This window comes from Ruegeria discodermiae (assembly GCF_030758345.1).
Taxonomy (GTDB): Bacteria; Pseudomonadota; Alphaproteobacteria; order Rhodobacterales; family Rhodobacteraceae; genus Ruegeria_C.
On the sequence record NZ_JAVAMO010000004.1, the window covers coordinates 279,250 to 334,722 of the forward strand.

56 protein-coding genes (2 of these 56 cut by a window edge) are annotated in these 55,473 nt (G+C 61.4%); 26 read left to right on the plus strand and 30 right to left on the minus strand.

Annotated features, from left to right (window positions below):
• Positions 1-468 carry the final stretch of an MFS transporter gene (locus Q5Y75_RS12515; RefSeq protein WP_306197797.1) on the plus strand. The gene continues 732 nt to the left of window position 1, outside the view, so 468 of the gene's 1,200 nt are visible here — the last part of the coding sequence; the start codon falls outside the window, past its left edge; its stop codon occupies positions 466-468.
• 243 nt (positions 469-711) lie between these two features.
• Here Q5Y75_RS12515 and Q5Y75_RS12520 read toward each other — a convergent pair whose 3' ends face one another.
• Positions 712-1,272, minus strand: coding sequence for a ferric reductase-like transmembrane domain-containing protein (locus tag Q5Y75_RS12520; protein ID WP_306197798.1), 561 nt, complete (start codon positions 1,270-1,272; stop codon positions 712-714).
• A 77-nt stretch (positions 1,273-1,349) separates the two neighbouring features.
• Between Q5Y75_RS12520 and Q5Y75_RS28495 the strand changes: the two genes are divergently transcribed.
• Positions 1,350-1,727, plus strand: a complete 378-nt coding sequence (locus Q5Y75_RS28495; protein WP_371933260.1) for a VOC family protein — start codon at positions 1,350-1,352, stop codon at positions 1,725-1,727.
• Positions 1,728-2,019: 292 nt separating this feature from the next.
• On the opposite strand, the gene Q5Y75_RS12525 is transcribed toward Q5Y75_RS28495, so the two are convergent.
• Entirely contained in the window at positions 2,020-3,570 is a 1,551-nt protein-coding gene (locus tag Q5Y75_RS12525) for an alanine/glycine:cation symporter family protein (protein ID WP_306197799.1), read from the minus strand.
• 11 nt (positions 3,571-3,581) lie between these two features.
• The gene (locus tag Q5Y75_RS12530; protein ID WP_306197800.1) at positions 3,582-4,019 is read right to left on the minus strand and encodes a universal stress protein; all 438 of its coding nucleotides are present in this window, start codon (positions 4,017-4,019) and stop codon (positions 3,582-3,584) included.
• Positions 4,020-4,211: 192 nt separating this feature from the next.
• On the opposite strand from Q5Y75_RS12530, the gene Q5Y75_RS12535 reads away from it, so the two are divergent.
• Positions 4,212-4,697: an Lrp/AsnC family transcriptional regulator gene (locus Q5Y75_RS12535; RefSeq protein WP_306197801.1), complete on the plus strand. Its 486-nt coding sequence runs from the start codon at positions 4,212-4,214 to the stop codon at positions 4,695-4,697.
• Here Q5Y75_RS12535 and Q5Y75_RS12540 read toward each other — a convergent pair.
• Positions 4,636-5,895 (minus strand): Hsp70 family protein, encoded by a 1,260-nt coding sequence (locus Q5Y75_RS12540; protein WP_306197802.1) that lies wholly within the window; start codon positions 5,893-5,895, stop codon positions 4,636-4,638. The genes Q5Y75_RS12535 and Q5Y75_RS12540 overlap by 62 nt on opposite strands.
• Positions 5,896-6,057: 162 nt before the next feature.
• On the opposite strand from Q5Y75_RS12540, the gene Q5Y75_RS12545 reads away from it, so the two are divergent.
• The 5 genes from Q5Y75_RS12545 to Q5Y75_RS12565 all read left to right on the plus strand — a co-directional run bounded on the left by Q5Y75_RS12545 (position 6,058) and on the right by Q5Y75_RS12565 (position 12,313).
• The gene (locus Q5Y75_RS12545) at positions 6,058-7,182 is read left to right on the plus strand and encodes an ABC transporter permease (protein ID WP_306197803.1); all 1,125 of its coding nucleotides are present in this window, start codon (positions 6,058-6,060) and stop codon (positions 7,180-7,182) included.
• Between the two features lie 5 nt (positions 7,183-7,187).
• Positions 7,188-7,988, plus strand: coding sequence for an ABC transporter ATP-binding protein (locus tag Q5Y75_RS12550; RefSeq protein WP_306197804.1), 801 nt, complete (start codon positions 7,188-7,190; stop codon positions 7,986-7,988).
• A gap of 7 nt (positions 7,989-7,995) precedes the next feature.
• Positions 7,996-9,390 carry an MlaD family protein gene (locus Q5Y75_RS12555; RefSeq protein WP_306197805.1) on the plus strand — a complete coding sequence of 465 codons (1,395 nt, stop codon included), beginning with the start codon at positions 7,996-7,998 and terminating at the stop codon, positions 9,388-9,390.
• Positions 9,387-10,040: an ABC-type transport auxiliary lipoprotein family protein gene (locus Q5Y75_RS12560; protein ID WP_306197806.1), complete on the plus strand. Its 654-nt coding sequence runs from the start codon at positions 9,387-9,389 to the stop codon at positions 10,038-10,040. Before Q5Y75_RS12555 ends, Q5Y75_RS12560 begins: the two co-directional genes overlap by 4 nt.
• A 389-nt stretch (positions 10,041-10,429) precedes the next feature.
• Positions 10,430-12,313 (plus strand): SLC13 family permease, encoded by a 1,884-nt coding sequence (locus Q5Y75_RS12565; RefSeq protein ID WP_371933261.1) that lies wholly within the window; start codon positions 10,430-10,432, stop codon positions 12,311-12,313.
• Between the two features lie 31 nt (positions 12,314-12,344).
• Here the strand turns inward: Q5Y75_RS12565 and Q5Y75_RS12570 are convergent, their stop codons facing one another.
• The 3 genes from Q5Y75_RS12570 to dgcN form a co-directional block, all read right to left on the minus strand.
• Entirely contained in the window at positions 12,345-13,205 is an 861-nt protein-coding gene (locus tag Q5Y75_RS12570; RefSeq protein WP_306197973.1) for a D-amino-acid transaminase, read from the minus strand.
• A gap of 7 nt (positions 13,206-13,212) precedes the next feature.
• Positions 13,213-14,178 carry an N-acetyl-D-Glu racemase DgcA gene (gene dgcA, locus Q5Y75_RS12575; protein ID WP_306197807.1) on the minus strand — a complete coding sequence of 322 codons (966 nt, stop codon included), beginning with the start codon at positions 14,176-14,178 and terminating at the stop codon, positions 13,213-13,215.
• Between the two features lie 69 nt (positions 14,179-14,247).
• Positions 14,248-15,249 (minus strand): N-acetyltransferase DgcN, encoded by a 1,002-nt coding sequence (gene dgcN, locus Q5Y75_RS12580; protein WP_306197809.1) that lies wholly within the window; start codon positions 15,247-15,249, stop codon positions 14,248-14,250.
• A 296-nt stretch (positions 15,250-15,545) separates the two neighbouring features.
• Here dgcN and Q5Y75_RS12585 point away from each other — a divergent pair, with 296 nt between their 5' ends.
• Positions 15,546-16,508, plus strand: a complete 963-nt coding sequence (locus Q5Y75_RS12585; protein ID WP_306197810.1) for an L-malyl-CoA/beta-methylmalyl-CoA lyase — start codon at positions 15,546-15,548, stop codon at positions 16,506-16,508.
• Between the two features lie 57 nt (positions 16,509-16,565).
• Here Q5Y75_RS12585 and Q5Y75_RS12590 read toward each other — a convergent pair whose 3' ends face one another.
• Positions 16,566-17,156: a PA14 domain-containing protein gene (locus Q5Y75_RS12590; RefSeq protein WP_306197811.1), complete on the minus strand. Its 591-nt coding sequence runs from the start codon at positions 17,154-17,156 to the stop codon at positions 16,566-16,568.
• Between the two features lie 117 nt (positions 17,157-17,273).
• Complete coding sequence (locus Q5Y75_RS12595) at positions 17,274-17,726, minus strand: Lrp/AsnC family transcriptional regulator (RefSeq protein ID WP_306197975.1); 453 nt, start codon at positions 17,724-17,726, stop codon at positions 17,274-17,276.
• 73 nt (positions 17,727-17,799) lie between these two features.
• On the opposite strand from Q5Y75_RS12595, the gene Q5Y75_RS12600 reads away from it, so the two are divergent.
• Entirely contained in the window at positions 17,800-18,396 is a 597-nt protein-coding gene (locus Q5Y75_RS12600; protein WP_306197812.1) for a LysE family translocator, read from the plus strand.
• A gap of 1 nt (position 18,397) precedes the next feature.
• Here the strand turns inward: Q5Y75_RS12600 and Q5Y75_RS12605 are convergent, their stop codons facing one another.
• A complete protein-coding gene (locus Q5Y75_RS12605; RefSeq protein ID WP_306197813.1) occupies positions 18,398-19,231 on the minus strand; it encodes an AraC family transcriptional regulator in 834 nt (277 codons plus the stop codon).
• A gap of 125 nt (positions 19,232-19,356) precedes the next feature.
• On the opposite strand from Q5Y75_RS12605, the gene Q5Y75_RS12610 reads away from it, so the two are divergent.
• Positions 19,357-20,319, plus strand: coding sequence for an acetyl-CoA carboxylase carboxyltransferase subunit alpha (locus tag Q5Y75_RS12610; RefSeq protein ID WP_306197814.1), 963 nt, complete (start codon positions 19,357-19,359; stop codon positions 20,317-20,319).
• Positions 20,320-20,331: 12 nt separating this feature from the next.
• Here the strand turns inward: Q5Y75_RS12610 and Q5Y75_RS12615 are convergent, their stop codons facing one another.
• The 5 genes from Q5Y75_RS12615 to Q5Y75_RS12635 all read right to left on the minus strand — a co-directional run bounded on the left by Q5Y75_RS12615 (position 20,332) and on the right by Q5Y75_RS12635 (position 25,433).
• A complete protein-coding gene (locus tag Q5Y75_RS12615; RefSeq protein WP_306197815.1) occupies positions 20,332-20,931 on the minus strand; it encodes an HAD family hydrolase in 600 nt (199 codons plus the stop codon).
• A 42-nt stretch (positions 20,932-20,973) separates the two neighbouring features.
• Positions 20,974-22,203 carry a lytic murein transglycosylase gene (locus Q5Y75_RS12620; RefSeq protein ID WP_306197816.1) on the minus strand — a complete coding sequence of 410 codons (1,230 nt, stop codon included), beginning with the start codon at positions 22,201-22,203 and terminating at the stop codon, positions 20,974-20,976.
• A gap of 108 nt (positions 22,204-22,311) precedes the next feature.
• On the minus strand, positions 22,312-23,154 hold the full coding sequence (locus tag Q5Y75_RS12625) for an ureidoglycolate lyase (protein WP_306197817.1): 843 nt from the start codon (positions 23,152-23,154) through the stop codon (positions 22,312-22,314).
• A 21-nt stretch (positions 23,155-23,175) separates the two neighbouring features.
• Positions 23,176-23,913 (minus strand): SDR family oxidoreductase, encoded by a 738-nt coding sequence (locus Q5Y75_RS12630; RefSeq protein ID WP_306197818.1) that lies wholly within the window; start codon positions 23,911-23,913, stop codon positions 23,176-23,178.
• Positions 23,913-25,433, minus strand: a complete 1,521-nt coding sequence (locus tag Q5Y75_RS12635) for a D-arabinonate dehydratase (protein WP_306197820.1) — start codon at positions 25,431-25,433, stop codon at positions 23,913-23,915. The genes Q5Y75_RS12630 and Q5Y75_RS12635 overlap by 1 nt, the downstream gene beginning before the upstream one ends.
• Positions 25,434-25,521: 88 nt before the next feature.
• Between Q5Y75_RS12635 and Q5Y75_RS12640 the strand changes: the two genes are divergently transcribed.
• From Q5Y75_RS12640 to Q5Y75_RS12660, 5 genes are read left to right on the plus strand one after another with little or no spacing between them, the layout of a single operon-like run.
• Positions 25,522-26,271 carry a GntR family transcriptional regulator gene (locus Q5Y75_RS12640; protein ID WP_306197822.1) on the plus strand — a complete coding sequence of 250 codons (750 nt, stop codon included), beginning with the start codon at positions 25,522-25,524 and terminating at the stop codon, positions 26,269-26,271.
• A gap of 33 nt (positions 26,272-26,304) precedes the next feature.
• Positions 26,305-27,237: a bifunctional riboflavin kinase/FAD synthetase gene (locus Q5Y75_RS12645; RefSeq protein WP_306197824.1), complete on the plus strand. Its 933-nt coding sequence runs from the start codon at positions 26,305-26,307 to the stop codon at positions 27,235-27,237.
• Complete coding sequence (locus tag Q5Y75_RS12650; RefSeq protein ID WP_306197831.1) at positions 27,234-27,704, plus strand: YcgN family cysteine cluster protein; 471 nt, start codon at positions 27,234-27,236, stop codon at positions 27,702-27,704. The genes Q5Y75_RS12645 and Q5Y75_RS12650 overlap by 4 nt, the downstream gene beginning before the upstream one ends.
• Positions 27,704-28,762, plus strand: coding sequence for a threonine aldolase family protein (locus Q5Y75_RS12655; protein WP_306197832.1), 1,059 nt, complete (start codon positions 27,704-27,706; stop codon positions 28,760-28,762). Before Q5Y75_RS12650 ends, Q5Y75_RS12655 begins: the two co-directional genes overlap by 1 nt.
• Complete coding sequence (locus Q5Y75_RS12660; protein WP_306197833.1) at positions 28,759-28,968, plus strand: hypothetical protein; 210 nt, start codon at positions 28,759-28,761, stop codon at positions 28,966-28,968. Before Q5Y75_RS12655 ends, Q5Y75_RS12660 begins: the two co-directional genes overlap by 4 nt.
• Here Q5Y75_RS12660 and Q5Y75_RS12665 read toward each other — a convergent pair.
• From Q5Y75_RS12665 to cyoA, 6 genes are all read right to left on the minus strand, one after another.
• Positions 28,965-30,542, minus strand: coding sequence for an FMN-binding glutamate synthase family protein (locus Q5Y75_RS12665; RefSeq protein ID WP_306197834.1), 1,578 nt, complete (start codon positions 30,540-30,542; stop codon positions 28,965-28,967). The genes Q5Y75_RS12660 and Q5Y75_RS12665 overlap by 4 nt on opposite strands.
• Before the next feature lie 137 nt (positions 30,543-30,679).
• Positions 30,680-31,369: an SURF1 family protein gene (locus tag Q5Y75_RS12670; protein WP_306197835.1), complete on the minus strand. Its 690-nt coding sequence runs from the start codon at positions 31,367-31,369 to the stop codon at positions 30,680-30,682.
• Positions 31,366-31,725, minus strand: a complete 360-nt coding sequence (gene cyoD / locus Q5Y75_RS12675; protein WP_306197836.1) for a cytochrome o ubiquinol oxidase subunit IV — start codon at positions 31,723-31,725, stop codon at positions 31,366-31,368. The genes Q5Y75_RS12670 and cyoD overlap by 4 nt, the downstream gene beginning before the upstream one ends.
• Complete coding sequence (cyoC, locus tag Q5Y75_RS12680) at positions 31,722-32,354, minus strand: cytochrome o ubiquinol oxidase subunit III (protein ID WP_306197837.1); 633 nt, start codon at positions 32,352-32,354, stop codon at positions 31,722-31,724. The genes cyoD and cyoC overlap by 4 nt, the downstream gene beginning before the upstream one ends.
• The gene (gene cyoB, locus Q5Y75_RS12685) at positions 32,354-34,387 is read right to left on the minus strand and encodes a cytochrome o ubiquinol oxidase subunit I (RefSeq protein WP_371933262.1); all 2,034 of its coding nucleotides are present in this window, start codon (positions 34,385-34,387) and stop codon (positions 32,354-32,356) included. The genes cyoC and cyoB overlap by 1 nt, the downstream gene beginning before the upstream one ends.
• Before the next feature lie 18 nt (positions 34,388-34,405).
• Positions 34,406-35,476, minus strand: a complete 1,071-nt coding sequence (gene cyoA, locus Q5Y75_RS12690; RefSeq protein ID WP_306197838.1) for a ubiquinol oxidase subunit II — start codon at positions 35,474-35,476, stop codon at positions 34,406-34,408.
• 189 nt (positions 35,477-35,665) lie between these two features.
• On the opposite strand from cyoA, the gene Q5Y75_RS12695 reads away from it, so the two are divergent.
• Positions 35,666-36,934 carry an MFS transporter gene (locus tag Q5Y75_RS12695; protein WP_306197845.1) on the plus strand — a complete coding sequence of 423 codons (1,269 nt, stop codon included), beginning with the start codon at positions 35,666-35,668 and terminating at the stop codon, positions 36,932-36,934.
• An 18-nt stretch (positions 36,935-36,952) separates the two neighbouring features.
• Here Q5Y75_RS12695 and Q5Y75_RS12700 read toward each other — a convergent pair whose 3' ends face one another.
• On the minus strand, positions 36,953-38,008 hold the full coding sequence (locus tag Q5Y75_RS12700) for an OmpA family protein (protein WP_306197847.1): 1,056 nt from the start codon (positions 38,006-38,008) through the stop codon (positions 36,953-36,955).
• A gap of 192 nt (positions 38,009-38,200) precedes the next feature.
• Between Q5Y75_RS12700 and Q5Y75_RS12705 the strand changes: the two genes are divergently transcribed.
• Positions 38,201-39,712: a caspase family protein gene (locus tag Q5Y75_RS12705; RefSeq protein WP_306197849.1), complete on the plus strand. Its 1,512-nt coding sequence runs from the start codon at positions 38,201-38,203 to the stop codon at positions 39,710-39,712.
• 69 nt (positions 39,713-39,781) lie between these two features.
• Here the strand turns inward: Q5Y75_RS12705 and Q5Y75_RS12710 are convergent, their stop codons facing one another.
• From Q5Y75_RS12710 to Q5Y75_RS12745, 8 genes are all read right to left on the minus strand, one after another.
• A complete protein-coding gene (locus Q5Y75_RS12710) occupies positions 39,782-40,921 on the minus strand; it encodes an energy transducer TonB family protein (RefSeq protein WP_306197851.1) in 1,140 nt (379 codons plus the stop codon).
• Positions 40,918-41,295 (minus strand): ExbD/TolR family protein, encoded by a 378-nt coding sequence (locus Q5Y75_RS12715; protein ID WP_306197853.1) that lies wholly within the window; start codon positions 41,293-41,295, stop codon positions 40,918-40,920. The genes Q5Y75_RS12710 and Q5Y75_RS12715 overlap by 4 nt, the downstream gene beginning before the upstream one ends.
• A 4-nt stretch (positions 41,296-41,299) precedes the next feature.
• Entirely contained in the window at positions 41,300-41,665 is a 366-nt protein-coding gene (locus Q5Y75_RS12720; RefSeq protein ID WP_306197855.1) for an ExbD/TolR family protein, read from the minus strand.
• The gene (locus Q5Y75_RS12725; RefSeq protein WP_306197859.1) at positions 41,658-42,323 is read right to left on the minus strand and encodes a MotA/TolQ/ExbB proton channel family protein; all 666 of its coding nucleotides are present in this window, start codon (positions 42,321-42,323) and stop codon (positions 41,658-41,660) included. The genes Q5Y75_RS12720 and Q5Y75_RS12725 overlap by 8 nt, the downstream gene beginning before the upstream one ends.
• Entirely contained in the window at positions 42,320-42,751 is a 432-nt protein-coding gene (locus Q5Y75_RS12730) for a hypothetical protein (protein WP_306197862.1), read from the minus strand. Before Q5Y75_RS12730 ends, Q5Y75_RS12725 begins: the two co-directional genes overlap by 4 nt.
• A 262-nt stretch (positions 42,752-43,013) precedes the next feature.
• Positions 43,014-44,309 carry an NAD(P)/FAD-dependent oxidoreductase gene (locus Q5Y75_RS12735; protein WP_306197864.1) on the minus strand — a complete coding sequence of 432 codons (1,296 nt, stop codon included), beginning with the start codon at positions 44,307-44,309 and terminating at the stop codon, positions 43,014-43,016.
• A gap of 4 nt (positions 44,310-44,313) precedes the next feature.
• Positions 44,314-45,708: an aspartate aminotransferase family protein gene (locus tag Q5Y75_RS12740; protein ID WP_306197867.1), complete on the minus strand. Its 1,395-nt coding sequence runs from the start codon at positions 45,706-45,708 to the stop codon at positions 44,314-44,316.
• Positions 45,709-45,875: 167 nt separating this feature from the next.
• On the minus strand, positions 45,876-46,526 hold the full coding sequence (locus Q5Y75_RS12745; RefSeq protein WP_306197869.1) for a GntR family transcriptional regulator: 651 nt from the start codon (positions 46,524-46,526) through the stop codon (positions 45,876-45,878).
• Between the two features lie 153 nt (positions 46,527-46,679).
• On the opposite strand from Q5Y75_RS12745, the gene Q5Y75_RS12750 reads away from it, so the two are divergent.
• From Q5Y75_RS12750 to Q5Y75_RS12785, 8 genes are all read left to right on the plus strand, one after another.
• The gene (locus Q5Y75_RS12750) at positions 46,680-47,768 is read left to right on the plus strand and encodes a polyamine ABC transporter substrate-binding protein (RefSeq protein ID WP_306197871.1); all 1,089 of its coding nucleotides are present in this window, start codon (positions 46,680-46,682) and stop codon (positions 47,766-47,768) included.
• A 61-nt stretch (positions 47,769-47,829) separates the two neighbouring features.
• Positions 47,830-48,957, plus strand: coding sequence for an ABC transporter ATP-binding protein (locus tag Q5Y75_RS12755; RefSeq protein ID WP_306197873.1), 1,128 nt, complete (start codon positions 47,830-47,832; stop codon positions 48,955-48,957).
• A complete protein-coding gene (locus tag Q5Y75_RS12760; protein ID WP_306197875.1) occupies positions 48,957-49,847 on the plus strand; it encodes an ABC transporter permease subunit in 891 nt (296 codons plus the stop codon). The genes Q5Y75_RS12755 and Q5Y75_RS12760 overlap by 1 nt, the downstream gene beginning before the upstream one ends.
• Positions 49,844-50,659: an ABC transporter permease gene (locus Q5Y75_RS12765; protein ID WP_306197877.1), complete on the plus strand. Its 816-nt coding sequence runs from the start codon at positions 49,844-49,846 to the stop codon at positions 50,657-50,659. The genes Q5Y75_RS12760 and Q5Y75_RS12765 overlap by 4 nt, the downstream gene beginning before the upstream one ends.
• On the plus strand, positions 50,656-51,990 hold the full coding sequence (locus Q5Y75_RS12770; protein ID WP_306197879.1) for an NAD(P)/FAD-dependent oxidoreductase: 1,335 nt from the start codon (positions 50,656-50,658) through the stop codon (positions 51,988-51,990). The genes Q5Y75_RS12765 and Q5Y75_RS12770 overlap by 4 nt, the downstream gene beginning before the upstream one ends.
• Before the next feature lie 109 nt (positions 51,991-52,099).
• On the plus strand, positions 52,100-53,059 hold the full coding sequence (locus Q5Y75_RS12775) for a cytochrome ubiquinol oxidase subunit II (RefSeq protein WP_306197979.1): 960 nt from the start codon (positions 52,100-52,102) through the stop codon (positions 53,057-53,059).
• On the plus strand, positions 53,056-55,149 hold the full coding sequence (locus Q5Y75_RS12780; protein WP_306197881.1) for a cbb3-type cytochrome c oxidase subunit I: 2,094 nt from the start codon (positions 53,056-53,058) through the stop codon (positions 55,147-55,149). The genes Q5Y75_RS12775 and Q5Y75_RS12780 overlap by 4 nt, the downstream gene beginning before the upstream one ends.
• Positions 55,146-55,473 carry the 5' portion of a cytochrome c oxidase subunit 3 gene (locus Q5Y75_RS12785; protein ID WP_306197884.1) on the plus strand. The gene runs 305 nt beyond the window's last position, so only the first 328 of its 633 coding nucleotides appear in the window; it begins with the start codon at positions 55,146-55,148; its stop codon lies beyond the right edge, outside the window. Before Q5Y75_RS12780 ends, Q5Y75_RS12785 begins: the two co-directional genes overlap by 4 nt.

Genomic DNA, 55,473 nt, shown 5'->3' on the forward strand with positions numbered 1-55,473 from the left:
GCGTGGATCGGGACATCGGCCGGACTCGTGTTCGCGGTTGCTGCCTTCGCGCAACTGCCGGTCGGAGAGCTTCTGGATCGGATCGGCGCCAGACCGATCCTCTTGTGCCTGCTGGGAGGCGAGACCGTGCTTTTGCTGCTGCTCACCCAGGCTACCGGATATGCAGCATTCATGCTGACCCTTCTGCTCGTAACAATAATGTTCGCGGGCATTCCCATCACAACCTGGCTGGTCGGGCACTATCTTGATGCCGGGATACGCGCCCGCATTCTATCGGTGGAGTACATTCTGTCGCTTGGGACGGGCTCAATCGTCGTCCCGCTGATTGCCTTCCTGCAAAATACAGGCTTTGGCTTTGCCTTCCAGTTCACTGGTCTCGCGGCATCGTCGGCAATCGTTTTCGCTGCCGGCATGTTCCTTCCGAATGCGCATCGCCCGTTGCACTTAAAGGACGAGTCAGATTCCTAGGCTTGTGAGTGATTGCATTTGCTTTCGACTCTGTACACCGTATGGCTAGTGAGTTGGGCCTCGTTGCGGCCATTGGAGCGAGCACAGCATAAGAGTGGTGGCCCGATCGGCTTCGATAAGGACGGCCCGCAGCTGACCTTGGAAAAGGTAGCCGAATGCCGCAGTCGCAGCCGTCTTTGCTGCCATTCGCCGCGCGTACAAAATGTCGAAGGGCGCCGACGTCAGGATTGCGGGATAAGGCAATTACTCCTGCGCCTGCGTCTCCCGCACTCTCAACACCCCGGCCCAAGGCCGAAGTCTACTGACCGCAAGAACCAACACCGCGCCTAAAACCGCACATATCATGATTTTGGAACCGGTCCCCATAGTGCCCTCGATCATGAGCGCGTGCGCCACAGTTCCGGCAACGACCACGATCGCGGCCATGGTGTGAGCAAGGCGCCAGACTTGCGGGCGCAATCGCAAACTCTTCCTGAACCCGGCCAGGAGAGCTGCAGCGGCCAATGCCCACATTGCGATAACGCCGAAAGCCGAGAAGGCCGTAGGCGCAGTGAAGGTCATCGCGTCAATCATGTCAGGGGGGCTCGTTATCCAGAGACCGGCAACATGAACGGCAACGGCGAACACCAAGGCCGCGCCGGTCCAGCGATGAATCCTGCGCCCGACCGGCATCGGCAGCCCGGGAAGGAACCCTGCCGCCAGCAAAGGCTGTAACAACAAAAGCGCCAGAGCGATCACGCCCGCGAGGCCCGCCGTGATGTAGATTGCGCTGCGATATTGAAGCAACTCGCTGCCCGCCGCCACCAACACCGCCCCTTCACGACACATTGCAAGATAAATGTTCTTGTTTTATTCTGACCCAAGTAGAGAGAGCAATTCGCATGTCAGTCATTAGCCACATCACATTTGGAACAAATGACCCGGAACGATCCGGCCGCTTTTACGATGAGGTTCTTGGGGTGCTCGGCTTCAGTCGACTACCGAAACCTCCGGGCAAGCCACCTGCATACGAGAAAGGCGGCATGCCGACAGTTTATATCTACACACCTGAAGATGGTCGCCCCGCTACTTGGGGGAATGGGACGCATGTGCCTTTTGTCGCAGACACAAAGCAAAGCGTAAGGGACTTCCATGAAACAGCGCTGCGTCTGGGCGGGAGCACCAAAGGCGAGCCGAGGCCACGTCCGCATTATGGCGAGAATTACTATGCTGCCTACGTCCGTGATCCGGATGGGAACAAGCTCCAAGCTGTGTGCTAGGCATCTAACGAATGAAGCCTGTCCCAACGCAAGTGCTGACATTGATGGGTTGCACAGCGTTAAGTAAATTGGGCTCTTTGCTCGAATTCGCAACAAGTGGCATAAGCGTCTGCTTGTCTAAGATGCGGTGGCGCGCTGCTAGGCCCAAGCGACCTGCAGTGCGGTGGTGGACGTCGGAGAGTTCAGCCAGAGCCGGTTGAGTCAGAGTTTGGCGCAAAGGTCAAAGTTATCTGACATTCAACAAGGAGGTAGGGGTGAACCGGGGCACGCACCGTGCCCCGGTTCCATTTCATCAGTGTTCGAACTTGCGAATCTCGCCGCTCTTGAGACGGGCCGAGTAGGATTCCAGCTCTTCGCGCACTTTCTTCATCAGGAAGTAGAGCGCAAAAACGTTCACAACCGCCATCGCAAAGATCGCCGCATCCGAGAAGTCGATGACCGGGCCGAGATTGGCGGCCGCGCCGATAACGACGAAGATGCAGAAGATGACCTTGAACACCAGTTCCTTGGTGTGACCTTCGCCGAACAGATAGGTCCAGGCTTTGAGGCCATAATAGGACCAGCTGATCATGGTCGAGAAGGCGAACAGAACCACCGCAATGGCCAGCAGATACGGGAACCAGCTAAAGGCGCTGCCAAAGGCGGCCGAGGTCAGGCTGACGCCCGAATTACCGTCTACGGTGGCAATCGCGTTGCCCGCTTCGTTCAGCATGTAGTTGCCGGTTTCCGGATCAACGATCAGCTGCTGGGTGATGATGATCACCAGAGCGGTCATGGTACAGATCACGACCGTATCGATGAACGGTTCCAGCAGCGACACAAAGCCTTCGGTGATCGGCTCTTTGGTCCGCACCGCGGAGTGTGCAATCGCCGCCGAGCCCACACCCGCCTCGTTCGAGAACGCCGCACGGCGGAAGCCCTGGATCAGCGCGCCGACCATACCGCCAGCGACGCCGAGACCGGTGAAGGCGCCCGCGAAGATCTGGCCAAAGGCCCAGCCGATCTGGTCTGCATGCATGATGATGATCACCAGGGCTGCGGCCACATACATGACACCCATGAACGGCACGACCTTTTCGGTCACCCGCGCGATGGATTTCAGACCGCCTACGATCACGGCAAACACGATACCCGCGAAGACGAGACCAGTGATCCAGCCCGGATAGTCGCCGACAATACCCGCGATCTGCTGATGCGCCTGGTTGGCCTGGAACATGTTGCCCCCGCCCAGAGCGCCGAGAATACAGAAGATCGAGAACAGCACAGCCAGGATTTTACCGCCCGGCAGGCCCAGCTCGTTGAACCCTTTGGACATGTAATACATCGGACCACCGGATACGGTACCGTCTTCGTATTCGTTGCGGTATTTCACGCCCAGCGTACATTCGGTGAATTTCGACGCCATGCCCAGCAAGCCAGCAACGATCATCCAGAAGGTCGCGCCCGGCCCGCCGATGCCGACGGCAACCGCCACACCGGCGATGTTACCCAGACCGACCGTGCCCGAAAGTGCGGTCGCCAGTGCCTGGAAGTGACTGACCTCACCGGCGTCGTTGGGATCGGAATAGTCGCCTTTGACCAGGCTGATCGCATGGCTGAAAAACCGCAGCTGCACAAACGCAAAATACAGCGTGAACACCGTCGCCGCGACAACCAGCCAACCCACGATCCAGGGGAATCCGGTGCCGGGAAACGGCGCAAAGATAAAGCTCACGAAGGGTCCGGTGAAATCGGCAAAGGCCTGATTGATCTTTTCATCCAGCCCCGGCGCGTCCTGCGCAAGCGCCGGATTGGCAAGAAGGGCTGCCATACCGGCCAGTCCGAGTGTCTTAATCGTTCTCATTCCTGTCCCTCCTACTTCACGACCGTGACCGGTACATCGGCATGCATGACCAGGTTCTGGGTCGAGCTGCCGAAGACACGGTTGGTAAAGCCATGGCCCGATGCACGGGCGACAACGATCTGAACTGCGCCGCTATCCACCGCGATCTTGTTGAGCGTTTCGGCCACGTCACCGTGGCGCACGATGCCACTGGCGTTGAACCCGGCCTCTTTCAATGCGTTTACAGCGGGATCCACCACACGGTCGGTCGCAGTTGCGATTTCCTCTTCGCGCCGTTTGTGTCGGGTTGCGTTTTCCTCGGGCGTCTGGAACGTGAAGGGCGACCATTCGATCACATACGCACACAGCAATTCGCAAGCATCCAGCCGTGTGGCCTGATCCTTGGCAAAGGCAATCGCGCGATCTCCGGTTTCCGTCCCGTCCAGTCCAATGACTATTTTGACGGTCATTTCTGTCCTCCGTTTTGTTTTTTGTTTTCTTTGGTTCGGCCATCTGGCCCCAAAAAGGCTGCTGCGACAAGGTGTCACTTCAAGATCAGCCCGCGCGCAGTATCAGGAATAATCACTAGGAATAGGGTTTATTCTTGGGGATTTTACAGCAATAATTCTCAGAATACGCGTCTTCTAAAGGTAAAATTCCTGGTGAGCAGAGATTTGGATCGCATAGACCAACGCATTCTGACCGAGTTGGAGGCGAATGGCCGCCTGTCGATTGTTCAGCTTGCAGAGCGCGTGAACCTGACCAACACGCCCTGTTCCGAACGTGTCAAACGCCTTGAACGCGGCGGCTATATCCGCGGCTACCGCGCCGTTCTGGATAAGGACCGGCTGGGGCTGGGGCATCTGACCGTGGTACAGGTCTCGCTCGCCGCAACCGCCGATACTTCGCTGGAGGATTTCAACCGCGCGGTCCGGGATATACCCGAGATCGAGAGCTGCCTGATGGTGGCAGGCTCTTTTGACTATCTGCTGACCGTGCGCACCCGGGATATTGCGCATTTCCGCGATGTTCTGGGCGACCGGATCAACCGGCTGCCGGGCATCCACCAGACAAATTCCTTTGCCGTCATGGAAACCGTCCAGCATCCCGATATGCGGCCAGCGCAAGACCATCGACCACCGCCGTGAAGGCATCAGAATACAGCAGCTCCGCCCCCGGACAGAGCACTGCGATCTCATCGGCCACGAACTGCATCAGGCTGGACCCGCCCACCAGGATGACCCGCCCGATCCGGTCCGGCGTGACATCAGCATGTGCCAGCGTCCCGGACATGGCGGCGCGCAGAAGCGCGCGATTCTCCGCCAGAGCGGCGTCAAGCGCGTCGCGCGTGAGCGGTGCCGCAAGCCCCGGTTCGATGAACCCCATCTCGATCTGACCAGTGCCTGCACCGGAATTGGCCGCGATCTTGCCGCGCTCTACCGAAAAGGCCAGTTCATGGCCCAGTTCCATCTCAAGCACGGTGGCGAACCGCCCCAATCGGACGGGATCAACGGCCAGCCGGGCCATATCGGCCACCGCGCGACGAGTCTCGCCAGTATAAAGGAACGGGATCTTTGCCCAGGTGGCCAGATCGACATAAGGCGCGCGGGGCACCGGCAGCAGGCCCGGCCCCATCTGCCGCCGCAACTGCCCGCCCAGACCAAGCTGCGGCATGGCATGGGCCATCGACACCGCATGGTCAAAATCCGTCCCGCCCAACCGAATCCCGTAGCTGGCCAGAATCTCGGGTCCCGCGCAGGTGCTGCGAAAGACCGAGAAATCCGAGGTGCCCCCGCCGATATCGACCACCAGCCCGATCTCTTCCGCATCCCCCATCCGATGGCTGGCAAGGGCCGCCGCCTCGGGCTCGGCCAGAAAGGCGACCTCTTTAAACCCCGCGGCTAGGTAACAGGCGCGCAGATCCACCTCGGCCTGCGCATCCAGCGCCGGATCGTCAGAGTGGAAATGCACGGGCCGCCCCGACAATGCGTAGCGGAACCGCGCCCCGGTCGCTGCTTCGGCGCGCTGGCGCATCTCGGCCAGGAATTCGGTGATGATCCCCGACAGCGTCCGCCGCCGCCCGTTGATCAGGCGCTTTTCCTGCAGCAGGGGCAGGCCCAGCACGCTTTTCAACGCCCGCATATAGCGCCCCTCTTCGCCTGCGATCAACGCCTGCGCCGCCCGTGCACCGATCTGCATCGGGCTTTCGTCGGCAGGAAAGAACACGGCGGTGGGCAGCGTGTCTGCCCCTTGCTCGACCGGTATCCGCCGCACGCCCTGCTCTGTCACAATGGCGGCGGCGGAGTTGGATGTTCCGAAATCGATTGCCAGAATATCTGTCCGCATGACGCCCTCCGATCAAAAAAGACGCCCCTGCTATCCAAGTTCGAAATCGGGCGCAACCGGCCCTTCGCACACCCCCGCTCCAAGAGACGCAAAGAACACGTTTTTTCCCGCATTACGCGACGGCCTCTTTGCGCAGCGCACGTCCGCCGTTATGACTTGGCCATGGCAGAACCGTCACTGACGATCGAGCAGTCGTCAAACAGTGCAATGATCAGGATTCTGGGTGAGTTGCTTACCCGGCATGTGGGCGATGTGCAGACCGCATTCGACCGCGTGCCCACTGGCATGACCGACGTGGAACTGGACCTTGCCGGTGTCGAAAGCTTCGATACCGGTGGCGCCTGGCTGATCGCCAATATGCAGCGCCGACTCGAAGCGGGCGGCGCAACGGTGCGCATCACCGGCGCCAAGCCCGCCCATGCCGCATTGCTGGACACCGTAGAACAGCACCTGCCCGAAAAACTCGAAGACGACGAGGACGCGCGCGGCTTCGTCCCCGCTCTGATCGCGCTGGGGAAATACACCGTTTCAGGCTGGCGCAGCTTTCTGTCGGCCCTCGCCTTCTTCGGCGAAACCCTTGTTGCGCTGGTCCTGACCCTGCTTCAGCCCTGGCGTCTGCGCCGGGCGGCGCTGTTCAGCCAGATGGAAAGCGCGGGGCTGAAGGCCGTGCCCATCGTCGCGCTCATGGGTTTCCTGATCGGCGTGGTTCTGGCCTTTCAGGGCGCGGCTCAGTTGAAACAATTCGGAGCCGAGGTGTTCGTGGTTGAATTGATCGCCATCTCGGTTCTGCGCGAGTTGGGCATCCTGCTGACGGCGATCATCGTGGCGGGTCGCTCGGGCTCAGCCTTTACCGCCTCGGTCGGCTCGATGAAGGTGCAGGAGGAAATCGACGCCATGCGCACCATCGGGTTGAACCCGATCGAGGCGCTGGTGGTTCCCCGCGTACTGGCGCTGATCATCATGATGCCGATCCTGGGCTTCATCGCCAATATGGCCGGGCTGTTTGGCGGCGCGCTGATGAGCTGGATCGATCTGGGCGTGACACCGGGCATGTTCATCACCCGGCTGAAGGAAACCACCGATGTCTGGAACCTGCTGATCGGCATGATCAAGGCCCCTTTCTTTGCCCTGATGATCGGGGTCGTGGCCTGCTGGCAGGCGATGCAGGTGCGCGGATCGGCTGAAAGCGTCGGCCAGCACACCACCGCATCGGTGGTGCAGTCGATCTTCATGGTGATCGCCATCGACGCCATGTTCTCGGTCTTCTTTTCCGAGTTGGGGGTGTGATGCAGATGCCAGTCCCCCAAACCGGCACGGCTGCCCGCGAAGCGGTAATCGAAGTGCGCGGGTTACGTAATCAGTTCGGACCGCAGGTGGTGCATGACGACCTGAACCTCGATGTCTGGCGCGGCGAGGTGCTGGGCATTGTCGGTGGCTCAGGCACAGGCAAATCCGTGCTGCTGCGCACCATTGTGGGCCTTAACGCACCCGCAGCGGGTTCGATCAAGGTGCTGGGAGTGGATGTGGTCAACGGCACGGATGAAGATCGCCAGAGCGTCGAAAAGCGCTGGGGCGTGGCCTTTCAGGATGGCGCGCTGTTTTCTTCGCTCTCGGTGCTGCAGAATGTCGAAGCGCCGATGCGCGAACATCTCAAGCTCAGCGAACACCTGATGAGCGCGCTGGGGCAGCTGAAGATCAGCCTTGTGGGCCTGCAGCCACTGGCCTGCGGCAAGATGCCCTCCGAGCTTTCAGGCGGGATGCGCAAACGTGCGGCCTTGGCACGCGCGCTGGCGCTGGATCCCGAGATCGTGTTCCTAGACGAACCCACGGCCGGGCTCGACCCGATCGGGGCGGCGGCGTACGACGAGTTGATCGGCGAGTTGCAGCACGCGCTGGGGCTGACCGTTTTCATGGTGACCCATGATCTCGATAGTCTATACGCGATCTGTGACCGGGTGGCGGTTCTGGCGGAAAAACGCGTCTATGCCGAAGGCCCGATCGAGATGATGCCAGAGGTCGATCACCCCTGGATACAGGAATATTTCACCGGTCCCCGTGCCCGCGCGGCGCAGAACAAGACCAAGGAAAGATAGGCGTTCGATGGAAACCAAAGCGAACTATCTGTTGATCGGGGCCTTCACACTGGCCGGTATTCTGGGCGCGTTCATCTTCGTGCTGTGGCTGGCCAAGGTGAATGTGGACAAGCAATATGACTATTACGACATCCTCTTTGACGATGTCTCGGGGCTCAGTACCGCCGGTGACGTGCGCTATAACGGCCTGCCGGTGGGACAGGTCACGGCGCTTTCGCTGGACGAGGACGACCCGTCCAAGGTGCGGGTCAAGATCCAGGTGGATGCCGACACCCCGGTCAAGACCGACACCACCGCAACGCTTGAATCGCAAGGAGTTACCGGCGTCAGCTATATTGATCTGAGCGGCGGATCGGCCAATGCCGAGGCCCTGCCGCAGGACGGCGTGATCAAGAGCAAGCGCAGCGCCTTGCAAAGCATCTTTCAAGGCGCGCCAGAGCTGATGGACAATGCCATCGACCTGCTGGAGGAAATCAAGAAGCTGGTCGATCAGCCAAACCGCGAGGCAGTCACCAAGACGCTGGCCAATCTGGAAAGCGCTTCGGGGCGGCTCAACGATGTGCTGTCGGATGTTGAGGGGCTCTCGGGGGACATCCGCAAGACAGCGGGCGATATTTCGCAGTTTTCGGGACGGCTGGGGGAATTGTCCGATACCGCCGAAAGTACCCTGAAAACGGCGCAGGGCACGCTTGAGTCCATCAAGGACACATCGAACAACATTGACACGATCATCAAGGAAGACGGCAAGGCGATGGTCAGCGAAGCGCGCGAGACCATCGCAACCATCAACAACACCGTCAAAAACGACCTGCCCGGTCTGGTCGAGGATGTGCGCGGCGTCGTGAAAAACGCCAATACGGTGATCGAAACCGTCGGTCTCGATGTCTCGCGCGTGGCCGACCGGATCGATGTGCTGTCCAGTGAGGGCAGTGTGGCACTGTCAGCCGCGACCGTGACCATCGAGAACGCGAACAAGACGCTGTCGGATATCTCCGGCGCGATGGATGCCGCCAAGACCACGCTCGATACCGCAGATCAGACCTTTAGCAAGGTGAACAAGGTGATCGACGAGGATGTCGATGTTGTCGTCAGTGATGTCCGCAAGGCAGTTGGCGAGATCAGCACCACCGTGCAGACGGTCACCACCAATGTCGACCAGATCTCGCAAGAGGTTCTGAGCGCCTCAAAATCGGCCTCGGATCTGCTGGCCACGGTGGATGGCATCATTCAGGAGAACCGCGTGCAGGTCTCGGCCTTTCTGCGGGTTGGCCTGCCCCAGACCCAGCGCTTCATCGAAGAGGCGCGCCGTCTGGTGGTCAATCTCGAACGCCTGACCGACCGGTTCGAGAGCGACCCCGCCCGCTTCTTTTTCGGAACCCAAGGCTCGGAGTATCGTCGATGACACGGCCCTTTGCCCTCGTCCTTCTTCTTGCAACCGCACTCAGCGGCTGCGCGGGCCTGACCGGTCTGAGCCAGGCCACCCGGCCCAGTAATCTTTATGCGCTGACGCCCAAAAGCACTTTCAACAAGAACCTGCCACGGCTGAGCCAGCAGATCGTGGTCGAGGAACCCACCGCCACGGCGGCGGTGAATACCGACCGCATCGCCGTGCAGCCCAACGTGTTCGAGGTGCAATACCTGCCGCGCTCGCGCTGGGTCGACCGGGCGCCACTGATCATCCAGGCGCTGATGATCGAAAGCTACGAGAATACCGGCAAGGTCGCCGCTGTGGGTCGCTCTGCGGTCGGCTTGCGCTCGGACTACAACGTCATCACGGACCTGCGAGAGTTTCAGGCCTTTCAGGTCTCCGACGAGCCAGGCGATGACACGCTGCGCGTCGTGGTGCGGCTCAACATCAAGCTTGTCGATGCCGACGAGGATAACATCATCGCATCGCGATCCTTCGAAGAGGTCGCGATCTCGGCCAATGACGACCCGCTGACGCTGGTCACCGCGTTCGATCAGGCGCTGGGGAACGCGATGAAGGATTCGGTGGAATGGAGCATCCGCACCATCCACTCCTATGCCCGCAACAATCCAAGTTCGTTCTAACGGTTCGCGCGCCTTCAGCTGCAATTACCCGGTTGAGCTGACAGCCATCTGCTTGGCCCGACTCAGTGATTGCGAACCTACGCAGCGCGGCATTTAGAGTGCCCGCGACGCCCGTCTCTTTTCATGTTGCGCTGAAAGGCGGGCAACCGATCACGCCGCGCCGCCGATTCCGGCCCGGCGGTTGTTTTTCGTTCCAACTGCCGGGTTTTTGTGCACAAATAAAACTCCAAGGGACAGCAATGCCAGACGCGCAGAACACAAGACCGCGGGGCCGAAGCCGGCCAGATGCAGGCGACCGCAGCCACCGCCTCCGATGACGCACCGCCGCGCGGGACATTTCGCCCGTGCCATTCACACAGACCATCCCACGCGCCGCGGAGACTACAGATTTGGAACCACTAGCTTTTACTTTTGAGATGGGTGTCGTCACGGCGATGCTCGCATTTACGGTTTTTCTCTTTGTTTCCGAAATCATCCGCATCGACCTGGCCGCCATCCTGGTGCTGGTCCTGCTCGGCATCTTCAGCTACCTGCCGGGGCTCGACAATCTGGCCAACCCCGCGCACCTCTTTGACGGTTTTGCCTCCAACGCGGTGATCTCGATCATCGCGGTCATGATCGTGGGGGCCGGGCTGGACCGGACCGGGATCATGAACAAGGTCGCCGCCAAGATCCTGAAGCTGGGCGGCACGACCGAGGCACGCATCCTGCCCATCGTGTCGGGCACTGTGGGCTTCATTTCCAGCTTTTTGCAGAACGTGGGGGCGGCGGCCCTGTTCCTGCCGGTGGTCAGCCGCATCTCGGTCCGCTCGGGCATTCCGCTCAGCCGGTTGCTGATGCCGATGGGGTTCTGTGCCATTCTGGGCGGCACCATGACGATGGTCGGGTCTTCGCCGTTGATCCTGCTGAATGATCTGATCCAGAGCGCCAATGCCAGCCTGCCTGAAGGCCAGAAGATGCAGCCTTTTGGTCTGTTTTCAGTCACCCCGATCGGGGCCGTGCTGATCCTGACCGGCATCCTCTACTTCCTGCTGCTGGGCCGCTGGGTGCTGCCCGGTGGCGCTCAGGACAGTGAAGTGGCCTCGGCCCAGGGCACCTCGGAATACCTGCAGCGGGTCTATGGGCTGGATGCCAGTGTGTTCGAGGTCGAGGTCCCCAAGGACAGCCCGCTGGTTGGCCAGATTTTGGCCGATATCAACAATGAAAACAGCATCTACATCATCTCAACCTTCTATCGCGGCAAGTCCTCGATGGTGCAGATCCTTACCGCCGAAATCGCTGCCCCCTGCCGCTTGGCGGTGATCGGACAGGGCGGCGACGTCAGGCGCTTTGCCGAGCGGTTCGGCCTAACCATACGGTCCGAGCTCGACATCTTCGCCGAAGAGTTCGCGCAGACCAATGCAGGGGTTGCCGAACTGGTCATCCCCCCCGATTCCAAGCTGATCGGCAAAAGCCCTCGCGATCTGCTGCTGCGCAAGACCTATGGGCTGAGCCTGCTGGCGATCCATCGTGGCGAAGACACGTTGAGCCACGTCAAGACCGAAGACCATGTCCCGACCCAGATCGGGCTGGTGCCGTTTCAGGCGGGGGACATGCTGGTGGGGCACACCCGCTGGGACAACCTGATGCGGCTAAAGCGCGATCCCGATTTCGTGGTGGTGACCGCCGATTTCCCGCAGGACGAGCTGCGCCCGCACAAGGTGGGCTGGGCGCTGTTCTTCTTCGCCATCTCGCTGTCATTGATCCTGTTCACCGATGTCCGCCTGTCGCTCTGCTTGCTGGTCGGCGCGGTGGGCATGATGTTAAGCCGGGTGCTGAGCATCGACGAGGCCTATCGCGCGGTGGGCTGGAATACGGTGTTCCTGCTGGCCAGCCTGATCCCGTTGGGTCATGCGGTGCAGAACACCGGCACCGCCGCCTGGATCGCGCAACAGATCCTGCTGGTACTGGATGGCTGGCCGATCTGGGCACTGCAGGCGGGTGTGGCGCTGCTGGCGACGGTCTTTTCGCTGGTCATGTCCAATGTGGGCGCAACCGTGCTGCTGGTGCCTCTAGCAGTGTCCATCGCGGCGGCAGCGGGCGCGAATCCGGCGGTGTTTGCACTGACGGTGGCGATCTCGACCTCGAACTCCTTCATCATCCCCACCCATCAGGTCAACGCGCTGATCATGGGGCCTGCGGGTTACAAGGTGATGGATTTCGTCAAGAGCGGCGGCATCATGACGCTGCTCTTCTGGGTGGTGTCACTGCTAATGCTGAACCTGATCTTCTGAGAAGGCCGGGCGCGCAGGCCCGGCCAACCGCTCAGATCGCCGTCTTGCGGCTTTCGTCCAGATAGATCTCGCGCAGGCGCTTTGCGATCGGGCCCGGCGTGCCGTCGCCCAGTTGCACGCCGTCGATCTCAACCACCGGCATCACAAAGGCGCTGGCCGAGGTGGTGAAGGCCTCATCCGCCTCTTTTGCCTCGTCGATGGTGAACAGCCGTTCCTCGATCTGCATCTGCGCCTCTTCGGCCAGACGCAGCACCGCCTTGCGGGTGATGCCGTGCAGGATGTCATTTGAAAGCGGGCGGGTCACGATGGTGCCGTTCTTGATGAAATAGGCGTTGTTCGAGGTGCCCTCGGTCACATAGCCATCCTCGACCATCCAGGCATCATCGGCTCCGGCTTTCTTGGCCATCATCTTGCCCATGGACGGGTAGAGCAGTTGCACCGTCTTGATGTCGCGACGCCCCCAGCGGATATCGTCGATCGAGATCACTTTGGCGCCCTTTTGGGATGCGGGGCTATTGGCCAGACCCGGCTTGTTCTGGGTGAACAGCACGATGCCCGGCTTGGTATCAGGGTCCGGGAACACAAAATCCCGATCCCCGTCAGAGCCGCGCGTGACCTGAAGATAGACCAGACCTTCGACGATCCCGTTCTCTTCGACCAGCTTGCGGTGGATTTCCAGCAGCTCGTCCTTGGTGCAGGGCGCGGTCATGTCCAACTCGCGCAACGAACGTTCCAGCCGCACCGCGTGGCCGTCGAAATCGATCAGCTTGCCGTCCAGCACGCTGGTCACCTCATAGACCGCGTCGGCCATCAGGAAGCCGCGGTCAAAGATCGAGATCTTGGCCTCGTCCTCGGGCAGGTATTCGCCATTTACGTAAACGGTGCGCATGATCTGTCTCCTATCCCCAAAGAGCGGCAATCGGCGGATGCACACCCTTGTCGTCAAATGTCAAAGCGTTGTCGCGGTCTTCGGCCAGAAGAAGCGGGCCGTCAAGGTCCGTTACCATCGCCCCCTGCGCCAGCAGGGTCGCAGGGGCCATGGCCAGTGACGAGCCGACCATGCAGCCGATCATGATGTCATAGCCCTCGGCACGCGCCGCCGCGCGCAGTTTGAGCGCCTCGGTCAGGCCACCAGTCTTGTCCAGCTTGATATTGGCAACGTCATACTTGCCCTTCAGCTTGGGCAGGCTGGCGCGATCATGGCAGCTTTCATCGGCGCAGACGGGGACGGGACGCTCCATGCCCAGCAGAGCGTCATCCTCTCCGGCGGGCAAAGGCTGTTCGACCAGTGCCACGCCAAGGCGAACCAGATGCGGGGCCAGATCGGCATAAACTTGCGCCGACCAGCCTTCATTGGCGTCAATGATGATCTTGGCATCCGGTGCACCGGCCCGCACCGCTTCCAGGCGAGGCATGTCATCGGGGGTGCCCAGTTTGATCTTCAGGAGCGGGCGATGGGCGTTCTGCGCAGCCTGATCCCGCATAGCGTCAGGCGTGTCCAGTGACAGGGTATAGGCGGTGATCTCTGGCCCCGGCGCAGGCAGGCCTGCCAGCTCCCACACACGCTTGCCCGCCTGCTTGGCCTCCAGATCCCACAGCGCGCAATCCACCGCGTTGCGGGCCGCACCTGCGGGCAGCAGATTCATCAGATCGTCGCGGGTGAACGCCTGTGGCAGACCAGCGATCTCGGCCTCGACTGAGTCCAGCGTCTCGCCGTAACGCGCATAGGGCACGCATTCGCCCCAGCCCTGATGCACCCCGTCGCTGATCCGTACCGTCAGCACCTTCGCCTCGGTCCGCGACCCGCGCGAAATAGTGAAAGCCTGCGCCAGCCGGAACACATCGCGAGAGACCTCTACCTGCACGCGCCCACCTCTTCTTCTTTGTCAAAAACCGCCGGGGGCGGATCACCCCACCCCCGCACGCTGCTTAAATCACAGCTCGGCCAGCGCATCCACCAGCTTGCCCGCGCCAAAGCGATAGGGGTCGGTGGCGGGGATGCCCATCTCTGCCTCAACCTCGGCGATATAGGCGCGCGCTTCATCCTCACCCAGATGCTGGGTGTTGATCGAGACACCGGCCACCTGACAGGCCGGGTTGGCGATCCGCGCCATGGGCAGCGCCGTGTCGCGCAACTGCGTCAGCGTCGGCAGCGAGTATTCCGGCAGACCCCGCATATGGGTGCGGGTGGGCTCGTGGCACAGGATCAGCGCATCGGGCTGGCCACCATGGATCAGCGCCATGGTCACACCGGAGTAAGAGACATGGTAGAGCGAGCCCTGCCCCTCGATATGATCCCAGTGATCCTCGTCATTCTCAGGGGTCAGATACTCAACGGCACCCGCCATGAAATCGGCAATGACCGCATCCAGAGGCACGCCTTGACCGGTGATCAGGATGCCAGTCTGACCGGTGGCGCGGAAGGTGGATTTCTGCCCCCGCTTGCGCATCTCGGCATCCATCGACATCGCGGTGTACATCTTGCCCGCCGAACAATCAGTACCCACGGCCAGACAGCGCTTGCCGGAGCGTTTCTTGCCGTTGGCGATGGGATAGCCAACCGTCGGCACCCGCACATCATGCAGCGTGCCGCCATGGGTCTGCGCGGCGGCAACCAGATCGCCTTCATCCCGCAACAGGTTGTGCAAGCCTGAGGCCAGGTCATAGCCCATCTCAAGCGCCGCGATCAGAACCTCTTTCCACGCGTCACTGATGTAACCGCCGCGGTTGGCAACACCGATGACCAGCGTCTTGGCCCCGGCCTCTTTCGCCTCGGCCAACGTCATATCGGTCAGGCCCAGATCGGCACCGCAGCCGGGCAAACGGATCTGGCCCACAGCATTCTCGGGCCGCCAGTCACGGATGCCGATGGCAACCTTGGCGGCCAATTGGTCGGGCGCATCCCCCAGGAACAAAAGATACGGCGTCTCGATCATTGCGGTTCACTCCTTTGATTCCGGCGCACACTAAGGGCAGAGGACCGCAAGCGTTTCGTTTTTGCACCTAATATTTCCCCACCAGATGCAAGATTTTTCCCTCAGCACAAGATTTTTGCGAAGATATTCCCAGTCGCACGCCCGGTTTGCGTGAACTCTGCGACCGCTGCCGCCCTTTACCAAAGATGCTGCACCGCCAATGCTGCGGCCGCACAATAGCGCTTGCAGGCATCCTCGCAATTTAATATCCCCCAAACTGACGAAATCGCAATTTCCTTACCAACACGAGGCGACCAATGAGCTTTCGCATTCAACCCGCCGCCCCGGCACGCCCCAACCGCTGCCAGCTGTTCGGCCCCGGATCGAACACCAAGCTGTTTGAGAAAATGGCGGCCTCAGCGGCGGATGTCATCAACCTCGACCTTGAGGATTCGGTGGCCCCCAGCGACAAGGACGTCGCCCGCGCCAACGTGATCGAAGCGCTGAACAGCGTCGATTGGGGCAACAAATACATGTCCGTGCGCATCAACGGGCTCGACACGCCTTATTGGTATCGCGACGTGGTCGATCTGCTGGAACAGGCGGGCGACCGGCTGGACCAGATCATGATCCCCAAGGTGGGCTGCGCCGAGGATGTCTATGCCGTCGATGCGCTGGTCACCGCCATCGAACGCGCAAAGGGCCGGACCAAGCCGATTTCTTTCGAGGTGATCATCGAATCCTCGGCCGGAATCGCCCATGTCGAAGCCATCGCCGCCTCTTCCCCGCGTCTACAGGCGATGAGCCTGGGTGCTGCGGATTTCGCTGCGTCCATGGGCATGCAGACCACCGGCATCGGCGGCACGCAGGAAAACTACTACATGCTGCGCGAGGGCGAGAAACACTGGTCCGATCCGTGGCACTGGGCGCAAGCCGCCATCGTTGCCGCCTGCCGCACCCATGGCGTGCTGCCCGTCGACGGCCCGTTCGGCGATTTCTCGGATGATGAGGGCTATATCGCGCAGGCCAAACGCTCGGCCACGCTGGGCATGGTGGGAAAATGGGCGATCCACCCCAAGCAGATCGCGCTGGCCAATCAGGTCTTCACCCCCTCGGACGAGGCGGTCACCGAAGCCCGCGAAATCCTCGCCGCGATGGAGCAGGCCAAGGCCAATGGCGAAGGCGCCACCGTCTACAAGGGCCGCCTGGTTGACATCGCCTCGATCAAACAGGCCGAGGTGATCGTGGCCCAGGCCGAGTTGATCGCGGCAAACGGCTGATCAAACAAGAAGGGGCACCCGTGCGGTGCCCCTCTGCGCGTCCGCCTCCGCAGGCCGCTATTTGTACCCAAACACATCGTTGGGAACCCATTTCAGGTCCTCGTCGCCTTCCTTGCCCCATTTCATCATCAGGCAGGAGGTCGACCATTTCTGGAAATAGACCATGTTCAGATCATACCAGCCCGCCTGCGGCACTTCGACGGTGGTGCGCTGGTTTGGCGAGCAGGTCTGACGACCGGTGATGATCCCCACCTTCTGCCCCCCGATAAACGCCTCGATCCCGTCATTGGACCAGGTTTCGACCTCATAGGTTCCCGGTTCGTCAAAGCGGATATAGCCCCTCACTGCGGCGGCGACGTTAAAGGCCTGATCAAAGGTCAGCACCGGATCACCCTCGTCGGTATCGCGATAATCCAGCCCGCGCAGAGGTTTGCCCGATTTGGCCCCCTCTTTAAGCAAGTCCTTCGCCTGCCCCAGATAGTCGATCTTGGCCGGTATATCCCCCGCCCAGGCATAGGCCACTGCCAGGCCGGATTTCACCCCGGAAGGCTGCGGGTTTGCAGGCTTAAGCTTCTTGGCATCCGCCCCGGCGGCAGAGGCCATAAGAACACAGGCCAGAACGGCGCAGGCCCGAGATAAGAACGTCATGATTGTCTCCCTGAATGTCCATGCCGCCCCGGTATGCGCCGGGTTTCACGACAGAATTACGGCGAGCCTAGGCAGGAAGATCGGCTCCGGCAAGTCTCAGGATATCAACTTTTCCCCTTACGCCCGCTCATCCTTGGGCGATCCCATCACCACGTAAGAGGTGATCGCGGTGACATGGGGCAGCGTTCCCAGCACATCGGTGTGGAAGCTCTTGTAGCTGGGTAGGTCGGCGCATTCGACCCGCAGAAGGTATTCGATTGTACCGGTGATGTTATGGCATTCGACCACCTCGGGCGCGTCCGCTATGGCGTGTTCGAAACCTTCCTGCGCCGCCTTGGTATGCTCGCCCAGCCCGACGCCGATATAGGCGACAAAGCCATGGCCCAGCGCCACCGGGTCCAGCACGGCGCGATAGCCGGTGATGATGCCACGCCGCTCAAGATCCTGCACCCGGCGCAGGCAGGCCGAGGGGCTGAGCCCCACGCGCTCGGCCAGTTCAAGGTTCGAGATTCGGCCATTGCGCTGCAACTCTCGCAATATCCTGCGATTTATCTGGTCCAGATCCGCCATAAATTGCAGATATAGGTCACCAGACCCAATCTTTGCAATTTCAAACTGGGCAGAGGGCGCAATCCTTGTCGGCATGAGTTACGACCTGTTGATTGCCTTTGTCGGGTTTGCCTTCGTCTCGTCGGTGACGCCCGGCCCCAACAACCTGATGCTGATGGCATCCGGGGCCAATTTCGGCTTTCGCCGCACAATCCCACATATGCTGGGGGTTGGGATCGGCTTTACCCTGATGATCGTTCTGGTGGGCGCCGGGCTGCTGGGGCTGTTTGACCGGTTCCCGGTGAGCTACGTGATCCTCAAGACCTTGTCCGTGGCCTACCTGCTCTATCTCGCGTGGAAGATCGCCACAGCCGCGCCCATCGACCGTCAGGCCGAGGTGGGGACGCCGATGCGCTTTCTGCAGGCGGCGGCGTTCCAATGGGTCAATCCCAAGGCCTGGGCAATGGCGCTGACCGCGATCAGCATCTACGCGCCAGACCGCTCGATCCCCGCGATCCTGCTGGTGGCGGCCATCTTCGGGGCGATCAACCTGCCCTGTGTCAGTTCATGGACCATGCTTGGCCAGCAACTGGCGCGGTTCCTCAGAAATCCGCGCCAGTTGCGCATGTTCAACGGGATGATGGCGGCGCTGCTGGTTGCCTCGCTCTACCCGGTGCTTTGGCCCAACTGAGCTACTTCAAAGGCAGACAGATCTCGGTCAGCAGATCTTCGGGCGCGGTTTCGCGCGGGTCGTTGAGATAAATTTCATAGCACGGCTGGTCATCGGGTTCCTCCCCCGACTCCGGCAGCCAGTTGCCGAAAAGCGAGTGGTAAGCGGCGTGGAGGCCGGAATACGGCCCCTTATAGGTCAGGACAGCGGTTTTGCCGCCGGGGATGTGCCGCTCTTCCATCCCCTCAGGCACGTCTGCACCGCGGAACTCGCCACCGGCAAAGCTGCGTAAATCTGCCTCTGGCACCTCATCGGGGCTGTCCAGATAGAGTGCCAGCACCGGGCCGACATCCGGCCAGAGCTGGCGCGCCTCGCAGATCGCGCCGAAACTTTCAAAGCTCTTTCCGATCTCCATATAAGCGCCTTTATGGGCGATGCCGATCATCCGGCGGGCGGGTTCGGTGCGGGTGGTAATAGGATACATGGGATAATCTCCGGTTCTGAACTGTGGATGGGCGGGCGTCAGACGCCCGGCCTTGCGAAAGGCCGAAGGGCTTGCGCCATAGGCCTCGGAAAAGGCCCGCGCAAAGGATTTGGGATTGGGATAGCCGACATCACCGGCGATCTGTTCAGGCGTTCGGTCGCTCTGCAACAACCAACCCGCCGCTCGGTGCAGGCGAATGCGCCGCACCGCCTGGGCGCAGGTCTCGCCCGTCATGGCCCGGAATACCCGGTGCCAGTGAAAGCGCGACATCGCCGCGACATCGGCCAGAGCATCCAGCGACTGGTCCCCGGCAGGGTTGTCGTGAATATAGCCCAGCACACGCAGGATTCTGTCTTCGTAAGCCTTGCTCATGTGACGCGGCGCTCCCTTGTCCTTGCCCCTTCCACATGCCACGAGCCCATGGCACAAATCTTGCTGAGTTGCATCCCGTCCGCCCTCGGGCCATATAACGGCAAACACCGCGCAGAAGAGGCGTCATGACCCAGTATCTGGATTTCGAAAAACCGTTGGCCGAAATCGAAGGCAAGGCAGAAGAACTGCGCGCGCTGGCCCGCGCCAACGAAGAGATGGATGTGGCCGATGAGGCGGCAGCGCTGGACGCCAAGGCCGCCACCATGCTGAGTGATCTCTACAAGGAACTGACGCCGTGGCGGAAATGCCAGGTGGCGCGCCACCCCGATCGCCCGCATTGCAAGGACTATATCGAGGCGCTGTTTGACGAATACACACCTCTGGCAGGCGACCGGAACTTTGCCGATGACCATTCGGTCATGGGCGGTCTGGCCCGCTTCAACGACCAGCCGGTGATGGTGATCGGCCATGAGAAAGGCAGCGACACCAAATCCCGGATCGAGCGCAATTTCGGCATGGCCCGCCCCGAAGGCTATCGCAAGGCGATCCGTTTGATGGATATGGCTGGCCGCTTTGGCCTGCCAGTGATCACGCTGGTGGACACGCCCGGTGCCTATCCCGGCAAAGGCGCCGAGGAACGCGGCCAGTCCGAAGCGATCGCGCGCTCGACCGAGATGTGCCTGCGCATCGGCGTGCCGCTGGTCTCGGTCATCATTGGCGAGGGCGGTTCGGGCGGGGCCGTGGCCTTTGCCACCGCCAACCGTGTCGCGATGCTGGAACATTCGGTCTATTCGGTGATCTCGCCAGAGGGCTGCGCCTCGATCCTGTGGAAGGACGCCGAGAAGATGCGCGAAGCCGCCGAGGCATTGCGCCTGACCGCGCAGGACCTGCACAAATTGGGCGTCGCAGACCGGATCATCACGGAACCACAAGGCGGTGCCCATCGCGACAGGACGGCCACCATCGAAGCAGTTGGTCGCACCATCGCCGATATGCTGAAAGAGCTGAACGGCAAGGATCGCGACGCGTTGATCAAGGACCGCCGCCAGAAATTCCTCGACCTCGGCAGCAAGGGGCTGGCGGCCTGAGCCTGCCCGCGCTCACAGCAAGCCGTGCGCGCGCAGATCCGCCTCCAACGTGGCGGCATCGGTGAACAGATGCGCCTGAATGCCCATCGCCTCGGCGCCCCGGCAATTGGCGGCGCTGTCATCGACAAAAAGCGTTTCGGCGGCGCGAATCCCGTTCCGGCTCAGGCATAGCTCGAATATCTCGGGGCTGGGCTTGATGAGCGCCTCTCGAGACGACACCACGACATCGCGCATATACCCGATTTCCGGCGCGGTCTTTTTCACCGCCTCGAACGAGGCCTCTGCTGCGTTGGTCAGCCCAAACAGGCCCACACCGCGCCGATGCAGAGCTTCGATCAGATCTGACATGCCCGGCACCCGCTCCCCATGGGCGGCGTCCAGCCCGTTGGCATAGGTGTGAAAGATATGGGCGTGATCGGGATGATCACGCTCTGCTGCCGCCAACCCTTCTTCCCAGCTTCGACCGCGATCCTGTTCGGCGTTCCAGCCAAAGAAATCAATCTGATCGAAACAGGCCAGCATCTCAGCTTCGCTGGAAAAGTGCATGTGCAACGCGGCATAGGGGCGCCAGCGAATAAGCACGTTACCAAAATCGAAAATAACGTTCTTCATGAATGGACCTATTCAAAATGAGGGACCCGACGCACAGAGAGATCAGCGCCGAAGTGTTTGCAACAATTCGCGGGAGGGCTGGCCGGTCACAGGCAGGCCATTGGCCCGCTGATAGGCAGTGATGGCCGATGTGGTATTCGACCCGATCACCCCATCGGCGCCTTGCGTGTCATACCCGGCGGCGGTCAGGCGGGACTGCAACTCTTTGCGGTCTTTGAGCGTCATACCCTGTGCATCGGGCGGGAAACTGCCCCGGATCGGTGGGCCGCCCTTGATACGGTCGGCCAGATGCCCGATTCCGATCACGTAGCTGGTGGAGTTGTTGTAGCGCGTGATCACCGTGAAATTGTTGAAGATCATGAAGGCAGGCCCGCTTGTCCCCGCCGGCAGGATCACCGAAGCCGCGCCATAATCCGGCACAGCGCGCCCGTTCACATCGCGCACGCCCAGCGCGGCCCAATCGCCGGGGCTGCGTTTGCTGCCGCGTCCGGTCAGGCCGGTATTGAAGCCCGGCGGCAATTGCACCTCAACGCCCCAGGGCTGGCCCGGTGTCCAGCCCGAGCGCCGCAGATAGGCCGCTGCCGAGGCCAGCGCGTCGGTGGGGTCGTCATCCCAGATGTCGCGCCGCCCATCACCGGTGAAATCCACCGCATAGGCCAGATACGAGGTCGGAATGAACTGCGTATGCCCCATTGCCCCGGCCCAACTGCCGGTCATCTTGTCGGGCGTGGTGTCACCGTTCTGGAGAATCTTGAGCGCCGCCACCAGCTGGCTTTCGAAAAACTGCCCCCGCCGCCCGTCATAAGCCAGCGTCGACAGGGCCGAGACCACCGGTATGTCGCCACGCCGCGCGCCATAGCGGCTTTCCAGCCCCCAGATCGCGGTGACATATTCGGGCTCAACGCCATATTGCTGCTGGATACGAGTCAGCACCGCCTGATGGGCGCGCAGTTTCTGCTTGCCTGTGCTTACCCGCTCATCCGATGCGGCAATCGCCAGATAATCCTCAAGCGAGCGTTTGAATTCGGTCTGGTTGCGGTCGCGTTCGATCACTCCGGGCAGGTAGCCCGCGCCCTGGAAGGCGCGCTCCAGCGTCGGTTGCGAGATGCCGCGCGATGGCGCGCGGGCCCGGAAATTCGCAACCCAGGCGTCATAGCCCGCATTGGGCACCGCCCGCATCCGCTGCGGTCTGCTTGGGCTCGAAGCCGGGGTATCACATCCGGCCAGCGCCATCGCGCCCAGCCCGGACAAAAAGAAACGCCTGTCGATCATACCACCCTCGCCTGCTCTGGTGTTTTTCACACGATAGCGGCATCGCGGCGGTCAAACCAGCGCGGCATTCTCCTTGTGGCAACGAAACGCCAGCCTGCACAGGCGACCCTATCCGGCCACCACGTCATGCGCCTGTATGCCAAGCCCCTCGACGCCCAGCTCCACCCGGTCACCGGGCTTGTGATAGACTGGCGGCTTCAGCCCCATGCCGACGCCCGGCGGGGTTCCGGTGGCGATCACGTCACCCGGATGCAGGCTCATGAAATGCGACAGGTAGGACACGATCTTGCGCACGCCGAAATGCATGGTCCGGGTCGAGCCGTCCTGATAGCGCGTACCGTTCACCTCCAGATACATCGCAAGGTCCTGCGGGTCGGGCACCTGATCACGGGTCACCAGCCAGGGACCGATCGGGCCGAACGTGTCGGCGGATTTGCCTTTGACCCACTGTCCGGCGCGCTCGATCTGGAATTCCCGTTCGCTCACGTCATTGATGGTGCAATAGCCCGCCACATGATCCAGCGCTTCATCCTCGGTGATGTATTTGGCATGTTTGCCGATCACGATGCCCAGCTCGACCTCCCAATCGGTCTTTTGCGAGCCGCGCGGAATCTCTATCGGATCATTGGGGCCGCAAATCGATGAGGTCGCCTTGAAAAAGACGATGGGTTCGGCTGGCAGCTCCATTCCCGCCTCGGCGGCGTGGTCGGCATAATTGAGGCCGATGGCAATGAACTTGCCCACCTGCCCCACACAGGCACCGATGCGCGGCTGCCCCTCGACCAACGGCAGCGCGGCAGCATCCAGCGCCCTGAGCCGGTCCAGCGCCGCATCGCCCAGCGCATCTCCGTTCAGATCCGTGATCTGCCCTGAGAGGTCGCGGATATTGCCGTCGCCATCCAGCAGACCGGGCCGTTCCGACCCGTCCGGGCCATAGCGTAGAAGTTTCATCGGTGATCCCTTCCTAAAATATCAGAGGCTCCAGCCGCCATCGATGGCAAAGGCCTGACCGGTGGTATAGGCGCTGTCATCGCTCGCCAGATAGAGCGCAAGCTTGGCGATTTCTTCTGCAGTGCCCAAGCGTCCCATCGGCTGACGGGCCACAAACTCGACCATCGCCTTGTCATAGTCGCCCGTGGCGCGCAGCCGGTCATGCAGGCTGGGTGTGTCGACCGTGCCGGGGCAGATCGCGTTGCAGCGGATGCCTTGCGTCACGAAATCGGCGGCGATTGATTTGGTCAACCCGATCACCGCCGCCTTGGTTGTGCCATAAGCGAACCGGTTGGGCGCTGCCGTGATCGAGGACAGAACCGAGGACATGTTGACGATGCTGCCTGTGCCACGTTCCAGCATCCCTGGCAGCACCAGACGGCAGAGCCGATACATGGCGGTGACGTTCAGATCATTGCTGAACGCCCAGTCCTCCTCGTCGCAGTCAAGGATCGTCCCCGCCGCCACGAATCCCGCGCAGTTGAACAGAATGTCGACCGGCCCGATCCGTGCCACCGCGTCCCGCACCGCATCCGCGTCGGTCACATCGAGCCGGAACGGCGTGATTCCGTCTATGGGCTCCAATTCGGCCAGCGTCGCGTCGTTGATGTCGCAGGCCAGCACCTCGGCCCCTTCGGCAGCGAAAATCTCGGCCGATACCCGGCCAATGCCCTGACCTGCTGCTGTCACCAGCGCGCGTTTTCCAGAAAGTCGTCCCATTACATAACCGCTCCGATTTGCCAGGGCACGAATTCGACACCCCCGAACCCCAATTCCTCGCTCCTGGTAGGTTCACCCGACGCCACCCGGATCAACAACTCGAAAAGCGCGGCACCCTTGTCTTCGATGCTGACCCCTTCACTGACGATATCGCCGCAATTGAGGTCCATATCCTCAGCCAGCCTCGCATACATTTCCGAATTGGTTGCCAGCTTGATACAGGGCGTTGGCTGAAATCCCGACACCGAGCCGCGCCCGGTGGTAAACACGATCAGGTTCGACCCCGACGCGATCTGGCCGGTCACCGAACAGGGATCAAAGCCGGGGCTGTCCATGAAAACAAACCCCTTGCGGTCCACGATCTCACCGAACTTGTAGACCCCGCTCAACGGCGCGGTGCCGCCCTTGGCCACCGCCCCCAGCGACTTTTCCAGAATGGTGGTCAGCCCACCGCGCTTGTTGCCGGGGCTGGGGTTATTGTCCATCTCACCGCCATTGCGTTCGGTATAGGCCTCCCACCAACGGATGCGGTCGATCAGCGCTGCGCCGATGTCAGGCGTTTCCGCGCGCCGGGTGAGCAGGTGTTCGGCACCGTAAATCTCTGAGGTTTCCGACAGGATCGTCGTGCCGCCATGGCGCACCAGCAGGTCCGAGGCATGGCCCAGCGCCGGGTTTGCGGTGATCCCCGAATAGCCATCCGAGCCGCCGCATTGCAGCCCGACCGTCAGCTCTGACACCGGGGCGGGCGCACGGACCGCCTGATTGGCCTGGGCGGCGATGCCGCGCAACTCTTCCAGCCCGCGCGCGATGGTTTTGCGCGTCCCGCCTTCGGATTGGATCGTCATATAGCGCAGCACACCATCAGCCCGGATCGGGCGTCCGCCCACCAGATCGGACAGTTGCATCACCTCGCAGCCCAGTCCGATCAGCAGGATACCCGCGAAATTGGGGTGCTGCGCATAGCCTGACAGGGTGCGGAACAGGGTGGCATAGCCCTCGTCACGGGCCGACATGCCGCAGCCGGTGCCATGCACGATGGGCACAATCCCGTCCACATTGGGAAATTCCTCCAGCAGGCCGGTTTTCTCGGCCGCCTCGGCGATGAAGCGCGCCACCGAGCCCGAGCAATTCACCGAGGTCAGGATGCCGATATAGTTGCGTGTCCCCACTTGGCCATCGGCCCGGTGATAGCCCTGAAAGACACGCGGACTATCGATTGCAGGTAGCGGATCGTTCTGGCTGGCAAATGCGTAATCCTGCTGATGCGCGCCCATGCCCAGATTGTGCACATGCACATGCTCGCCGGGCGCGATATCCGACTTTGCCTCGCCAATGATCTGGCCATAGCGCCGCACCAACTGCCCTTCACGGATCGCGGCCACCGCGATCTTGTGGCCCCGGCTGATCGGCGCGACCAGCGGCGTACCGTCCACCAATGATCCGGCGGGCAGGTCGCGCAAGGCGATCACCACGTTGTCCTGTCCGTGCAGGCGTATCGTATCGCGGGCGGTGCCACCCATGACAGGTCCTTTCACTGCTGGCGGTGGCTTTTGCTAGCTTGACAGATCGCACCTGTCAACTAACATGTTAGCATTCAGTCGAGGCCCCATGACCCTGATCCCTGATATCGACATGACGCAGCTCAGCGCCATTGCCGCGCAGGACGGACCGCTGTCGCAACAGGTCTACCAGATCTTGAAACAGGCGATCCTGTCGCTCGACTTTCCGCCCGGCGCGGTGCTGCGCAAACCTACGATCTGCGCGCGCTTGGGCGTCTCGCGTGCACCGGTCTCTGAGGCGATCACCCGGCTGTCCGAAGACGGGCTGGTCGAGGTGATCCCGCAATCGGCCACCCGCGTGGCCTATTTCTCGATGCCCGAGATTCGCGAGGGCGCATTCCTGCGCGAGGCGTTGGAAATCGCGGCTGTGGGCAAGGTCGCGCAGGACCGGACCGAAACCCAGTTGACCCAGTTGAACCGCACCCTGCGCTTGCAAGCGCTGCTGGCCGAGGATGGCGATTTTCAAGGCTTTTACGAGGCCGACGAAGCCTTTCACGCACAGATCATGCAGTTCACCGGCTTTGCACGCCTGACCGATGTTGCGCAAAAGGTCTCGCTTCAAGTCACCCGCGCGCGGATATTGCTGCTGCCCTCACCGGGCCGTATGTCCGAAACACTGCAGGAACATCGCGCCGTTTTCGAAGCCATCCACGCACAGGACCCGCAGGCCGCGCAAACCCGCCTGCGCCACCATCTGGGGCAACTCATGCCCCGGATCGCAAAGCTGGCCGAGGAACGCCCGCGCCTGTTCCGCCCACTGGCACAACCGGGGCCGCCTGCCTCGACAAAGCGCGCTTGAACCGCCCCCGCTCTGCTTGTACGGATGCGGGCTATGCACATCATCAGGGATCATCAGTTCGTCACCCCAGAAGACCGCGGCGCGTCCGTTGCGATCGGCAATTTCGACGGGGTGCATCTGGGCCACCAGTCGGTCATTGCACAGACCCGCGATGCCGCACCCGATGCGCCGCTGGGCGTGCTGACCTTTGAGCCACATCCGCGTGAATACTTCGCCCCCGCCGCTCCGCCCTTTCGCCTGATGCGCCCCAATTCCCGCGCGCACCGGCTGGAGAAACTGGGGATCGAGCGTCTCTACGAGTTGAACTTCAACGCGAGCCTTGCCGGACTCTCCCCCGAAGAGTTCGCCCGCAACGTGCTGGCCGACGGGTTGGGCGTGCGCCATGTGGTGGTGGGGGCCGATTTCTGCTTTGGCAAGGGACGCAGCGGCAATGCCGATGATATGGTCCGGTTTGGCCGCGAAATGGGTTTTGGCGTCACCATCGCGCAACTGATGGCGCGGTCCGACAAGGTCGTGTCCTCGACCGCAATCCGCAACGCGCTAAGTCACGGCCAGCCGCGCGAGGCTGCCGCCATGCTGGGCCACTGGCACCGGATCGAAGGCGAGGTGATCGGCGGCGAGCAGCGCGGGCGCGAGCTGGGCTATCCGACCGCCAATATGTCGATGGACGGGCTGCACCTGCCAAAATTCGGCGTCTATGCGGTGCTGGTGGACGTGCTGGAAGGCCCGCATGCCGGCAGCTATCACGGCGCGGCCTCGGTCGGGGTGCGACCGATGTTTGACGGCGAACAGCCCAATATCGAGACCTTCCTGTTCGACTTCTCGGGCGATCTCTATGGCGCGATCCTGTCGGTCGGGCTGGTCGAGTATCTGCGCCCCGAGATGAAATTCGACGGTCTGGACGCACTGATCGCCCAGATGGGCAGCGATTGCGCCCAGGCGCGCGATATCCTGTCCGCGCTATGAGTGATCCGATCGACCGCAAGGGGCTCTCGCCCCGGTTCTGGGAGCGCAAACCGCTCGCCAAACTGTCCCAAAAGGAATGGGAAGCGCTCTGTGATGGCTGTGGTAAATGCTGCCTGAACAAGCTGGAAGACGAGGACAGCGGCGTGGTGGCCCTGACCCGCGTGGCCTGCCGGTTGCTGGATGATGAGAGCTGCCGCTGCGCGCACTATGATATCCGCCACCAATTCGTGCCCGAATGCATCGTGCTGCGCCCCGACAATCTGGACAGCCACGCCTATTGGATGCCCCAGACCTGCGCCTATCGTCTGCTCTGGGAGGGCAAGCCTCTTTACGACTGGCACCCGCTGATCTCGGGCACGGCGGAAAGCGTGCACAGGGCGGGCGTCTCGGTACGCGGCTGGACGGTGTCCGAGTTCGAAACCCCCGAAGAAGAATGGGAAGACCACATTATCAAGGAGCCAACCTGATGTTCTTTGCCTCTGACAATTCCGGCCCGGTCCATCCCGAGGTCCTGCAGGTGCTGGCTGAGGCCAATCAGGGCTACCAGATGGGCTATGGCGCCGATGATCTGATGGATGAGGTGCGCGACCGCATCCGCACCCTATTCGAGGCCCCCGAGGCGGCGGTCTATCTGGTGATCAACGGCACCTCGGCCAACGCACTGGCGCTGGCGACGCTGGCTGATCCCTGGGATACGGTGTTCTGCACGCCGGTCTCTCATATCCACCGCGACGAATGCAACGCGCCGGAATTCTACACCGGTGCAAAGCTGACGCTGGTGCAGGGCGATGACAAGATGACCCCCGAGGCCCTGTGCGCGGCCATCGAGGCCGAGGGCAATCGTGGGGTGCACGGGCCGCAACGCGGACCGGTCTCAATCACGCAGGTCACCGAATGTGGCACGCTTTATACGCTGGAGGACATCCGCGCCCTGGGCGACATGGCGCGAGGTTATGGCCTGCCCTTCCATCTGGATGGCGCACGCTTCGCCAATGCGCTGGTGGCGCTCGGCTGTTCGCCCGCCGAGATGACCTGGAAAGCCGGGGTGGACGTGGTCAGCTTTGGCGGTACCAAGAACGGGCTGATGGGGGTCGAGGCGGTGATCCTGTTCGATCCCGCCAAGGCGCGGGAATTCGAACTGCGGCGCAAACGCGGGGGTCACCTGTTGTCCAAGCACCGCTACCTGTCCGCCCAGATGGCCGCTTATCTGCGCGATGACCTCTGGCTGCGCTCGGCTCGCATGGCCAATGACACGTGCAACCGTTTGGCCGGGGGTCTGCGCGCGGCAGGAGCGATGTTCATGTATGAACCGCAGGCCAACATGATCTTCGCCAGGCTCCCCCGCCGCGTGCACCGGAACCTGATTGCCGCAGGCGCGGTCTATCATATGGAAGGCGAAGAGCTGGAGGGCCCGGACGAAGACGCAATGCTGCGCTGCCGGCTGGTCTGTGACTGGTCACAGCCAGAGGCCGAGGTCACCCGGTTTCTGGACCTCGTTACAGAGCAGATGGCCCCCGCCGCGTGAAAGCGCTGTTTTACGGCCTCGCGCTGGTTCTGATCGCGGCACCAATCCTGTTCTGGGGCTGGGTCTCCGCTTATGGCTGCGCCTTCAGCAATTCGCCCAATTGCGGGGTCGACTTACAGGATTTCTGGGACGAGGAGTTCCTGATGATCGCCGCCCTGCCCTGGGCGCTTGGGACGCTGTTCCTGATTGCCGCGCTGCGTCGCTAAAACCGCTCAGCCGAGGCGCGCGCCCAGTCGGCGGCAAATTCCGGCGGGACTTTCTTGCCCAGCAGCGCGCCCTCGTCCAGATGATTGTAAAGCTCAGCATAGCTTTCTTCGCGTTCATCGGAGTTGCGGCGGCGGATATCGGCAGAGGTTAACTCGGCCACCGTCTCGCGCCCCATCGCGCCCAGCAACTCGCGAAAGCTCTCCAGCGTGGCATCGTGAAAACGATGCACGCGCACCCGTTTCTGCGGCACGTTGACGGCACGCGCGCGGATCGGGTCCTGCGTGGCCACGCCGCTGGGGCAACGGTTGGTGTTGCAATGCAGCGCCTGAATGCAGCCCAGCGCAAACATCATCGAGCGCGCGCAATTGCACATATCAGCCCCCAGCGCGAATTTCTCGATCATGTCATAGCCCGAGGACACCTTGCCCGAGGCAATCACCCGGATCTTGTCACGCAACCCGATCCCCCGCAGGCAGTTGTTGACGAAAATCAGCGCCTCGTTCAGCGGCACGCCCAGCCGGTTGGTGAACTCCACCGGAGCCGCGCCGGTGCCGCCCTCGGCCCCGTCCACGGTGATGAAGTCGGGCAGAATGCCGGTCTCCAGCATTGCCTTGCAGATCGACATGAATTCCGACCGGTTGCCGATACACAGCTTGAAACCCACCGGTTTGCCACCCGACATCTCGCGCAGGTGCTGGACGAAATTCATCAACCCGGTGGGTCCGTCAAAAGCCGAATGAGCCGGGGGCGAGATCACGTCCTTATGCGGTTCCACCCCGCGAATCTCTGCGATCTCCTCATCGACCTTGGCGGCGGGCAGCACCCCGCCATGAGCGGGTTTTGCGCCCTGGCTCAGCTTGATCTCGATGGCCTTGACCACATCCTTGCTGGCTTTTTCGGCGAACTTGTCCTTGTCGAACCCGCCCTCCTTGGTGCGGCAGCCGAAATAGCCGGTGCCGATCTGCCAGATAATGTCGCCCCCCTCAACCAGATGATAAGGACTGAGCCCACCCTCGCCGGTGTTATGGGCAAAGCCGCCATCCTTGGCGCCACCATTCAGCGCCCGGATCGCGTTGGAACTGAGCGCGCCAAAGCTCATGGCCGAAACGTTCAGCCGCGAGGCCAGATAAGGCTTGTCGCATTGCGGCCCGCCCAGCATCACGCGCTCTTCCGCTGCATCGACCTCTTTGGGCGCAAGCGAATGGTTGGTGCTGTGATAGCCCACCTTGAGCAGGTCATATTGCGTGCCGAAAGGCAGCGTATCGGCTTGTCCCTTGGCCCGCGAATAAACCAGCGCGCGGTTGATCCGGTTGAACGGCCGCCCGCTTTCATTGGTTTCCACGAAATATTGCCGGATCTCGGGGCTGACAAATTCCAGCGCATAACGGAAATGGCCCAGAACCGGGTAGTTGTTCAGGATGTTGTGCCGCGTGGTTGTCAGATCGTAAATCCCGACGATGACATACGGGATCAGAATGACCAGCAACCAATAGGCCGGGGACCAGAGCCAACCCAGCAAAAGCACCAACGGCAGCCCCAACACCGCCACCACGTAAAAGATCTTGCGTACCATTCATCCATCCTTTTTGCGTGGCATGCGCCCTGTGGGCCGCTGCGGTATCGGCATTTAAGGGCATCGTTACGTGTAAGTCGGGGGTTGGCAACAATTTCAGAGGTCACAGCGTTGCGATCATACAAGGGCGCGCGCCCTCAACGGCGCAACCGACTGATCGTGAGATAGGCCACCGCCCCGAACAACAGCAACGCCATCGCATACCATGTCAGCGCATAAGACAGGTGGGTGTTGCGGAAGCTGAGCTGGGTCAACCCACCGCGTGGCCAAGCCGTCTCGTCCGCGTTGTGATCCGCATCAATGAAATAGGGCGCTGTCTCGCCTAGCCCCACCGCTTCGGACAAGGCCTCAACATCGCGCGAGACCCAGCGCCCTGCGCCGGGATCGTTGCGCTCCAGCAGCGTGCCTGCGGGTTCGCTCGGGCGCAGTAGACCGGTGACGGGCAGGTCGGGAAGGGCCCAGCCCGCAGGGTCCTGCGCCTGAGCCGGGACAAAACCGCGATTGACCCAGATGATGCGACCCTCTGCCAAAAGCGGCATCATCAGCCAATAGCCCGGCCCTAGCCCGGTTACCGCCTTGATCAGCACAGGCTTATCCATCTCGAACTGACCAACAGCCCTGACACGCAGATAACTATGCGCGTCAGGCTCGAACCTTTCGGGCAAATCCACCGGCTCACCAAAGGCGCGGCTTTCGACCGTCTCGATCAGGTCCGTTTTCCACGCCAGGCGGCGCATTTGCCAGTTGCCCAGCAGGATGAAGGTGACGATCAGAGTCGCACAACAGCCAAGCAGCAGAACCGTCAGCCAGACGGGCCTCGCGGTCATTTCAAACTGCGCGCCCGCTCGATCTGGTCGTGGGCGGGCATCATGTTTTCTTCGAGGTTGAACATCACCCAGATCGACCCGGCCAGCACGATCACCAAAAGCAGAATGGTCAGCACCATCGACATGACCTGCCAGCCCTCATCCACCTTCAGCGAGACATGCAGGAAGTAATGGATATGCACCAGCATCTGCAACCCGCCCAGCGTGAAGATGACCACCACCGCCCAAGCCGTGTTGTCCATCACATCGCCCAGCACCAGCCAGAACGGGATCAGCGTCAGGATCACCGACAGGGCAAACCCCACCAAATAGGAATGCAGCGATCCGTGGCCTGTGCCTTTGACAGGGGTGCTCATAGCAGGACTCCGGTGAGATAGACGAGCGAGTAGACCCCGATCCAGATCAGATCGAGGAAGTGCCAGAACAGGCTCAGGCACATCACCCGGCGCGTGTTGGCGGGCGTCAAGCCGCGCTGTGACAATTGCACCAGCAACACGATCAGCCAGATTGTACCGGCGGTCACGTGCAGACCATGCGTACCCACAAGAAAAAAGAAAGATGACAGGAACGCGCTGGCCATCGGCGTCGCGCCTATATGCCAGAGATGGCTGAACTCCTCATATTCCAGATAGAGGAACGCCGCGCCAAAGAGCCCCGTGATCACTAGCCAGAAGATCGTACCACGCAGGTCGCCGTGATCCATTCGCATCACTGCAAAGCCAAAGGTGACTGAGGAAAAGAGCAGCGCAAAGGTGGCCACCAGGATCATCTCGATATCAAAGAGATCGGCAGGTGATGGCCCGGCGGCATAGTTCTGGCCCAAGACAGCATAGACCGCAAAGAGGATGCCGAAGATCAGGCAATCGCTCATCAGGTAGATCCAGAACCCCAGCATGGTCGGGGGTTCATGCGCGTGATCCCCGTCGTGATGCGGATCGTCGAGAACGTAGAATTTCGAGGCGTCGGTCACTGCGCTATCCGTCATCATTCCGCCGCCTGTGCCAGTTGCGCGCTGCGCTGATCCTCAATGCCGCGCACCTCATCAGCGGGGATGTCATAGTCGCGGTTATAGTTGAACGTGTGTCCGATCCCGTAAAGCAGCGCGGCGGCAAAGCTGGCGGCGGCCAGCCAGTACACATGCCAGACTAGCGCAAAGCCCATCACGGTCAGGATCGCCGCCAGCACCACGCCGGTTGCCGTGGAATGTGGCATATGGATCGGCACAAAGCCGGTGGTGGGCCGCACGAAGCCTTCCCGTTTCATCTGGGCAAAGGCGTCGATCTCATACACCCGAGGCGTGAAGGCGAAGTTGTAATAAGGCGGCGGGGAAGAGGTCGACCATTCCAGCGTCCGGCCATTCCACGGGTCGCCGGTCACATCGCGCAACTCGTCACGTTTGCGGATCGACTGAACGATCTGCACCAGAAACGCCGCGATGCCTGCGGCCACGAACAGAGCGCCGAAAAGGGCGATGATGAAGTAGACCGAATAGAACGTATCCTCGAACTGGCTGAGGCGGCGGGTGACACCCATCAGGCCCAGCACATAAAGCGGCATGAAGGCCAGATAGAAGCCGATCAGCCAGCACCAGAAACTGACCTTGCCCCAGAACGGCTCCAGCTTGAACCCGAAGGCTTTGGGCCACCAGTAGATGATCCCGGCAAAGACGCCGAAGACAACGCCGCCGATGATCACATTGTGGAAATGCGCCACCAGAAAGAGCGAATTGTGCAACACGTAATCCGCCGGCGGCACCGCCAGCAACACGCCGGTCATGCCGCCGATCACAAAGGTCAGCATGAAGCCCATGACCCAGAGCATCGGCGTCTCGAACCGGATGCGGCCCTTATACATGGTAAAAAGCCAGTTGAAGATCTTGGCCCCGGTCGGGATCGAGATGATCATCGTGGTGATCCCGAAGAACGAGTTCACATTCGCCCCCGCCCCCATGGTGAAGAAATGGTGCAGCCAGACGATATAGCTTAGGATCATGATCACGCAGGTCGCGTAGACCATCGAGGTATAGCCAAACAGCCGCTTGCCGGTGAAGGTCGGCACGATCTCGGAAAAGATGCCGAAGATCGGCAGGATCAGGATATAGACTTCCGGGTGGCCCCAGATCCAGATGAGGTTCACATACATCATCGGATTGCCGCCAAGCTCGTTGGTGAAGAAATGCGTGCCCAGATAGCGGTCAGCGGTCAGCAATGCGAGCGTGGCCGCCAGCACCGGAAAGGTCGCAACGATCAGGATGTTGGTGCACAGCGCCGTCCAGGTGAAAATCGGCATCCGCATATAGGTCATGCCCGGCGCGCGCATCTTGACGATGGTCACCACCAGGTTGATGCCCGACAGCGTGGTACCCACACCGGCAATATTGAGCGCCCAGAGGTAATAATCCATGCCCACGCTGGGGCTGTATTCCAGCCCCGAATAAGGCGCATACGCCAACCAGCCCGCAGTTGAGAATTCACCCACAAAAAGTGAGATCATGATAAGGATGGCGCCGGAAACCGTCAGCCAGAAGCTCAAATTGTTGAGAAATGGAAAGGCCACATCGCGCGCGCCGATCTGCAGCGGCATCACGTAATTCATGAATCCGGTCACAAACGGCATCGCCACAAAGAAGATCATGATCACGCCATGGGCGGTAAAGATCTGATCATAGTGATGGGCGTTCAGATAGCCCTCAGAGCCGCTGGCGGCCATCGCCTGATGGCCCCGCATCAGCAGCGCGTCGGCAAACCCGCGCAGCAGCATGATCAGGCCCAGCACCATATACATGATGCCGATCTTCTTGTGGTCGATCGAGGTGAACCATTCTTTCCACAGATAGCCCCAGAGCCGGTAATAGGTGATCGCGCCGACCACGGCGAGGCCCAGGATCACAACGCCGATGAAGGTGCCCAGCACGATAGGATCGTAGAACGGGAAGATATCCCAGGACAGCTTTCCCCAGAACGGATCAATATCCACGCTGCCAGAGGCCAGACCATGCGGATCGGAGGATGTCGCCATCTGAGGTCTCTCTTCCTGCTAGTGTTGCGTGGTTGGGGTTGCATCGGGAAGCAGCGACATGACGGTCACGATCTCACCCGCACGCAGGCGCATCTCGGGCCGCAGCATGGCGATGAAAGCGCCGGGATCCTCGGCCGAGCAGATGCCGCGGAACATCTCGCGATTCCACAGCCCCTCCAGCCCGCCGCCGCCCAGCGCGTCAACCATCATCATGTCGTTCCGGCACAGGCTGTCGCTATCGACACAGTGATTGACGAGGCGGTCCCAGGCCGTCTCCGAAACGGTACCGTAATAGGTCACCGGATGTGAGATGCTCGGCTGGTTCAGCGCCTCCAGAGTGTCGGTATCAAGGTCCTGCGCGCTGGCGCCGACCTTAGCGACCCAATCGTCAAACCCGGTCAGGTCCATCCCGTGGAACTTGAACCGCATCTGCGAGAACCCTGCCCCGCTGTAATTAGCCGAAAACCCATCATAGACGCCCGGTTCGTTTATGACCGCATTCATCTCGGTCTGCATCCCGGCCATCGAATAAATCTGCCCTGCCAGCGCCGGGATGTAGAAGGAATTCATCACCGTGGCCGAGGTGATCTGGAACTCGATCGGGCGATCCACGATGGCCGCCACTTCGTTCACGCTGGCGATGCCCTGTTCGGGGTAGATGAACAGCCACTTCCAATCCATCGAGGCGACCTGAATGATCAGCGGCTTCACCTCGGGATCGATCGGTTGATCTTCGGAAATCCGGCCCAGCGGTTTATAGGGGTCCAGCCGGTGAGTCGCGACCCAAGTCAGCCCGGCGAGGCAAATGATGATCGCCAGCGGCACCGACCAGATCACGATCTCCAGACTGAAAGAGTGATGCCATTCGGGCTCATAGCTCGCCTTTTTGTTCGATTCGCGGTACTTGATCGCAAAGAACACGGTCAGCGCCATGACCGGCAGGATCACGATCAGCATCAGAACGGTGGCGTAGATGATCAACTCACCCTGCTGTTGCGCCACATCGCCCGCGGGTGAAAGCACAACCAGATCGCACCCCGCCAGCAAGAAGCAGGAAAACAAAGCCACGATATGAACTGCGCGTTTCATGATCTTTCCATAGCATATGCGGAACGACTCGTTGGCAAAGGGAAATTTGCCCCATAGCGTGTAACCCAATGTTGTGATCCGAGAGGGCCGGTGTCGCAATGCGACAAAAGGTGACTTATCCAGTCACTTTTTGCCAGCACGCCTTTCGGTGTACAAAGATCATAAGGACGAGACCTGGAGGACGGCCCGATGAGCGCCACCGACCAAAGCCATATCGAACGCGCCACCATCGACGAGGTGGTGATCACGGTCATCATGGCGCGTGTGACCGATTTCTTCGGCTTCTTCGTCTATGCCATCGCCTCGGCGCTGGTGTTCCCCCGCGTGTTCTTCCCGACATATGATCCTGCGACTGGGACATTGATATCCTTTGCAATTTTCTCGCTCGCCTTCCTCGCGCGCCCGGTGGCCAGCCTGACCGGGCGCTGGGTTCAGGCCAAGATCGGGCGGGCCGCCAAGGTCACGCTGGCGCTGATGATCCTGGGTTGCGCGACCGTCGCGATCGGGCTGTTGCCGGGTTATGAGAGAATCGGCTGGCTGGCGCCTGTGCTGCTGGCCGTTCTGCGCATTCTGCAGGGGATCGGACTGGGCGGCGCCTGGGACGGGCTGACCCTGCAGCTGCAACATGTCGCACCCCCGCATCGCAAAGGGCTCTATGCGATGGTGCCACAACTGGGGGGCCCGATCGGCTTCTTCGTGGCCGCCTCGCTGTTCTTCGTGCTGACCGATTTCCTGACTGATGAGGAATTCATCAGATGGGGCTGGCGCTTTGCCTTTTTCGCAGTGATGGCGGTGAATGTGGTCTCGCTGTTTGCCCGGCTGCGGCTGCTGAATGCTGATCTGGGCGTTGATCCCCAGGTCACCCGGTCAGCCCCGCTCAGCCCCCTGCTGCACACCCAATGGCGTCAGATCCTGCTGTCGACCATGGTGCCGCTCGCGAGCTACGCGCTGTTCCACATGGTGACGGTGTTCCCGCTGGCCTATGAGCTGCTCTATGGCGATCAGAACATCCCGCGCATTCTGATCATCCAACTGGTGGGCTGCGCGCTGGCGATCCTGGCGGTCATGGGCTCGGGCGTCTTGGCCGACCGGATGAACAAGCGCATGGTGCTGGTGATCAGCACCGGCCTGATCGTGGTGTTGAGCTTTCTGATCGACACGCTGAACAGCGCGCCGGCGATCTTTATCATCTTCGGATTCGTGGTGCTCGGACTGGCCTATGGGCAGGCCAGCGCCATCGTGGGCAACCGTTTCGACCCCGAGTTCCGCTATTCCGGCACGGCAATGGCCACCAACCTGTCCTGGATCACCGGCGCGGCCTTTGCGCCGCTGGTCGGGCTTGGCCTGACCGTGGCGTTTGGCCTCTGGGCCTCGGCGCTGTATCTGATTTCAGGCGTGGTCGTGACATTCTTTGCGCTCTACCAGTTGAACCGTCTCAAGGCCGCACAAGCGGACTGAGGCGGCTCCGGCCTCGCTTCAGTTGATCGGCACGAACTCGATCCGGCGATTGCGGCGCTTGCCCTCGGCGGTGTCATTCGACACCACCGGGCGGCTTTCGCCATAGCCGACCGTGATCAGCCGTTCCTGTCCGATCCCCTGGGCCACCAGATAGTTGGTGACCGCCTGCGCGCGCCGCTCGCTAAGCACCCGGTTTGCCGCCTCGGACCCGTCGCGGTCGGTATGGCCGCCAACCTCGATCCGCAGGTCCGGGCAGCGGCTGATGATGTCATGCAGGTTGGACAGCAGCGGCAATGAGGCACGATCCAGCCGGGCGCTGCCCGAGTTGAAATAGATGTTGCCGGTGCGCGACAGGATTTCCATCCGCCCGACACAGGCGTCACGATCCAGGTCACCCTTGGTTTCCAGCGCCGTCTCGCTCGGCGTCGCGGCGGCCAGTTGCAGCTGCGGTTGCGTGCCGGGGCGAGCCCGGTCAAAGACGAAACCGAAGCTGACGAAGCCGAAGGGCAGGATATCGACATTTGCGGCGTCCTGCAGCTTGCCGCGCCCTTCATCCAGTGCGAAGTCTGTCAGCGGGATCGCGATCGGCGCGGTGTTGGCAACCGCCACGCGGTCATTGTCGACCAGCGTGATCGCCACCTGCGCGCTGCGTTCCTGGGTGACGCCGTGCAGGTTCATCGTATAGGGCAGATCGATGATCTTGTGCCGCACCTCATGCAGATCGGTCAGTTGGTCGGCGGGCAGTTGCGCGGTGATCACCGCCTCGGGGAAATTGAAGGTTTCGAAGAACAGAAACCGCATCCGCACGTTGCGCAGGTCGATCTTGGTATCGACACTATCAAGCTGCACCCGGATTTCGGCCGCGCCGCTTTCACTGATCACACCCGAAAAACTGGCGAACCCGCTATGTTCGGCCTTGGAGTTCTTCTTGACCGACAGAAAGCGCAACTCGGACGCTTCTGCATCCAGCTCCCAGCCATGTTCGAAAGGATCGGCGCTTTGGGCGAAGGCGGCACTGCCCAGCAGGATGCCCCCCAATGTCAGAGCGGTGCGGAACGCGGATACTGCCTGCATGGTCACTTTCCCGTAAAAGTTGAGATGGAATCAGGGATAAGTCAGGTAAAGGCCACAATAAAGCCCAAAAGGCGGCGTTAATGTGGATGTATTGAGCAATTCGCCAGGATATACCCCTGAGCTGACAGGCCGGTCCGGGACATTCCGGTTGCAACCGTCAGTCGAGGCATCCATGGTTCTCGGGGCATGAAAATGGAACAGAAATTCATCCGCCTGCTAAAGGTCATGGCTGCGCTGGTTACCCTGTGCTGGGCCGGGTCCGCGCTTGCCGATCCGCGCATCGCGCTTGTCATCGGCAATTCGGCCTACGGCTCGGTCACCGCGCTGGACAATCCGGCCAATGATTCGCGTCTGATATCGACCAAGCTGGAAAAGATGGGGTTCGAAGTGCGGCTGCTGACTGACAGCACGCAGGTCGAGATGAAGCGCGCCATCGCACAGTTCGGACGCGATCTGCGCAAGGGCGGTGATCAATCCGTGGGCCTGTTTTTCTATGCCGGGCACGGGGTGCAGTCCTTTGGCTCGAACTATCTGCTGCCGGTGGATGTGTCGCTGAGCGACCCCGCCGATCTGGACCTGATGGCGGTTGAGGCGCGCTCGGTCCTGCATCAGATGGCCTCGGCCCGCAACAAGACCAATATCGTCATTCTGGATGCCTGCCGGAACAACCCGTTCGAAGAGCTGGCGGATATGGATGACAACGGCCTTGCCGAGATGAAGGCCCCCACCGGCACCTTCCTGGCCTATGCCACCGATCCCGGCGGCGTTGCGCTGGATGGTGATACCGGCAACAGCCCCTTCACGCTCAGCCTGGCCACCCATATCGAAGAACCCGGAATGCCCATTGAACAGCTGTTCAAGAAAGTGCGCGTCGATGTGCTGTCACAGACGCGCGGGCTGCAGACCCCCTGGGACACGTCCTCGCTGACGCAGGAATTTTCCTTTTCACCCCAGCAGACACCGGTGCCCAGCTTTGAGACCGAAGATCTTGCCTGGGGCGCGATCAAGGACTCCGAAGACCCGGTGCAGATCATGCTGTTCCTGCGCGCCTTTCCCGACAGCCGTTATGCCAAGCTGGCGCGCACGCGGCTGCAGCATGTGATGGCAAACTCGTTTTCGGAAACACTCACCAATCCGGAGCCCGAACCGGTAGAGGAAGCCCCGCAGGTCGCAGCCGTACAAGACCCGGCCACGCCCGAGGTCGATGATACCGAGCGGCTGATGTTCGATCTGGCCGCATCCGATGACACCGTGAATGCCTATCAGACCTATCTCGACAGCTATCCTGGCGGCGTGTTTGCAGATGAGGCCTCGGAACGGGTCGCGGCGCTAGAGCTTGAGGCGCAGACCGTGACGCGCAAAGCCGAAGCGCAGGTAGCCGCACCCACCGCCGCTGAACAGCCGGGCGACGTGGTCACGTTGAACGGGCGGCTGACCTTCGGCAATGATGGGATATTGGGCAAGACCATCGCCGAACTGGTGCGCGGCTCGCCGCATTTCCCGCCGATCGAAGGCCTGCCGGAAGCGCTGTGGAAAGACCAAACCTGCTCAGGCTGCCACCAGTGGACACCCGAAGCGCTATGTGTCCAGGCGCAGACCTATGCGGCCAATCCCTCCTCCGCGAGTGTTGCAAAGTCCCATCCCTATGGTGGCGATTTCAAGGTCAACCTGCGCTACTGGGCCGAGGGCGGCTGCCTGGAATAACCCCCGCGACAACGCGCAGATCATACGCTGAAACCAACGTCGTTTTTCTGATCGGGCTGTGCTGCCGGATCAACTGTTTTGATAATAAAACGAAAGCTTGCGGCTCACCCCCTGTGGCGGCGGCGGAAATGGAACGGCGCGTCGCACCTGTTCCTTGGCAGCGCGCTCCAGTTCGGGTGACCCCGAGCTGTCGACGATATCCACCCATGCCAGCGAACCGTCAGGGTTGATTTCGAAAAACACCTGCGCAAAGCCACGAACCGACACATAGACAACCGGGGCACGGTTCAAATGAACCAGAACCTGACCCGCATAATTGGTGACGTTGGAATTCCCCGGCCCGCGCCCACCGGACCGGCTTTGCGTCCTGCTACTGGCGAACGCATCAACAGAATCCCTTTGAAAGAGAGTCAGTGGAGAGTCCACGGTTTGTTGAGGATTGCGCAGGTTGTCAAAATTACTGAACCCGTTGAGCGTGCCCCGTGGTTCGGCAGGCGGTCTGCGGCTTGGAAGGCGCGGGCGTTTCGAAACAACCACAGCCTGCTCGGACTCCTGCGTTTCGCTTTCTGACGGGGTTTCCGCGCCATCCTCCAAAGGTTCGACACGTGTCGCAGGGATGTCCGCTGCCAGCAGATCACTCTCTGACGGAACGACCGGGACCACAGCGGAGTCCGGTGCGGACAAGGCGGCCGACACCTGCGGCTCGGGGGGCGCTGACGCCTCTGCATCGGGCACCTCAGCCGTCTCAATCCCTGCTGCGGGGGGTTCCTGAGGCGTTTCAACCGTTGTATCGGGTTCGACCGACGCAACGGTGTTCTCATCAGACGAACCAGTATCCGCCTCCGACGGCTCAACAGGGTCGCTCACCTCCGCCTCGGGCGCATCCGGTTGCGCGCCGATATCGGGTGAGGACACATCCTGGGGATCAGCAGAGGCCACAAGTGCGTCGCTGGTTGGGATTTCTGCCTGCTCGGGCTCCACCGTCTCCTCAACCGGGGGCTCGGGCACCTCAGCGGCGTCCGGTTGAACCGGCTCTGGCGGGGCATCGGCAAAATCTTCAAACGCAGATCCCAGCTCCACCGCCTCGCTCGGGCTGACCCCTGCCTGCGTCTCCGACAGATCAGCCACAGTGAAACTGAGAAACACGAGGTGCCCCAAGAGCGAAACAACAAGGGCCACTACGGCGACGAGTGCAGACCTGCGGATCATTCGAGGGCCTGTTCAGTCACAAGAAACACCGAGGGCGCGCCCAGCCTGCGGAGTGCCCCGGTGATTTCCATCAAACGGGGACCCGAAGCGTCGCGATCCGGCACGATCCTTACCGCTCCGGATTCATGGCTTGCCATATATGTTTCGGGATCGATTGGACGACCGCGAAAACTCAACACGCCTTCTCGGTTTAGCACCAACGCATCGGGTGGTTCGCGCCCGTCCAGTTCCGAGGTATCCACCAGGTTCAGATCGGGGTCGATTGGTGGTGCGAGGGTCCCGGCGATCAGGAAAAAGATCAGCATCAGGAAGACGACGTTGATCAGGGGAATTGTCGAATCGCGTTTGCGGCTTGGGCGCGTGGCGCGGATCATGAGCTCACTCCAGCACGGTCACGGTCAGACCTTCGCGCCCGCGCAACCGGACCAGAAGATCGACAAGCCGCTGTGCCGAGGTATCCGCATCCAGGCTCACCAGAACCTGCCCCGTTTCGATCTGCGCGGACAGCTCGTCCAGTGTTGCCGCAACTCCGTTCATGGTGAGCCGTTCGGCACCAATCTGAACAAATATCCGCTCGACGGGCTGGTCCGGGGCCGATGTGCTTGCGGCTGCACTGCTCAATTCGATCTCGGCGAACCTCGAAAAGGTCGAAGACAGCATGAAGAACAGCAGAAGAAGAAAAATGACGTCTATCAGCGGCGTCATCGACATCGGGCGTCGGACAAAGGGGGCTGTGTTACGCATGCCCATGCGCGGCCAAAGGCTGATCGGCGCCCGCCGTTTCCTGAATGGGCTGGCCCGGCACCAGGACCGTCCGCAAGGCCTTGTCGGCAAACACCCGTTCGCGCGCGGTGCGGCTTTCGAACCAGGACAAGAGCATCGAGGTTGGCATCGCCACGGCGAGACCCACGGCCGTTGTCACCAAGGCAACCCAGATACCTCCCGCGAGAAGCGACGGATCGACCGAGGCACCAGCACTCTGAAGGCTCTGGAACGCGTCAATCATCCCTAAAACCGTCCCGAACAAACCAAGGAGTGGCGCGAGCTGGGCGACCGTATCCAAAAGGCGGAAACCACGCTCAAGCCCGGCAAGCGCCAGCCCGGCCTCCGCATCCAGACGGTCATCCAGATTTGGCGTGTCCCGCGCATCCATCGCCGCTGCCACGATGGGTGCGAGATAGCTGTTGCTCTTTGAAAGCCGCTCACGCGCCGCGCGTCGATCGCCCGCATCCCAATCCTGCAGGGCCTGAGACAAAACCCGATGCCGCCCCACGCCGCAAGCGGCAAACTGCCAAAGCTTATAAAGCGTCACCGCCACGGTCAGCACCGACATGAAGAGCAGGATCGCTACAACAGGCCCGCCAAGGGCAAGAATTTCACGAAGGGAATTCAGCAGGTTCATCCAAGCAACTCCATATCGACCCGACTACTGAGCGACAAAGCCTCCTGACAAACATCGCTCTCGACCCCTTCCACGACGCATGATCTTGCGCCATTGATCAATGCGCGGCCCACGGCATTGCAGGCCCGCCCCGGAAGGTCAAACTGGCGCACACGCGGGCGACCGACCGGCAGGTCACGGAAATCAAACAGCGAAAGGGTTACAACCCCACCCGCATTGTCGAAAATCACGGTCTCAAACACCGCTTCATCGATGGTTTTTCCGGTAAGGTTTTCCACCAGGAAGGACAATCGGCACGCCTCGCCGACGTCCTGAACGGCGTTCAGTTCCACTGAAAGCGTCGAGGCAGGAGCGTCGCCAGACTGCGCGCGCAGTCCCAGAGGAAGTAGACTTGCCACTAAAACAAGAGCGAAACGGAGAAGCATCATCGACCGGCACCCAGTTGCTTGCGCTGAATTCGAACACCCGCAATGTCTTGCTGGCTGTCCCCCTCTCTTACCTGACGCGGGAATCACATCAAAGGGCCCTTGAGACTATTGTGATAGGGCCGGAGGGCAAGGTGGCCCCGGGTAGATTTGACCCCAGGGGATGGGTAATCTGCCGCGACGTTCCAAAGCAGAGCTGAGCGGTCCAGGCTGATCCGACAGACTCTCAAAGCCGAGCTTTGCCATCGTCTAGCAGACCCGTTCGCTACAGCCTGTCGCGCAGGCTGTACCAGAGCATTGCCAGCACCAGCAGCGGCGAGCGTAGCGCAGCACCGCCGGGAAAGCGGCCGGTCGGGACCTGCGCCATCAGATCAAAGCGCTCGGCCTGCCCGGCAATGGCCTCACAGGCGATCTGGCCCGAGAGTGTGGCCATCCCCACCCCATGCCCGGAAAACCCCGACAGCGACAGGATATTCCCGCGCAGCCGCGCGTAATGCGGCATCCGGTTCATGGTGATGCCCAGCGTCCCGCCCCAGGCATAGTCAACCCGGGTCTCACGCAGTTGCGGAAAGATCTCCAGCATCGGCTTGCGCACTTTCGCGGCGATATCCGCCGGGAAGCGGTAGCCATAGCTTTCGGTTCCCCCAAACAGCAGCCGGTGATCATCGGAAAACCGGAAATAGTTCACCACGAATTTGCTGTCAGCCACGGCAACATTGCCTCGGATCAGGTCTTCCTGCTGCTCCGGCGTCATCGGCTCGGTGGCGAGGATGTAGTTGTTGATCGGCATGACCCGTGCCGCCACCTCGGGCTGCAACCCTCCCAGATAGCCATTGCAGCCCAGCACCACATAGCGCGCGGAAATAGTCGCGTCCGGAGTGCGCAACTGCGTCGGGGTGCCCGCATCCAAGTCCTGAACATTGGAACGCTCGAATATCCGCACCCCCGACAGCACCGCCAAGCGCGCCAGCCCGAACGCGAAGTTCAGCGGGTGGATATGCCCCGCGCCCATGTCGATGGTGCCACCGTGATAGGCGGGCGAGTTCACCAGATGGCGACATTCCTCGGCATCCAGAGGCCGGATCTTGTCATAGCCATATTCGGACTTGAGCTTGTCCGCATACGCCCGGCTATGGGGCACATAACGTGCGCGGTGATCGGCATGGATGATCCCGTCATGGAACGGCATGTCGATCTCAGCGCAGAGCGCGCGCACCAGATCAACCGATTGCGTTGCGATCTGCCACAGCGCGCGCGCATGGGGTTTGCCCAGCATCTCTTCCAGCGCGTCCTGCTCCACCCGCTGCCCCTGCCCCACCTGCCCGCCATTGCGGCCCGAAGCGCCGAAACCGACGCGCTGCGCCTCCAACAACACCACGTCATAGCCGCGGCGGGCCAGATGCAGCGCCGCCGACAACCCGGTAAAGCCACCGCCCACCACGCAGACATCACAGCTCAGCGCACCGCGTGCGGGCTCAAACGGGTCAAGCTGCCGGGCGGTCGCCGCGTAGTAGGACGCGGGGTATTCCCCCGGCCGGTCATTGGCGCTCAGCAGGTCCACAAACTCAGGCCGCCCGGTTCAGACCGTCCGCCTCCAGCCGCGCCAGGCATTCATCCAGCGACAGGCGTGCCCGCGCGATCAGAATGTCGATCTCGTCCGGAGTGATGACCAGCGGCGGCGAGATGATCATCCGGTCACCTACATGGCGCATGATCACGTTATTGGCAAAGCAGCGGTCGCGGCAGATATGGCCCACCACGCCCGGCTCCGAGGCGAAGGGCGCACGGCTGGCTTTCTCTGGCGTCAGCGCAACCGAGGCCATCATGCCCGCGATCTTCGCCTCACCCACCAGCGGGTGATCCAGCAGCGCTTCCCACCTCTCCTTCAGATAGGGACCGGCAACGCGCTGAACGTGCCCCACGATGTCCTCTTCTTCCAGTATTCGCAGATTTTCCAGCGCCACCGCAGCGGCGACAGGATGGCCGGAATAGGTGTAGCCGTGGTTGAAATCGGTCCCCGACAAGATCTGCGCGATCTCGCCCGTCACCACCGAGGCCCCGATGGGCTGATAGCCCGAGCTCAGCCCCTTGGCCAGTGTTATGATATCCGGCTCGATCCCGAAGCTCTGCGAGCCGAACCAGTTGCCGGTGCGGCCAAAGCCGCAAATCACCTCATCGGCGATCAGCAGGATGCCATATTCGCGGCAGATGCGCTGGATTTCCGGCCAGTAGCTCGCAGGCGGGACGATCACGCCGCCGGCACCCTGCACCGGTTCCCCGATAAAGGCGGCAACCTTGTCCGGCCCGACCTCCTTGATCTTGGCCTCCAGCTGGCGGGCGCGTTCCAAACCGAACTCTTCGGGCGTCATCTCGCCACCCTCGGCCCACCAGTTTGGTTGGTCAATGAACTCGATCCCCGGGATCGGCAAGCCGCCCTGCCCGTGCATCCCCTTCATCCCGCCCAGGCTGGTGCCGCCGATGGTCGAGCCGTGATAGGCGTTCCAGCGCGAGATGATCACGTTGCGCTCGGGCTGGCCTTTTTCGGCCCAATAGGTGCGCACCATACGGATATTGGTGTCATTGGCATCCGACCCACCGGTCGAAAAGAACACATGGTTCAGATCGCCCGGCGTCAGTTCGGCCAGTTTCTGGGCCAGCATCAAAGCCGGTGTATGCGTGGTTTGAAAAAACGTGTTGTAATAGGGCAGTTCGCGCATCTGTCGGGCCGCTACGTCAGCCAGTTCGTCGCGCCCATAGCCGATATTGACGCACCACAGCCCGGCCATTCCGTCGATGATCTCGTTCCCGTCGCTGTCCTTCAGCCAGACCCCTTTCGCGCTTTTGATCACGCGGGCGCCTTTCTGGCCCAGATCCTGATTGTGGGAAAACGGATGTAGATGATGCGCCGCATCCAGCGCTTGCAGCTCTGCGGTGGGCAGGTGATTGGCCATTGTCGTCATTTCGGATCTCTTGAGCTATGGCGTTCAATCCGGCGGGTGGCATGGTCTGGCCACCGGTCCGGGTTGATCCCGCGAGGATGAAGTCAGGTGAGACTGCTGGATTTTGATCAAATTATGGGCCTGCGTCAATCCACCTCGCGCGCCACAGGATCAAGGCGCGGCCCGGCTCAATCCGTCAGGGTCTGGCGGACGAAATCCATCCCCTGCCGGATATCGCCTTCGATCGCGTCGGCGACATCCTGGGGCGCACCGCTACGCAGCGCCGCGATCGCCTGCTGGTGCAGGTCCTTGAGGTTCGAGGTGCCATAGCGCCCGCAGACAACCCGCAGCGAGGGGCCGGCCTGCAACCACAGCGATTCGGCAATCCGCCGCAGGATCGGCGCCTCTGCCGCGTCATAAAGCGTGAAATGGAACCGAAAATTCGCCTCAAGATAACCGCGGATATCGCCGCCCTTGATGGCCTGATCGACCCGCGCATCCAACCGCTCCATATCCGGCATGACTGCCGCAGCGCCCCGCGATGCCGCCATCAGGGCCAGTTTCGGCTCGACCGTCAGACGCACCAGATCAATCTGGGCCAGCCTGTCGGGCGTCATCACCGGCACTTCGACCCGGCGGTTTTCGCGGGCCGCCAGCGCCCCTTCGGCGGTCAGACGACGCATCGCCTCGCGCACCGGAGTGATTCCCGCGCCGATCATGTCGGCCAGACCATGGATCGTCAGCGGCTGCCCCGGCACGACCTCGCCAAACAAAATCAACTCCTTAACCTGAATATAGATCGCCTCATGTTCAGGCCGTTTTCCAACAAGCCGGTTCATTTTTTGATCTTTCTCCAGAGATCGATTGGGTCGCGGCATCAATTCACTCTACTCAACTGTCAAAAAACTATCATACTGTTCTCCGGGGATGAAAAAGAATCGGTTTTGATCAAAATCCGACACCATGCCCATCGTGACCAACAGGAGGATTGAATGCCAAGAAAACTCACTGGCGCCCTCGCGACCGTCGCGCTTCTGGCGCCGTTTGCGGTCTGGGCCGAAGAGGTACGTGTCTATAACTGGTCGGACTATATCGACGAAGACCTGCTGAAAAAATTCGAGGAAGAGACGGGCTATGACCTGATCTATGACGTCTTTGACAGCAACGAGGTTCTGGAAACCAAGATGCTGGCGGGCGGCTCGGGTTATGATGTCGTGGTGCCGACCGGCGATTTCCTGCAGCGGCAGGTCTCGGCGGGCGCGTTCCAAAAGCTCGATAAATCCAAACTGCCCAATGCGGGCAACATGTGGGACATGATCGAAGACCGGACCTCGCAATATGATCCGGGCAATGAATACTCGATCAACTACATGTGGGGCACAACCGGCGTCGGGATGAACGTGGGCAAGGTCAAGGAAGTGCTGGGCGAGGACGCACCGCTCAACAGCATGGATCTGGTGCTGGACCCGGCCAATATGGAGAAGCTGGCCGATTGCGGTGTCTATTTCCTGGATGCCCCGACCGAGATCGTGCCGATGGTACTGCAATATCTGGGCGAAGACCCGGACAGCAACGACCCCGACGTGATTAGTAAGGCCGAAGCCCCGCTGCTGGCGGTGCGCCCGCATATCAAGAAGTTCCACAGCTCGGAATATATCAACGCGCTGGCCAATGGCGATATCTGCGTGGCTGTTGGCTGGTCGGGTGACGTGCTGCAGGCGCGCGACCGCGCGGTCGAGGCCGATAACGGGGTCGAGATTGCCTATCATCCCTTCGCGCAGGGCTCGCTGATGTGGTTCGACCAGATGGCCATCCCCACCGATGCGCCCAATCCCGAAGGGGCGCATGCTTTCCTGAACTTCATCATGGACGCGCAGAATATGGCGGCAGCCTCGAACTACGTCTATTTCGCCAATGGCAACAAGGCGTCACAGGAGTTTCTGGCCGAAGACGTGATCGGGGATGTCGCGATCTATCCCGATGATGCGACACTGGAAAAGCTCTATACCAAGTCGCCCTACCCGTCCAAGGTCCAACGGGTCGTGACGCGGATGTGGACCAAGGTCAAATCCGGCACCTGAGCTGGACCCCGGCGGGACGCAGGCAGCGCCCCGCCGTTTTCTTTCAGAACAAGGACCTGCCGTGGACGCCTCCGCTTTTGCCCCCTGGGAAGATCCCCAGGCCCAGCCGTTGATCCGGTTCAAAAACGTCACCAAGTCATTCGGCACCTTCACAGCCATTGACGATCTGTCGCTGGATATCTTCGAGAAAGAGTTCTTTGCCCTGCTGGGTCCCTCGGGCTGCGGCAAGACCACCATGATGCGGATGCTTGCCGGGTTCGAGACGCCGACCAGCGGCGTGATCGAACTGGCCGGGCAGGACATCGCCCCGGTGCCACCCAACCAGCGCGCGGTGAACATGATGTTCCAGTCTTACGCGCTGTTTCCCCATCTCAGCATCTGGGACAACATCGCCTTTGGGCTGAAACGCGACAAGATGCCGAAACTAGATCTTCAGGAACGCGTCGAGGCAATGCTGAAACTGACCCGGCTGGAACAGTTCGCCCGCCGCAAGCCACATCAGATTTCCGGCGGGCAGCGCCAGCGGGTGGCGCTGGCGCGCTCGCTGGCGAAGGCGCCGAAGCTGCTGCTGCTGGACGAACCGCTGGGCGCGCTCGACAAGAAACTGCGCCAGGACACGCAGTTCGAGTTGATGGATATTCAGGAAACCACCGGCACCACCTTCGTGATCGTCACCCATGATCAGGAAGAGGCGATGACCGTGGCCAGCCGCGTGGCGGTGATGGATCATGGCCGCATCATTCAGGCCGACACGCCTGACCGCATCTACGAGTCGCCAAACTCGGTCTATGTAGCTGATTTCATTGGGGATGTGAACATCATTCAAGGACAGGCCAACCCCGGCGAGGGCGACGGCTATCGCCTGTTCTGGACCGAAGGCCAGCCGCCGCTGATCGCAAATTCCACCAAGTCATTTTCCGCCGGGCAGACCTGCCATCTGGCGATCCGGCCCGAGAAGGTGACGATCAGCGCCGAGCGCCCCGAGGATGCGGCAAACGCGGTGCGCGGCAAAGTGCTCGACATCGCGTATCTGGGCAATCTGTCGACCTATCACGTCGAATTGCCCAATGGTCTGGTGATCAAGGCACAGACCGCAAACACCCGCCGCATCTCGCGCCGCTCCTTCACATGGGAAGACCCCGTCTGGCTGTCCTGGACCGCCACCGCGGGCGTGTTGCTGGCGAACTGATGCGGCGGTTCTTCCTGATCGCCGTCCCTTATGCCTGGCTGCTGGTCCTGTTCCTGATCCCCTTCGTGATCGTGCTCAAGATCTCGCTGTCGGATACCGAACTCGCCATCCCGCCCTATACGCCCACGCTGGACCTGTCGCAGGGCTGGGCGGGCATCCGGGAGTTTTTTGCCGGGCTCGATCTGGAGAATTTCGTCTGGCTGACCGAGGATGATCTCTATTGGAAGGCTTACCTGAGCAGCCTCTGGATCGCCACCTGTTCAACCATCCTGACCCTGCTGATCGGCTTTCCCATCGCTTATGGCATGGCGCGCAGCCCCGAGCAGTGGCGCGCCACGCTGATGATGCTGGTCATCCTGCCCTTTTGGACCTCGTTCCTGATCCGGGTCTATGCGTGGATGGGTATCCTCAGCCAGGAGGGGTTCCTGAACCAGTTCCTGCTGTGGATTGGCATCATCGACAGCCCGCTGACTATCCTCAACACCAATACCGCCGTCTATATCGGCATCGTCTACACCTATCTGCCCTTCATGATCCTGCCCATCTATGCCGCGCTTGACCGGCTGGACGGATCGCTGATCGAGGCGGCCGAGGATCTGGGCTGCTCGCGGCTGATGGCCTTCTGGCTGGTCACGCTGCCCCTGTCACGCCCCGGCATCATTGCGGGCTGCTTCCTGGTCTTCATCCCGGCGCTGGGGGAATTTGTGATCCCCTCACTGCTGGGCGGGTCGGGCACCCTGATGATCGGCAAGGTGCTGTGGGAGGAGTTCTTCTCCAATCGCGACTGGCCGGTGGCCTCAGCGGTGGCGGTGGTGCTGCTCTTGATCCTGGTGATCCCGATCGTGCTGTTCCAGCGCAACCAGCAGAAACAGCAGGAGGCCGACCAATGACGCGGCTGAGCTGGTTCAACGTGGTGTCGCTGACGCTGGGCTTTGCCTTTCTCTACCTGCCGATGGTGATCCTGATCATCTTCAGCTTCAACGAAAGTAAGCTGGTTACGGTCTGGGCGGGATTCTCGACCAAATGGTATGGCGAACTGTTGCAGAACGAGGCGTTTCTGGATGCCGCCTGGGTCACCCTGCGGGTCGCCGTGTTCTCCTCGACCATCGCCACCGTGCTGGGCACCATGGCGGCCTATGTGCTGGTGCGCGGCGGGCGGTTCTTTGGCCGCACGCTGTTTTCCGGCATGATCTACGCCCCGCTGGTCATGCCCGAGGTGATCACTGGCCTGTCGCTGCTCTTGCTGTTCATCGGCATCGGACTGGATCGCGGCATCTTCACCATCGTGCTGGCCCATACCACCTTTTCGATGTGCTATGTCTCGGTGGTCGTGTCCTCGCGCCTCGTCACCTTTGATCGCTCGCTGGAAGAGGCCGCGCTTGATCTGGGCTGCGCCCCGGCCGAGGCGTTCCGGCTGGTCACCCTGCCCATCATCGCGCCTGCGGTGATCTCCGGGTGGCTGCTGGCCTTCACCCTGTCGCTGGATGATCTGGTGATCGCGTCCTTCACCTCGGGCCCCTCTTCGACCACTTTGCCGATCAAGATTTTCTCATCGGTGCGGCTGGGCGTCAGCCCCGAGATCAACGCGCTGTCGACCCTGATGATCGCCGTCGTCGCCGTGGGGGTCATCATCGCCTCGCTGGCCACCAAACGCGCCGCCCTGCAGCGCAGGCGCGAGGAGCAGTTGGCCACACAGACATGACGCGCCTCTTTGAGAAGCGCGCCTATGGGCCGGAGCCCATCGCGAACAGCTATTGGCCCACCACGGTCTCCCCACCGCGCTACGCGCCGCTTTCGGGCGGGCATAGCTGCGACACCGCCGTGATCGGCGCGGGCTATACCGGGCTGAACGCCGCTTTGGAGCTGGCGCGCGCGGGTCAGGATGTGGTGGTGCTTGAGGGTGAGCAACCCGGCTGGGGCGCCTCGGGGCGCAATGGTGGGTTCTGCTGTCTGGGCGGCTCAGCCGCCGGGTTCCAAACACTGACGCGCCAGGTGGGTCGCGAGGGGGCACTGGCCTATCTGCAGGCCGAGCGCGAAGCGGTTGATTTCGTGCGCGCCCGGCTGAGTGATTGTGGGATAGATGCAGACATCCATTCACGGGGCGAGACATGCCTGGCCCATTCGCCAAGCGCCGTGGCCGGGCTACAGGCACTGATCGGCGAGATACGAGAAATATATGGCGTCGATGCCGAATTCCTGCCGCGCGAGGCCCTGGCGTCACACGGATTGGCCAGCCCGGAGTTTCACGCCGCCCTGACCACTCCTATCGGCTTTGCACTCAACCCGATGAAATACGTCATCGGTCTGGCACAGGCAGCAGAGGCTGCGGGTGTGCGCCTTCATGGCAACAGCGCCGTGACGGGGCTGAAGACCGCCCCGGATGGCAGGCACCTGGTGCAAACCGCGCAAGGTGAGGTGCGGGCGATAAACCTGATCATCGCCACCAATGGCTATAGCTCGGAGAAGCTTCCGCCCTGGCTGGGCGGGCGCTACCTGCCGGTGCCCTCGGCCATCCTCACCACCCGCGTGTTGACTGAGGGCGAACTGGCCGCACAAGGCTGGACCAGCCGACAGATGTGCTATGACAGCCGCCATTTGCTGCATTATTTCCGCCTGCTGCCGGAAAACCGCATGCTGTTTGGCCTGCGCGCCGCGTGGCGCTGTACGGAAGAAAGCGACACGGCAACGCTCCGACAGGCGCGCGCAGATTTCATCCGGTTCTTTCCGGCATGGAAAGATGTCGAGATCACGCATCACTGGTCCGGGCTGGTCTGTCTTTCGCGCAATCTGACCCCCTTTTCCGGTCCGATCCCCGGCATGGCGCGCACCTGGGCTGCGCTCTGTTATCACGGCAACGGAGTGGCTATGGGCAGCTATGCGGGCGCGTTGCTGGCGGCGCAGATCACTGGGCACGGCCCCGCCACGCCCGCGCTCATGACAAGAGGCTTGCGCCGGTTCGAACTGGGCGGCTGGCGCCGCGCGATCCTACCGCTCATCTATGGGTGGTATGGCCTTGTGCACCGGCGCCGTTGACCCGCCTGGTGGTCCGGATTGTGATCTGCCCACGAAAAGAGCTTGAGAATCTGCCCCCCTGCCCCGATAGTCCAAGTGGATCAGTGACATAGTAAGGCGGGTAAGCGTGATGAATTCAGCCCGGCCCTTTGCGGCCCTGCCAGTTCTGGTTGTCTCGGCAGTCATGCTTGCGGCGATGCCCGCGCTGGCGGACAGCAACAGTTTCATGGACCCGCAAGGCCCCGTCGCACTGGCCCAGAAGAACCATCTGATCCGCGCGACCGCCCTGATCATGATCGCCGTGATCCCGGTGCTAGTGCTGGTGCCGCTGATCGTGTGGCGCTACCGGCGGCGCAAGAACTCCTCTGCCGCCTATCGGCCCAAATGGGAGTTCTCGCCACTGCTGGAAACCACCATGTGGAGCGTGCCGGTGCTGATCGTAGCGATCTTGTCGGTGTATCTCTGGAAAGCGACCCATCGGCTTGATCCCTATGCCGCCAATTTCGGCAGTGATCCGGCGGTTGAGGTGCAGGTGGTGGGCCTCGACTGGAAATGGCTGTTCATCTATCCCGAACTGGGCATCGCCACCGTGGGTGAGATGGGCATGCCGGTGGACCGACAGATCGCCATGGAACTGACCACCGATACGGTGATGCAATCGTTCCTGATCTCCGCCCTTGGCGGCCAGATCTATGCCATGCCCGGTATGACCACGCAGCTGCATCTGGCGGCAAGCGAACCGGGCCGGATGCAGGGTGAGAACACGCAATATAACGGGCGCGGCTTTACAGGTCAGAAATTCGACGCGGTGGTGATGGAGGCGGATGACTTCGAAGCTTGGGTCGATACCGTGCGCAGCAAGGGCCGCGCGCTGGATGACGACACCTATCGCATCCTCGCCCAGCGCAGCGACCGGACCGAGGTGCAACAGGCACTCGCCACCCCCGACATGCCCGAGACCGCGCTTTATTTCACGCTGCCCGATGCCGGGCTCTTCGACAAGATCGTGCACCGCTATCACAACGGCACGGCGCTGCCTGATGCCGATCAGCCGGGCACCACAAGCTACGGGCAGGAGGCCACCCAATGAGCTCTGTCGAGTCCTCCACCCTGTTCGGCCGCCTGACTTGGGATGCGCTGCCAATCGCCGCACTGCTCAAGAACCCCGGCGTGAACGAGATCGTAGCAAATGCTGCCGGCGGGGTGCTGGTGGGTGGCGCGGCGGTGGTGCTGTTCATTCTGAGCTATTTCAAGCTCTGGGGGCCGCTCTGGCGCGACTGGCTGACCAGCACCGATCACAAGAAGATCGGCATCATGTATATCGTCTTTGCGCTGGTGATGCTGGCGCGCGGCGTGCTGGAGGGCGTGGTGATGCGCGCCCAGCAGGCCGCCGGCCCCGGCGACGGGTTTCTGGAGGCAGGCCATTTCGCCCAGCTGTTCAGCACCCATGGCACGATCATGATCTTCTTTGTCGCCGTACCTTTTGTCGTGGGCTTCATCAACTTCATCATGCCGCTGCAGATCGGCGCCCGCGACGTGGCCTTTCCGGTGATGAACCAGATCAGCCTCGGCCTGACCGTTTCTGCGGGCATGATGCTGATGGTGTCGCTGGTGGTGGGCGAGTTCTCCACCGGTGGCTGGACGGCCTACCCGCCTTATACCGGGGCGGCCTTCAACCCCGGTGTGGGGCCGGATTACTGGATCTGGGCCATCGTGGTCTCGGGCATCGGCACCACGCTCAGCGGCATCAATTTCGCGGTGACGATCTACAAGATGCGCGCGCCGGGGATGGGGTTCCTGCGGTTGCCGATGTTCTGCTGGACGGTGATCTGCTCCTCGATCCTGATCATCTTCGCCATGCCGCCACTGGGGGTGGCCGCGCTGCTGCTGGCCGCCGACCGCTATCTGGATTTCCATTTCTTCACCAATGACCTTGGTGGCAACATGATGAACTATGCCAACCTGTTCTGGCTGTTCGGTCACCCAGAGGTCTACCTGCTGGTTCTGCCCGCCTATGGCATCTATTCCGAGGTCTTCGCCACCTTCTCGGCCAAGAAGCTCTATGGCTATATCTCGCTGGTGATCGCCACCATGTCGATTGCGGTGCTCAGCTTTACCGTCTGGCTGCACCATTTCTTCACCATGGGCCAGAGCGCGCTGATCAACGCGGTGTTTGGCGTGGCCACCATGCTGATCGCCATCCCCACGGGCGTGAAAGTCTATGACTGGATGGCCACCATGTATCGCGGCCGCATCCGTCTGTCGGTACCGATGCTTTATGGGATCGGCTTTCTGATCCTCTTCGTCATCGGCGGTCTGAGCGGCGTGATCCTCGCCAACCCGACCATTGACTATCAGGTCCACAACACCTTGTTCCTGGTGGCGCATTTCCACAATGTGCTGCTGCCCGGCGTGCTGTTTGCGATGCTGGCGGGCGTCAATTACTGGTTCCCCAAGGCCTTCGGCTTCCGCCTGGATGAGCGCTGGGGCCGCATTTCCGTGTTGCTTTGGGTGGTGGGCTTTCTATTCACCTTCATGCCGCTTTATTTCGTGGGCCTGATGGGCATGCCGCGCCGATCCTTCAGCTGGGAGGACCCCAGTTTCCACCCCTATATGATCACCGCCGTGATCGGCGCGCTGATCATCCTGTCGGCGCTGCTGTCGGTGCTGGTGCAGCTTTATATCAGCATCCGCGACCGGGCGCAGAACCGGGTGCCGGTGGGGGACCCGTGGGATGGGCGCACGCTGGAATGGTCGATCCCGGCCCCACCGCCCGCCTATAATTTCGCCGTCCTGCCACAGGTCCGCGACCGGGATGCCTTTGCCGAGGCGAAGGAAAATGGCACCGCCTATCAAAAACCCACCGGCTATGACGATATCGAACTGCCCCGGAACACACCCATCGGCTTCCTGCTCTGCGTGCTCAGCGGCGTCTGGATGTTTGCGCTGGTCTGGTGGATCTGGTGGCTGGCGCTGCTGGTCTCGGTCGCGATGCTGCTGATCATCATCGTCTGGAGCTTCGGTACCGAAACCGAGATCGTGATCCCCGCCGCACAGATCAAACAGGAGCACGAGGCCTGGCTCGATCTGGTTGCACGCACGCCCGCCGTGGACCGCGATGATGAGACCGCGCCCGCCAATCTGGGCTATGCAAGACCGGACATGGAGGGCGCGACATGAGCCATTCCGACAGCCAGAGCTATCCCGGCATAAATCTCGGCGATATCGACCCCAAGCAGCAGCAACGGGTCGAGACCGTTCAGTTCGGCTTCTGGGTCTTCATCATGAGCGACCTGGTCTATTTCGGCCTGATGTTCGCGATCTATATCACCATGATCGACGCGCAGGCGGGCGGGCCGGGTCCGCATGACCTCTTTGACCTGCGCAGCCTGTTTGCCCAGACCGTGCTGCTCTTGACCAGTTCCATGACCGTTGGCCTCGCCTCGCTGGCACTCAAATACCACCTGGGTTTAAGGCGCGTGTATTTCTGGCTGGTGGTGACGC

What these genes read in the sequence shown, in the direction of transcription:
- Q5Y75_RS12635 (WP_306197820.1), bottom strand. Translation starts at nt 25,433, where the DNA reads ATGGGTGGCACCGCCCGCGATACGATACGCCTGCACGGACAGGACAAC.
- Q5Y75_RS12630 (WP_306197818.1), bottom strand. Translation starts at nt 23,913, where the DNA reads ATGGGACGACTTTCTGGAAAACGCGCGCTGGTGACAGCAGCAGGTCAG.
- Q5Y75_RS12745 (WP_306197869.1), bottom strand. Translation starts at nt 46,526, where the DNA reads ATGAACCGGCTTGTTGGAAAACGGCCTGAACATGAGGCGATCTATATT.
- Q5Y75_RS12590 (WP_306197811.1), bottom strand. Translation starts at nt 17,156, where the DNA reads ATGACGTTCTTATCTCGGGCCTGCGCCGTTCTGGCCTGTGTTCTTATG.
- Q5Y75_RS12780 (WP_306197881.1), top strand. Translation starts at nt 53,056, where the DNA reads ATGAGCTCTGTCGAGTCCTCCACCCTGTTCGGCCGCCTGACTTGGGAT.
- Q5Y75_RS12640 (WP_306197822.1), top strand. Translation starts at nt 25,522, where the DNA reads ATGACCCTGATCCCTGATATCGACATGACGCAGCTCAGCGCCATTGCC.
- Q5Y75_RS12770 (WP_306197879.1), top strand. Translation starts at nt 50,656, where the DNA reads ATGACGCGCCTCTTTGAGAAGCGCGCCTATGGGCCGGAGCCCATCGCG.
- Q5Y75_RS12700 (WP_306197847.1), bottom strand. Translation starts at nt 38,008, where the DNA reads ATGCAGGCAGTATCCGCGTTCCGCACCGCTCTGACATTGGGGGGCATC.
- cyoB (WP_371933262.1), bottom strand. Translation starts at nt 34,387, where the DNA reads ATGGCGACATCCTCCGATCCGCATGGTCTGGCCTCTGGCAGCGTGGAT.
- Q5Y75_RS12730 (WP_306197862.1), bottom strand. Translation starts at nt 42,751, where the DNA reads ATGATGCTTCTCCGTTTCGCTCTTGTTTTAGTGGCAAGTCTACTTCCT.
- Q5Y75_RS12625 (WP_306197817.1), bottom strand. Translation starts at nt 23,154, where the DNA reads ATGAAACTTCTACGCTATGGCCCGGACGGGTCGGAACGGCCCGGTCTG.
- Q5Y75_RS12775 (WP_306197979.1), top strand. Translation starts at nt 52,100, where the DNA reads ATGAATTCAGCCCGGCCCTTTGCGGCCCTGCCAGTTCTGGTTGTCTCG.
- Q5Y75_RS12710 (WP_306197851.1), bottom strand. Translation starts at nt 40,921, where the DNA reads ATGATCCGCAGGTCTGCACTCGTCGCCGTAGTGGCCCTTGTTGTTTCG.
- Q5Y75_RS12650 (WP_306197831.1), top strand. Translation starts at nt 27,234, where the DNA reads ATGAGTGATCCGATCGACCGCAAGGGGCTCTCGCCCCGGTTCTGGGAG.
- Q5Y75_RS12595 (WP_306197975.1), bottom strand. Translation starts at nt 17,726, where the DNA reads ATGGCGGATCTGGACCAGATAAATCGCAGGATATTGCGAGAGTTGCAG.
- Q5Y75_RS12600 (WP_306197812.1), top strand. Translation starts at nt 17,800, where the DNA reads ATGAGTTACGACCTGTTGATTGCCTTTGTCGGGTTTGCCTTCGTCTCG.
- cyoA (WP_306197838.1), bottom strand. Translation starts at nt 35,476, where the DNA reads ATGAAACGCGCAGTTCATATCGTGGCTTTGTTTTCCTGCTTCTTGCTG.
- Q5Y75_RS12560 (WP_306197806.1), top strand. Translation starts at nt 9,387, where the DNA reads ATGACACGGCCCTTTGCCCTCGTCCTTCTTCTTGCAACCGCACTCAGC.
- Q5Y75_RS12610 (WP_306197814.1), top strand. Translation starts at nt 19,357, where the DNA reads ATGACCCAGTATCTGGATTTCGAAAAACCGTTGGCCGAAATCGAAGGC.
- Q5Y75_RS12665 (WP_306197834.1), bottom strand. Translation starts at nt 30,542, where the DNA reads ATGGTACGCAAGATCTTTTACGTGGTGGCGGTGTTGGGGCTGCCGTTG.
- Q5Y75_RS12765 (WP_306197877.1), top strand. Translation starts at nt 49,844, where the DNA reads ATGACGCGGCTGAGCTGGTTCAACGTGGTGTCGCTGACGCTGGGCTTT.
- Q5Y75_RS12620 (WP_306197816.1), bottom strand. Translation starts at nt 22,203, where the DNA reads ATGATCGACAGGCGTTTCTTTTTGTCCGGGCTGGGCGCGATGGCGCTG.
- Q5Y75_RS12740 (WP_306197867.1), bottom strand. Translation starts at nt 45,708, where the DNA reads ATGACGACAATGGCCAATCACCTGCCCACCGCAGAGCTGCAAGCGCTG.
- Q5Y75_RS12655 (WP_306197832.1), top strand. Translation starts at nt 27,704, where the DNA reads ATGTTCTTTGCCTCTGACAATTCCGGCCCGGTCCATCCCGAGGTCCTG.
- Q5Y75_RS12760 (WP_306197875.1), top strand. Translation starts at nt 48,957, where the DNA reads ATGCGGCGGTTCTTCCTGATCGCCGTCCCTTATGCCTGGCTGCTGGTC.
- Q5Y75_RS12645 (WP_306197824.1), top strand. Translation starts at nt 26,305, where the DNA reads ATGCACATCATCAGGGATCATCAGTTCGTCACCCCAGAAGACCGCGGC.
- Q5Y75_RS12540 (WP_306197802.1), bottom strand. Translation starts at nt 5,895, where the DNA reads ATGCGGACAGATATTCTGGCAATCGATTTCGGAACATCCAACTCCGCC.
- Q5Y75_RS12605 (WP_306197813.1), bottom strand. Translation starts at nt 19,231, where the DNA reads ATGAGCAAGGCTTACGAAGACAGAATCCTGCGTGTGCTGGGCTATATT.
- Q5Y75_RS12725 (WP_306197859.1), bottom strand. Translation starts at nt 42,323, where the DNA reads ATGAACCTGCTGAATTCCCTTCGTGAAATTCTTGCCCTTGGCGGGCCT.
- Q5Y75_RS12670 (WP_306197835.1), bottom strand. Translation starts at nt 31,369, where the DNA reads ATGACCGCGAGGCCCGTCTGGCTGACGGTTCTGCTGCTTGGCTGTTGT.
- Q5Y75_RS12750 (WP_306197871.1), top strand. Translation starts at nt 46,680, where the DNA reads ATGCCAAGAAAACTCACTGGCGCCCTCGCGACCGTCGCGCTTCTGGCG.
- Q5Y75_RS28495 (WP_371933260.1), top strand. Translation starts at nt 1,350, where the DNA reads ATGTCAGTCATTAGCCACATCACATTTGGAACAAATGACCCGGAACGA.
- Q5Y75_RS12705 (WP_306197849.1), top strand. Translation starts at nt 38,201, where the DNA reads ATGGAACAGAAATTCATCCGCCTGCTAAAGGTCATGGCTGCGCTGGTT.
- Q5Y75_RS12615 (WP_306197815.1), bottom strand. Translation starts at nt 20,931, where the DNA reads ATGAAGAACGTTATTTTCGATTTTGGTAACGTGCTTATTCGCTGGCGC.
- Q5Y75_RS12585 (WP_306197810.1), top strand. Translation starts at nt 15,546, where the DNA reads ATGAGCTTTCGCATTCAACCCGCCGCCCCGGCACGCCCCAACCGCTGC.
- Q5Y75_RS12550 (WP_306197804.1), top strand. Translation starts at nt 7,188, where the DNA reads ATGCCAGTCCCCCAAACCGGCACGGCTGCCCGCGAAGCGGTAATCGAA.
- cyoD (WP_306197836.1), bottom strand. Translation starts at nt 31,725, where the DNA reads ATGAGCACCCCTGTCAAAGGCACAGGCCACGGATCGCTGCATTCCTAT.
- Q5Y75_RS12555 (WP_306197805.1), top strand. Translation starts at nt 7,996, where the DNA reads ATGGAAACCAAAGCGAACTATCTGTTGATCGGGGCCTTCACACTGGCC.
- Q5Y75_RS12530 (WP_306197800.1), bottom strand. Translation starts at nt 4,019, where the DNA reads ATGACCGTCAAAATAGTCATTGGACTGGACGGGACGGAAACCGGAGAT.
- Q5Y75_RS12715 (WP_306197853.1), bottom strand. Translation starts at nt 41,295, where the DNA reads ATGATCCGCGCCACGCGCCCAAGCCGCAAACGCGATTCGACAATTCCC.
- dgcN (WP_306197809.1), bottom strand. Translation starts at nt 15,249, where the DNA reads ATGATCGAGACGCCGTATCTTTTGTTCCTGGGGGATGCGCCCGACCAA.
- Q5Y75_RS12525 (WP_306197799.1), bottom strand. Translation starts at nt 3,570, where the DNA reads ATGAGAACGATTAAGACACTCGGACTGGCCGGTATGGCAGCCCTTCTT.
- cyoC (WP_306197837.1), bottom strand. Translation starts at nt 32,354, where the DNA reads ATGACGGATAGCGCAGTGACCGACGCCTCGAAATTCTACGTTCTCGAC.
- Q5Y75_RS12720 (WP_306197855.1), bottom strand. Translation starts at nt 41,665, where the DNA reads ATGCGTAACACAGCCCCCTTTGTCCGACGCCCGATGTCGATGACGCCG.
- Q5Y75_RS12695 (WP_306197845.1), top strand. Translation starts at nt 35,666, where the DNA reads ATGAGCGCCACCGACCAAAGCCATATCGAACGCGCCACCATCGACGAG.
- Q5Y75_RS12545 (WP_306197803.1), top strand. Translation starts at nt 6,058, where the DNA reads ATGGCAGAACCGTCACTGACGATCGAGCAGTCGTCAAACAGTGCAATG.